The following is a 51,750-nucleotide window of genomic DNA, read 5'->3' as shown; positions in this document are numbered from 1 at the left end:
ACAGTATTATACAGATTACAGAGATGTCCTGAAAAATGACGAGATCAATGCGGTCTATATTGTGACGCCCACCAAGTACCACAAAGAGATCGCAGTGGCCGCAGCTCAGGCAAAGAAGCACATTTTCTGTGAAAAGCCTATGGCTATGAACGAGGAAGAGTGTGACGAGATGATCAGGGCCGCCGATGAAAATAATGTAAAGCTGCAGATTGGATTTATGCGCCGTTTCGACGAGAGCTTCCAGGAAGCAAAACGGATGATCGCAGAAGGGGAGATCGGGGAGATTGTCTTAGTGAAATCTCATTCCAGAGGGCCTAGTAAACCAAAGGAGTGGATGTACGATATTAAAAAGAGCAACGGACCTTTGGCAGAGGTCAGCAGCCATGATATTGACACGGTCCGCTGGTTCGCGGAAAGTGAACTTGAGAGCGTTTACGCCATAGGAGGGAATTTCCGAAACAAAGAGATTGCCGAACAGTACCCGGATTTCTATGACAATGTCATCATGACCGGTGAGTTTGCCAATGGAATTCATGCCTGCGTGGAAGGCGCCCAGTATGTTCAGTATGGATATGACGCCAGGGTAGAAATTCTGGGGACAAAAGGAGTCATCTGTCTCGGAGATATCCATGAAAAGAAGATCCTTACCTGTACTCCGAATCATGAGTTAAAACGTCCGACTACAAGAAGCTGGAAGTTCTTGTTTAAAGACGCCTACTTGGCCGAGGACCGAAGCTTTATCCGCGCTATCTTAAATGATACTCCGGTAGAGTGCAGCGGCCTTGACGGAAAGATGGCAGTAAGGATCGTAAAAGCAGGAAATGAATCCATCGTAAACAAAAAGATCGTGAAATTATAAGAAGAGACTGACAGGAGGACCGTATGTTTGCAGAAGAACGAAAAGAAGAAATCATGAGGCTTTTGAAAGAAAATAAAAGGGTGAGCAGCGCCGAACTTTCTGAGCGGTTTCATGTGAGCGGAACGACGGTCCGCACCTATCTGATGGAACTGGAGAAGGCAGGGAGGCTGATCAGAACTCACGGAGGGGCACTGCTGAACGATGATATTTTGAATGTGGAAGAGTCTATCGCCGCAAGAAAACAGAAATGTCTGAGGGAAAAGCAGAAAGCCGCTGCAAAGGCCAGAAGCATGATAAAGGACGGGGATACGATTCTTCTGGACAGCGGAACGACCATGCTGGAACTTGCAAAACTCTTAAAGGATGCAAAAAACCTCACGGTCGTGACCAATGACCTGCCTTCAGCCATGGAACTTCAAAAAATGGAGGGCGTTTATCTGATCCTGATCGGAGGTCATGTGCGGACGGCATTCGAAAGCACGGTGGGCAGTATGGGCATGAAGTTTTTGGAGAATATCTCGGTTGAAAAGGCATTTATGTCATCGGACGGTGTGTCTCTGACCAAGGGTGCCACCACACCAAACATGGATCAGGCAGAGATCAAAAAGGAAATGATGGCCGCGGCAGACCAGAATTATCTCGTCTGCGATACGTCCAAGATCGGGAAGCGTACCATTTGTTCCTATGCAAAGATCGTAGACTTCGACGGTTTTATCCTGGATGAACCGCTGTCCGATGAAATGAAAGAAGCCTTTGAAAGCCATGGGACAGTTATTTATTAAAGCATCGTAAAAATGAAGAATGATCCAGAGAAGCCCCCTTTTTCTTAACGACTGCGGCAGAGACTAAGTTGGCTTTGCCGACTGCATGAGAAAGGGAAAATCCCAGTTTTCTAAGCGCCATAACAGCTCCTATGTGGGCGTCACCGGCTCCGGTGGCGTCCACTTGTTTTGCATTTCTGGACGGAAGAAATACCCCTGTTCCGTTTTCCAGACAGTATGCACCGTCTTTGCCGAGCGTGATGACGACATCCTGTCCGGTCAGCCTGGTGATGGCCCTGGCGGCATGTTCCGTATCTGTCTTACCGGTCAGCAAAAAAGATTCGGACTGGTTTAAATGTACCACAGGATGAAGTGCAAACAGGCGATACATCAGATCTTTCGGCTGTTTCTCGATCCTTGGACCGGGTGCATAATAGATCTTCATATGTGGCTGCTGTTCTAAAAACGAAACGATGTGTTCTCCGGTACTTTCTTCGATTTCCAGTCCGCAGATATAGGCTGTGTCATATTCGGAAGCATCGATCAGATCAAACCACTCTTTCTGAAACAGATATTCGGCTCCGTGGTAAGAAGCAAAAGTCCGTTCGCCTGTCTGATCGACAAAACAATAGCAGCAGCCGTTTTCAAGATCAGGGACAGGCAGGACGGAGACAATCCCGCGTTTTTCCCATTCTTCTCTGACAAAATCTCCATAGATCCCGGTTCCTGCCGGAGAAAACAGCAGGTGAGGCACCTGAAAATGCCGGATCATATCGGATACATTAAAAGCACATCCGCCGATGCACAGACGCTGATTTAAGATATGAACATCTTCACCGGGGGCAGGGAGTTTTTTGACATTCATGATCACATCGGCTACAGAGGAGCCGATGATCAAAATTTTCTTTTTCGGGTTCATATATTTTCCTCCATGTCTTATGATATAATAAAATCCCTAAAAATTAAACAGGATAGGAGAATCATTATGACAAAGAAAAAGATTTTGACCGTTGTTCCCATAAGCGATACATATAAAGAAAAACTGAAAGAAGTTTCCGAAGGGTGTGAAATCATGTATTCCATATATGAGGATGTCAGCAGAGAAATGGTGCAGGAGGCAAATATCATCATCGGAAATGTTCCTGCATGGATGATCGGCATGTCGAAGAATCTGGAACTTCTGCAGCTGAATTCTTCCGGGACTGATGCCTATATGGGCGTGAATATTTTAAATAAAAATACGATCATGACCAGTGCTACTGGTGCCTATGGAAAAGCCGTGGGGGAGCACCTGTTTGCAATGCTCATGTCCATACAGAAGAAGCTTCACGTCTACCGGGACAATCAGAATCGCTGCGACTGGTCCGATGAGGGGCAGGTGCTTTCTCTGACTGGAAATACGGTGCTGATCGCGGGACTCGGGAATATAGGTCTGTCCTTTGCCAAAATGATGAAAGGGCTGGATTCTTATGTGATCGGAATTAAGAGAAGAAAGTCAGAGTGCCCGGAGGGCGTGGATGAACTGCACACCATGGAGGAACTCGATGAGCTGCTTCCAAAGGCGGATGTGGTCGTTTCCATCCTTCCTAATACACCTGTTACGAGAGGGATATTTGGAGAAGGCCAGTTTAAGAAAATGAAAAAAAATGCAGTATTTCTCAATGCAGGCCGGGGAAATGCCGTGGATACGGAGGCACTGTGCAATGCTCTGATCAGGGGAGAGATTTATGCCGCGGGATTGGATGTGACAGATCCGGAGCCTCTGCCTCAGGAACACCGTCTGTGGAATATTAAAAATGCAGTGATCACACCTCATATTTCTGGGGATTTTCATCTTCCGCAGACATTGGATTTTATCGCAGACATTGCAGTGGAAAATGTCAGAAGATATCTGAGCGGAGAAGAATTGCTCCATGTCGTTGATTTTCAGACAGGATACTGCAAATAAACGTTGTGTTCTCCTGGGAAATAATATATAATAATAGTAATTGTTACTATTTATGATATGCTGTAAGGGGGAAAACCAATGAGTAAACATTTGTCTGTCGATGTAAGAGTACCGATCGATTCCGATAATCCGTCTATCATGAGGCATGAGGAAAAGTGCATTAAATGCGGCCAGTGTAAAAATATCTGCAAAGATTATATTTCCGTATTGGGAACTTATTCACTTGCCGAGACGAAAGACAGGGCCGTCTGTATCAACTGTGGCCAATGTGCCAATGTCTGTCCGGTTGAGAGCATCACCGAGACATATGAGTACCAGCAGGTCAGAGAGGCGGTAAAAGATCCGGAAAAGATTGTTATCGTAAGTACATCACCGTCTGTGAGGGCTGCTTTGGGTGAGGAATTCGGAACAGAAGAAGGTATGTTTGTCCAGGGCAAAATGGTGGCACTCCTCCGCGCTCTGGGGGTTGATTATGTGCTGGATACAAATTTCAGTGCAGATCTTACGATCATGGAGGAAGCAAGCGAACTGATCGAGAGGATTACGAAAGGAACAAAACCTTTGCCTCAGTTTACCAGCTGCTGTCCTGCATGGGTGAAGTTTGCAGAGATTTATTATCCGGAGCTGCTGGATCATATTTCTACGGCAAAAAGTCCCATCGGAATGCAGGGACCGACCATCAAAACCTATTTTGCGAAGCTGATGGGCATCGATCCGGAGAAGATCGTAAATGTGGCGCTGACACCGTGTACGGCGAAAAAATTTGAAATCCGCAGGGAAGAGATGAAGGACGCAGGCATTTCCTATGGCAAAGAAGATATGCGGGATATGGATCACGTCATAACAACGAGAGAAGCAGCACTGTGGGCGAAAGAAGAAGAGATCGACTTTTTCAGTTTAGAAGACTCCGATTTTGATCAGTTTATGGGAGAGGGATCAGGTGCGGGGGTGATCTTTGGCAATTCCGGAGGTGTCATGGAGGCAGCGTTAAGAACTGCATATGAGTTTATCACAAAAGAAAAAGCACCGGATATCCTTTACGACCTGAAACCTGTCCGGGGCATGGAAGGGGTAAAAGAGGCAAGCCTTGATATCGGTGATCTCACAGTCAACGTGGCCGTGGTTTACGGTACGGGAAATGCCAGAAAAATGATCGATAAGGTAAAATCTTCGGATAAGCAGTATCATTTCATCGAAGTCATGACCTGTCCCGGCGGATGTATCGGCGGCGGAGGACAGCCGAAGGATAAAGAATTTAAAGGACAGATCATTCAGGAAAAGAGGATTGAGAGCCTTTACAGGAGAGACAGCGGGATGCAGATCCGTGCAAGCCATGAAAATGAGCAGATCAAGAAGCTTTATGAAAAATTTTATGGGGAGCCGTTAAGCGAACTGGCAGAACAAATGCTGCATACCATGTATCATGACCGGAGTGAAGAGCTTGGACAGAAAACAGAAAAAGAACCTGACATAAAGAAGGATTCTGTGAAAAAATATGTGTGCAGTGTCTGCGGATATGTACATGAAGGGGAGCAGGCGCCGGAAGAATGCCCGGTTTGTCATGTGGATTCAGATAAATTTATTCTTCAGGAAGCCGAAAAGTCATGGGCTGCGGAACACGCAGTGGGAGCCGCTGAAGGAGTTTCAGAGGACATTCTTTCTGATCTGCGTGCCAATTTCGAAGGAGAATGCCGGGAAGTGGGAATGTATTTTGCCATGGCCAGAGCAGCTCACCGGGAAGGATATCCGGAAATCGGACGATACTACGAAAAAGCGGCCAGGGAAGAAGCAGATCACGCTGCTAAATTTGCGGAACTTTTAGGAGAAGCAGTAACGAATTCTACGAAGAAAAACCTGGAACTGCGTGTGGATGCAGAATATGGTGCGGCTGAAGGAAAAACAGATCTTGCGGCACGGGCCAAAGAAAAAGGTCTGGATGCCATCCACGAAACGGTCCACGAAATGGCGAGAGATGAAGCGAGGCATGGGAAGGCTTTTGAAGGGTTCTTAAAGAGATACTTTAATTCATAAAAACGCGGGGTGAATATGTTAAAAGATGTCTATGAAAAGTTTGCGAATGATTATGATGAATTTGGCAGCATTGAGGATTATTTAGGGAGTGAGAAGACATTCTTTAAAGTGTTATTTGCTGAAAACAATGTACAAACTGTTTTAGACTGTGCCTGCGGAACAGGGCAGCATTTACTTATGCTGGCTGAATTGGGTTTATCTGTTTGCGGCTCTGACTATTCTGCTGCAATGTTAAAGGCTGCCGCTGTAAATTTGGAAAAACATAGAAAGAAAATACCGCTTCATCAATGTGACTTCAGACAATTACAGGAGGCGTATACGGAAAAATTTGATGCTGTTGTATGTCTTACAACATCACTGCCTCACATGCATACAGATGAAGACTTGCTGAGAGCTCTCAGGTCAATGAAAGACAGGCTGAATACAAAGGGACTGCTTGTATTAACACAGGGAACAACACACTATACATTATCTATGCCGCCAATCGAGGTAGTTGTAAACAGAAATGATTTTTCCCGGATATTTGTGAAGGAAAACGACAGCCAATTTCAAACAGTACACGTTCTGGATTTGTTCCATTCACAAGAACGGAACGAGCAGAATCAATACGATATTAAATATAAGATTATTCTTGATGATGATTATAGACGTTTGTTGGAAGAAGCAGGATTTCATAACATTCAGATTTACGGGGACTATGATAAAAGTCCCTATGATAAACAGAGCAGACGGCTGATTGTAGTTGCTCAAACAGCAGTTAACTAAAATAGTCCATGGGGAGCCGTGCATTTATGACATATGGGTAAATGTACGGTTTCTTTATTATGTCCGAACTGGAACTTGCCCACATTGCCCTTGGTCATCGTGTTATGTTCTTTATACAGATCATGATCGGTTAAAGAAAGAGTAACAGAAGTTTGCTGCAAATTATTATTGGTTTTATAAGGTATAGTTAACCAGGAGGTAATGGTATGAACATTTGGGAAAACACGGTTTTAATGGACCAGGGAAAAGCATTACAGGCAAAACTTATGAAAGGTCAGACGCTAAAGATCATAAGGGTAACTACAGGGACAAAAAAAGTGCCTGTGGTGGATCTGAGGCAGCAGGTCAGCGTTACGGAAGGAGGATATGATATAACTCTTCAGCCGCCAAGGACAGAAGGGGACAGCACTGTCCTTCCAGTCTTATTGGAGAATAAGGGTTTGGAAAATAGCTACGAATTATGGCAGGTAGGTTTTTATGCTGATGACCCGGATGAAGGAGAAATTTTGTTTTGTCTTGCTCGGGCAGCACAGGCTAAAAATATTCCTTCACAGATGGAAAGCCCAGGCTTTTCGATTTCTTGGGATTTTTACTTTAAGACATCTAATGTAACACCTTTTGAAGTACTTTTAGATTCTAAAGGGCTGGTGAATATAGAGCAGTATCAAATTCAGACAAATATTGTTAATGAAGTAAAGAGCAAAGTTGATAACTTAAATCTCAGCAGATAAATCCAGTTTAAATGCTACAAATGTAAAGCTAAATCAAAAGGCTGATCAGACAAGCTTAAATGCTATAAATACAAATTTAAATATGCTATCTTCACAAGTAAATAATGTAAAAGGTATGAGGATGGCAGCTGGAGAGGGAACTATATCATCCGTGGGACAGGCATATAAGGTACAGCGGGTAAATTATGGTGTAACTTTTAGAAGTAATCCAGGAATTGTCGTTGGTTTAAATCAATCAGGAGCGAATAGATTTGTCTGTGTGGGAACTCATGATCCCAGCGGATTCAATGTCAACGCTTATTGTACTCAGGGTACAGCTGATGTAAAGTTTACTTGGATTGCAATAGGGTTTGTTTGATGAAATTCCAAGCGCGTCTTTCTTATAATAACAAATGTATTCCCTTTTCTTGACATAGTCGATTCATTACAATACAATATCCAATAGAATTGTATATGAAAGATGGGAGATACATATGAAAACTTTACAAAAAATCAGCAGTATGCTGTCCAGCAAAACGTCTGTCTTTGTCATCTTAGTGGCGATTGCAGCCTTCTTTGTCCCGGATGTTTTCTCCTGGGTACAGGGAAATAATCAGAGCCTTGTACTTGGAGTCATCATGTTTACGATGGGATTGACATTGACGACAGAAGACTTCAAAGTGTTGGCAAAACGTCCGCTGGATATCTTTATCGGAGCAGCGGCTCAGTACCTGATCATGCCGTTTCTGGCTTATGGGATTTCGACTATTTTAAGACTGCCCAATGAGATTGCCATCGGATTGATTCTAGTCGGTTGCTGCCCGGGAGGGGTATCATCGAATATCATGTCATACCTATGCCATGGAGATGTACCGTTTTCCGTTGGAATGACTACGGCATCCACGCTTTTGTCACCACTCATGACACCGATGATGGTACTGTTTTTGGCAGGAGCAAGGATCGAAGTCAACGCCGCTTCTATGTTCATCTCGATCGTGAAATCTGTACTGCTTCCGGTCCTGCTCGGATTTATACTAAATACCTTGTTTGGCAAAAAGGAAGCTTTCAAAGAAGCACAGCAGGTCATGCCTGGAATTTCAGTGATCGGGCTGGCATTGATCGTCGGAGGCGTTATTGCACTTCAGGGAGCGAATTTCTTTAAATCTGGTGCTGTGATCTTTATTGCAGTTTTGCTGCATAACAGTCTTGGATATGCCCTTGGCTATGGAGTCGGCAAACTGACAGGAATGAACACAGCAAAGAAACGCACAATTTCGATTGAAGTTGGAATGCAGAATGCGGGACTTGCTACAAATCTGGCAACGGCCCATTTTGCCGCGGCACCTCAGGCGGCTATGGCCAGTGCGGTATCCTGTGTATGGCACTCAATCTCAGGAACTATTTTGGCAGGAATCTATTTACAAAAAGATAATATGCAGGAAGAACAGGCCAAAAACAGGCTGGCAGCAGAAACAGAATAATTTTTTAGGGATACACCTGTATTGTATAGGTGTATCCTTATTTTTTGCATAATTTCAGACGTTTTGACAAAAATTATAAAGTAACTGGTTAATATTCGCAGTTCTATTACATTTCTTTCCTCTTGATTTTCTTATGTTTCTAATTTATAGTTAGTCCTGAAAAAGTTTAGAAGCGCAAAGAGATGAGAGAAGAAAAGTTTTATGAAGAACTCAGTCCATATGTGGAGCGGGTCAAGCAGGGTGATCAGGATACCTTTGAGTATCTTTACCAGGCTACATATGATATGACCAAATGGTTTGTGCTGAATTTTTGTAAGGATAAAAATGAGGCAGAAGACATCATACAGGAAATATACCTGGATGTTTACCGTTATCTGCCGGATTTGAAAAATAATCTAGCATTTTGTGTGTGGCAGAGAAAAATTTCATACCGCTGCTGTATCAGAGTTTCCAAACAGAAGAAGGATGTTGTCGTTGGAGACAGTGTCATTGAAACAATCGATCATATGGCGGAGAAGGACAGTGAGCCGCAGGAAGCTGTTCTGAAGGATGAAAAAAATCAGCTGCTGTTTCAGTGCATTTCAAATCTGCCGATAAAACAAAAGGCCGCAGTGATCATGAGTGGCCTCTGGCAGATGAAAATGAGAGAAATTGCGGAAGTCATGGATTGTGACATTAATGCGGTGAAAAATCTCTTGTATCATGGAAAGAGAATTTTCTATGTCAGACGGCACATCGGTAACGGTCAAAGTGACACTGACAGGAGAACACAAGGTAGTGTTTGACCCTAGCGGAGGAGATCATAAACCGGAAGACCAGCTGGTTACCGGGGGAGAAAAGATTGAGAGACCGTCAGATCCGAAAAGAGACGGATACACGTTTGAAGGATGGTATTACACTGATGAGAATGGAAAGGAACAGAAATGGGATTTTAATGATTCATTGAATCAGGGGATAGAATTAAAAGCAAAATGGACAAAGGAGAGGGAAACATCTAAGAGTACAGAACAGACAAAGGACCCCAAAAAAGAACCCCCGGCATCAGACAAAAAGCAGGCATCCAAAAAGAAGCCATCTAAGAAAAAGTCAGATAAAAAAACAGAGACGCTCCCTGAATGGGGACAATATCAAATCAAAGGAAATGGCAGCGGAGCTGGAAACCAAAACGGAGAATTATCTGAAACTTCTGACATAAAAAAACCATTTGTAATCTTAATTTTACTGATAGCCAGCGGAAGCATCAGTGCCGGTCTGCTGTTCAGAAATTATAATAGAAGAAAGTAAAACAGAAAAGACTCTCTTTTGCTTAAGAGGGTCTTTTCTTGAGATTGCTAGATATACTGTCTGACATCCTGTACCAGAGGAAGGATGCTGTCCCGGTCGGTAAAGTCTACGTGTTTTCCATAAGTTTCAAGAATTCCCTGGTCCTCCTCTGTTAGGTCCTCCGGTTTTTTCTTGGAGAGCATTTTTTTCATCATCCACATCATAACCCGGTGTTTTTTGCTGAACCGGGAATAATCCATCCAGCCTCTGAGGTGATAGAAGGAAATCTGTTGTTTCAATTCACCGGGGAAAACTGAATCTAGATTTTTTAAAATGTGTTCTACATTTTCCGGCAGCGCAGGATCGGCAATTCCGCAAGTGAATACAAACACTTTTTTCTTTTGTATAAATTCAGGATGGCGGGAAATCAGGGAAATACCGGTGACTCCTCCGGCATAAAGGCCGCCGCCGTAAATGATAACGTTATAGGGTTCCAGGACAGAAAGATCCAGGTTTTTATTTTCATACAGATCGGCAGACAAGGAGTCGGCGATCCACTGTGCGTATTGTTTTGTGGACCCGTAAACGGACCCGTAGACAACTGCGGTTTTCTTCATATATTACATTCCTCCATGTTTTTCATCATAGTATTCAGGGTTTCCAGTGCGGTCTTCAGCTGTGTCTCTGAGATATCCTTGTATAAAAGATCCATAAAAGCTTCTTCCTTTAAGGCATACGCAGACTGCAGTGATTCGGCTTTTCTGCCAAGGCGCACCCGGCTTTTGCGGCGGTCATCCGGGTCAGTTTCTATTTCCGCATAACCTTTCTGCTGAAGTTTTAAAGCGATCTGCTTTACATTTTGGTGGGAACTGCCCATAAGGGAGGAAAGTTCATTGAAAGTTGGGGCATACTCAAAGGTATTGAGAGCAGCCAGAAGAAACCATTGTTTTGACGTGATCCCTTCATAGAAGCGGTCTCCGATTGACTGGAGCCGGTTACTGGTCATAAATAATGCAGCAAACAGCAGGTGTCTGCTGTCGTAATCTTCTAATTTCATGGTCGAAATACCTCCTATATGTAATATATTACATAAATTATGAAATGTCAAAGAAAATAGAAAGAAACCGGATTCCGGTTGCACAATCCGGGAAATCATCTTACAATAAAATCAAGTATGAGAGAAAGGCAGGATACACAATGCCAAAAAAAATAACAATGGCTGATGTGGCAGAGATGGCGGGAGTGACAAAAAGCACGGTTTCCCGTTATTTTAATGGGGGATATGTCAAAAAGGCTACGAGGGAAAAGATTCAGAAAGTAATCGAAGAATATAATTATGCACCGAATACATTTGCAAGGTTAAAGGCAAAGGAAAGCAATGTGATCGGGGTCGTAGTGCCTACGCTGAATTCCAAGGTTACCAGCCGTGTCATCACAAGCATTGACCGGTATTTAAGGGACAGGAATTATACAACACTGATCAAAAACTCAGATCATGATATTGATCTGGAGCTTTTAAATATACAAAAGCTGATTCATCTGAATGTGGATGGGATTTTGATCAGTTCTATCGCAGTCACAGAGGATCACCGCGATATTTTTGAGCAGACACAGATACCCATTGTTGTCCTGGCTCAGGATTATGAGGACGGGATTTCTATCATCGATGATGATTACAATGCTGGAAAATGTGTGGGAGAATATATCGGGAAAACAGGTCATAAGAACGTTGGATATATTGGTGTTTATGAGACCGATGAGGCCGTAGGTATCCGAAGGCGTCAGGGAGTTCTGGACGGACTTGCGGCATTTGGAATTCATGATCCGCTGATAAAAAAGAGTGATTACAGTTTTCTCGGAGGACAGAAAAATACGAGAGAGATCCTGGAGAAAATGAAGCCGGACGCTATTGTGTGCGCCACTGACCGTCTGGCGTTTGGAGCCTATAAAGTTTTGCAGGAGAAAGGGCTTCGCATCCCGGAAGATATTTCGGTGGTGGGATTTGGCGGATATGACGAGAGCAGTCTTTTAACGCCGGAGCTTACGACACTGAAATTTGATTCCTATGGAATGGGATATCTCGGGGCGGAGACGATTCTCAAGATGATAAAAGAAGAACCGGTATCCAAGAAACAAATCGTAGAGTATAAATTTATAGAAGGTAAGAGCGTAAAAAATCGAACATAGGACTGCAAAAAGGCCATAAGATCCGGATTAAGCTGGATTTTATGACTTTTTTTCTGTCAGAAATGTCTGTCTGTATACGAAATATAGAGTGAAGGCGGGAACTGTTCAGGGGACAGGAGACAAAGTTATGAAAGCAACGGAGAAAAATTTTATAAATCTGATCAGGAAAAGGAGGGAGGAAGGGCTGCTCTATGCCGTGGAAACCTACGGATGGGTCATTCAGTCTGTGGTTAGGAAGCATTTGTTTTTGCTGCCGGATCTGCAGCAGGAGTGTATGAATGATGTTTTGATAGCAGTCTGGCAGCACATCGGTGATTTTGATCCGAATACAGGCAGTTTTCAAAACTGGGCAGCGGGAATTGCCAGATTTAAGGCAATCGATTGTAAACGGAACTATTTGAGACGGAGCAGAAAATATGTGGATATAGAAGGCCAGTTCATTGAAGATGAACATGCCGGAAGACAGATGCTGAAGGTAGAATTGGACCAAGAAATAAAAGAATTATTTGAACAGCTGTCCCAGCCGGAGCGTGAAATTTTTCAGAAGCATTTTATTGAGGAAGCCACCATCGAAGAGATATCAGCGGAAATGGGATTAAATGAAAGTACGATCTATCAGAGAATATCAAGAGGAAGAAAAAAGCTCAGAAAACATAAAGAGATCAGGGAGGCAGGACAATGAATATATATCGCATCTTAAATAAGATAAAAACAAAGATTCCGGAGAGCGAGAGAGATCTGGAAGATCAGGAAATGACAGACCAAATGAAGACGATGGCAAGAAAGATTGCAGGGAAACAGAAACGGCGGCAGGCTTTTTTTAAGAAGGCAGCGGCAGCGGCTATTGTTGTGATTATTGGAGGAGGAACTGCCGTGGCAGCTTCCGGAGGCTGGGGAAATCTGATACCCAAATTATTTAACAGCACGCTTATCGGAAAAGGCACAGAGACGGATCTGGAGGAGTACAGCGGAAGTGACAAAGTAATGGCAGAGGCTGAAAGTAAAAATATTAAAGTGAAAGTGGTACAGTCGGCAGCCTCCAAAGGTATGATTTATATACTGCTGAAAACAGAACTTCCGGAAAACCAGACATTTAAGGAAGATCAGATTTTCAAATACAGTCTTTTAAAGACCGGAGCAAAAGATGACCCAAAGAAGAAAGAAATGACAGGGATGAACGCGGACCGGCTGCTGCTGGTACAGAAAAAAGAGAATATCGGATGGTTTATATTACAGGCAGAGAGATCTGGTCATGATTTTAAAAATCAGAAGATCATGTTGTCACTGGAGGGATTTACATCTACCCATACAACGGCAGAAGATTTGATTTTTGAGAATCCCAAAGGCTCATGGAAGCTGACCTGGAAAGTGGAAAACAGCAAAATGGAAACGGCAGAGGTTCATGTGGATAAAGAATATCATTTCCAAAACGGAAAGGAAATCATAAAGAAGATAGAGATTACTCCATTTTATTTCAGGGTTTATCATGGCAAAAAGGGCAGTTCGGAGGATAATTCCAATTTACCGGAATGTTCTTTAAGGATCAAGGATGGAACGGTCAAAAAGCTTCACTGGTCTTACAGTCAGGGGGCTGACAGGTCGGCAAACGGATATGCTTTTCATCAAAGTGATTTTACAGAGCTGATAAATCCTGACAACGTAGAGGCGGTCATTATAGGAGGCAATGAAATATCGGTTTCAAAAAATAAATAATCGATTAATAGATTAAGACTTTGTAGAAGACTCCCAAACAGGAGTCTTCTATTTTGTGCAATTTTTTATGGAACCGATACCAGAAAAGTGTTGACGTAGAGAAAGAATCGTCCTATAATACAAATATGGAACCGATACCATAAATATCGTAAGGAGGATAAGAGAAAACTATGGATTATGCAAAGATTGCAAGCCAGGTCATCGCTAACGTAGGCGGAAAAGAGAATATCAAATCTGTGGCGCACTGTGCGACCAGGCTGCGTTTTCAGCTGAAGAATAATGATTTGAGAAATGAAGAGGCCATCAGTGACCTGGATGGGGTAAAAGGTGTCTTTTTAACCCAGTCACAGTTCCAGATTATTTTTGGATCAGGACTCGTAAATCTGATCTGTGACGAAGTACAGAAACAGATCGGGGATGTTTCCTCAGCCGCAGGGGAAGAGGAGAAAGAAGAAAAGCAGGGCTCTGTTGTACAGCGTTTTGTAAAGATGCTGAGTGATATTTTTGTCCCGATTATCCCGGCCATTGTGGCAGGCGGTCTTCTGATGGGATTTAATAATATTCTGACGGCGGGATTATTCGACGGCAGATCGATCATTGAATTATATCCCCAGTGGAAGGGGTTGACTCAGGCGGTCAATACATTCGCCAACGCACCGTTTACCTTTCTGCCGGTACTGATCGGATTCAGCGCCACGAAGAAGTTTGGAGGCAATCCGTTTTTAGGTGCGGCCATGGGTATGATCATGGTTCACCCGGATCTTTTAAATGCGTATCAGATCGGCATCGGGCAGGCACCGGTGTGGGATATCTTCGGATTCAACATTCAGGCGATCGGTTATCAGGGAACAGTACTTCCTGTACTGGCAATTTCCTGGATTCTGGCTCAGATTGAAAAAAGGCTTCACAAAGTAACACCTACCTGGCTTGACAATCTTACGACACCATTGCTTTCTATCATTATAACTGCATTTTTAACATTCATCTGTGTGGGACCGGTATTAAGAGAAGCAGGCAACTTATTAGCAGACGGCATCACATGGGTTTACAATACTCTCGGCGCTGTGGGAGGCGGACTCTTTGGCCTTGTATACGCACCGATCACGATGACAGGGCTTCACCACAGCTTTATTGCCATCGAAACTCAGCTTCTGGCCGCAAAGGCAGTGACCGGAGGAAGCTTCATCTTTACAACGGCAAGTATGAACAATGTTGCACAGGGAGCGGCAGTTTTAGCAGTCCTCTTCCTCACAAAAGACCAGAAACAGAAGTCTATCTGTTCTGCATCCGGAGTCTCCGCATTATTGGGAATTACGGAGCCGGCGATGTTTGGCGTGACACTGAAATTGAAATATCCTTTCTACGCGGCGATCATTGGTTCCGCAGTGGGAAGTGCATACGCAGCAGCTACCAAAACACTGGCACAGGCATTGGGAGCAGCGGGACTTCCCGGATTTATCTCCATGAAACCGGATCATTTTCTTCACTTTGGAATCGGATTGATCCTCTCCATGGTGATTTCAGCGGGGCTCACCGTTGTGTTCTGGAAAAAGTACAACCTTGGCGGAAATGAAAAAACAAGAAAGCCGGTACAGTCTTCTGAGGAAACAGCAGAAATTCCGGAACAGGCAGAAACAGCGGAAACAGTGCTTTACTCCCCGATGAATGGGGAAGTGCTTCCCATCACGGAGTCCGAAGATGAAGCATTCGCATCGAAAGCCATGGGAGACGGCGTGGCCGTCAATCCTTCTGAGGGCACAGTGTATGCGCCGTGTGACGGTACGATAACGATGATCTTTCCGACAAAACATGCGATTGCGATTCAGGCAGAAACGGGAAAGAGTTTTCTGATTCATGCGGGAATTGACACCGTAAAGATGGAAGGGGAAGGCTTTGAGACGTTCGCAGAAGCCGGAACGAAGGTAAAACAGGGAGATAAGATCCTTACGTTTGATATAGATCTCGTGAAAGAAAAGGGTTACAGTCCTCAGACTATGATGATGCTGGCAGAGGGAGACGGACAGGTGGAAGTCATTCCAAAGACGGATGCAGATACGAAAACACAGGTTATGATCGTTAGATAAGAGGGAAATCATGTTTAAGAAGTATAATAAAGTATTGAAAGAAGACTATGAAAAGTGGTATGCTGAACATGAAAGTGACAGAGAAGAGACAGCGAAAGATCCGATGCGGCTTAAATTTCACCTGATGCCTAAGACCGGATGGCTCAACGATCCCAACGGACTGTGCCAGTTTCACGGCACCTACCATATCTATTATCAGTACACCCCGTTTGAACCGACCGGAGAACTGAAGCTTTGGGGGCATTATACGACAAAAGATTTTATTTCTTATATAGATGAAGGACCGGTATTATTTCCGGATTCGGAGTTTGACGCTCACGGCGTCTACTCCGGTTCCGCCTTTGTAAAAGGAGATACGATTCACTATTTCTATACAGGGAATATCAAGTATTTTGACAGGGATGATTACGATTACATCAACTCAGGGCGTGGCAGCAACACGATTCATGTGGCCAGCAAAGACGGATATCATTTTTCTGAAAAAGACCTTTTAATGACCACGGACGATTATCCTGAGGATATGAGCTGCCATGTGCGGGACCCGAAGATCATCCGGCGGGGGGATGATTACTATATGGTCCAGGGAGCCAGGGATATAGACAGTCATGGACTGATCCTGATGTTTCATTCAAAGGATCTGTCTCATTGGGAGTATTTTGACCGGATCGTTCCGAAAGAACCGTTCGGTTATATGTGGGAGTGTCCGGACTTGTTCGAACTGGACGGACAGATGATGCTGATCACATGCCCTCAGGGGGTAGAACCGAAAGGCATTGACTACCAGAATGTTCATCAGTGTACAGCGGTGAAGATGGATTATGACTTTGAGAACAAATTATATGAGATCTGCGATAATTCAGAGTTTCAGCAGTTAGACAGGGGCTTTGATTTTTACGCACCCCAGACCTTTGAGGACGAGAAGGGACGCCGTATCCTGATCGGATGGATGGGGATTCCGGATGCCGATTACACGAATCCGACCGTTGAGCATGGATGGCAGCACGCACTGACAATCCCAAGGGAACTGCACATAAAGGATGGAAGGATCATTCAGCAGCCCATAAAGGAGATGGAACAGATGAGAAAAGGAGAACTGATCTGTACATTTTCTGAACAGGGCAGGATGGAGAGCAATCTGAAACTGTATGAAGCAGAGGTTCGATTCAGACATTGCGCTGATATGGTTCTGACTTTAAAGGAAGGCGTTACCTTATCCTATGACAGCGGACTGCTCACCCTTGATCTGGGGGATTTTGGTGAGGGCAGGACGACAAGATGTGCCGCATTGGATGAATTAAAAGACCTGCGGATTTTCGCAGACACTACTTCTCTTGAAATTTTTGTAAACGGCGGTGAAGAAGTCTTTACCACCAGGGTATACAGCAGCCAGGGAAAGCTTAGCATAGACGGGGACTGTTCGGGTACCATGAAGATCTATTGCCTGCGGCCTCTGGAGATAGGAGAAAGAGAATGACCAGAAAATTATGCGGAATCGGAGAGGCACTGATTGATTTTATTCCGGAAGTGAAAGGACAGAGATTAAAGGATGTACCGTCCTTTACCAGAGTAGCAGGAGGGGCTCCTGCCAATGTAGCCGGTGCGGTGACGAAACTTGGGATTCCGTCCAAGTTTTTGACAAAACTTGGAGACGATCCCTTCGGTGATTATATAGTTGAAGTACTTGATGAGGCTGGAATTGACACAAGTCATATTAAACGGGACAAAGAAGCAGAGACGGCTCTGGCCTTTGTCTCTCTGGCATCAGACGGAAACAGGGATTTTAAGTTTTACCGCAAAAACAGCGCAGATCTCCGCTACAGTGTCTATGACATTGAGCCGGATGTTCTGGATGACTGCGGGATGATCCATTTCTGCAGCGTAGACTTGGTGAATTCACCCATGAAAGATGCACATAAGAAATTAATTGACATGGCAAACGGCAAAGACGTGCTTGTATCATTTGATCCAAACCTCCGTTTTTCACTGTGGGATGACTTACAGGAACTGAAAGAGACAGTCAATGAATTTTTGCCTTTTGCGGATATTATAAAAATCTCAGATGAAGAACTGGAGTTTATCACAGGACATACGGATATAAGGGAGGCAGTGCCTGACCTGCTGAACGGAAGGACGAAGTATGTCATCTATACAAAAGGAAAAGACGGTGCGGAGATCTATACGAAACATGGAATGACGGAAGCACCGGGATATTCCATTGACGTAAGAGATACGACCGGAGCCGGTGATTCCTTTATCGGAGCATTTTTATACCAGCTTCTGAGGGATAATGTGACGGATCTGGAAGCGGTGAATTTCGGGACTTTAAAGGAGTATCTGGATTTTGCCAACGCCTATGCGGCTTATACTACAACCAGGGAAGGAGCGCTGGCAGCCATGGCAGACGCCAGGGAATTTGCCGATTTCAGAAAGAACCTGCAGTAAATTAAAATATATAAAACGTGAAAAGCCAATGAGTCTTTGAAAAAAGGATTCGCTGGCTTTTTTCTATTTTTTACGAATAGATCTAGGATGAAATTGAAAATACATCTTGACACATTATACTATGTAATATATAGTATAATGCATAAGGAGGCGATAGATTGAATACACAGTTGAAAAAAGGTTTTTTAGAGTTTTGTATTCTGGCTGCCCTCTGTGAGGATGACTCCTATGGTTACCAGATCATCAAAGATGTATCGGGATGTATTAAGATTTCCGAGTCAACGCTGTATCCGATTCTGAAACGTCTGGAAAGCAGCGGATATCTGGATACTTACACGGTGGAACACAACAGCCGTCTCAGAAAGTATTACAGGATAACAGAAAAGGGAAGAGACCATATCAGAGAATTTTTGGATGAGTGGCAGCAGATTATGGGTATTTATGAGTTTGTGAAAGGAGCGGCAGAACATGAGTAAAGAAGAGTTTTTAGGAAGTCTTAACCGGCTTTTAAAAAGTCTTGGGAAGAGTGAGAGAGAAAAATCGCTCTCCTATTACAATGAGATCATTGACGATTATATGGAGGACGGATATACGGAGGAGCAAGCGGTAGAGCAGATCGGGAATCCGGGGCTGATCGCACAGGAGATTCTGGAGGAACAGCAGTCACAGATGAAGGCGCCGATGTCCCGGGGGACGAAAGTCTTGGTCGCAGTTTTGCTGGTCCTTGGTTTTCCGCTTTGGGGTTCCCTGATGCTTGCGGGATTTTGTATTGTGCTGTCAGCGGTGCTGCTGGTCTTATCTGCCTACATTGTCATTTGGTGTATTCCGCTGTGCACCGGAGCAGTCTCAGTGGCGGGCCTGATTCTGTCAGTAGTCAGTATGGGCGGCGCGGCAGTCATCGTTTTCCAGAATTCTGCGGCAGGGGTCATTCAGCTGGGCGTCGGCATGTTGTCTGCCGGTATTTTCATCCTGACAGGTCTGCTGACATGGGTTTTAGGAAAATATTTTGTAAAAGTAACAGCCAGTTTCAGTAAATGGCTGGCGGGGACAGTTACCAGGATAAGGAGGAAAAACGTATGAGTATCAGCAGTTTTAAAAAGAAATGTCTTATATTGAGTGCGGTATTTCTGATCATAGGGTCTGTCCTTATAGGAGCCGGCTGGAGCATGGCAGATTTTAAGGCGGAGAATGTGAAGGAAGAGGGAACACCGAAGTGGTACCGGACATTTCATGCAGATGAGCAGGGAACATGGATCGGCATCCGGCTTAAAAAGGGTGTGTACCTTCTTACTTTCGGCGACAGCGGTGAATATTGATTTGTAATAGATCTAACATAGTTTTGTTACAAATTTCTCCTTAGGCTTTGCTATAATAAACAGACAACCTGACAGGAGGAATGGTTATGGGAATAAGACGGAAACAGCTGATGGGAATTTTTCTGTCTGCTGCGTTGGCAGCAGGAAGTATTTTGGTCCCGGTTTCAGCGAAAGAAAAGACAGATGTCACAGATCTGCTGAAAGTAAAAAACAGAACAGAGTATAACAAAGGCAGAAGGGCAGCCGGGAAGAACCAGGCGGAGATTCACGTTAAAAAGTACCGCTCCATAGGTGAGATGCCGGGTGAAGAAGGATACAAGTACAGCTCCTCATGGCAGGGCAAAACAGTTAAAATCTATGCAGATCAATCCGGACTGCTCGTAATCGGAGGTGAATCTGAAGATATGGCTGATGCCTGTGGTACGTTATATGATGCTTCAGGAAAAGAGGTAAAGGAATATCAGAAGGAAGGACTTCTTATGAAGGTTGTTTCTGCAGGAACAGTGTATTCCCTAAAACTACCCGAAAAGTTTAGAAGTTTTACCGTAGAAGCCGATCTGATGGAAGATCATCAAAAGGTGTTAAGGAAAAATGATTCTTATGTGCAGACAGCCACCGGAGGTTATTTTTATCATGAGTTTACTCTGAAAAAAAGATCTATGGCGATGCTGCCGATACTTCCCTTTACAGACCAGAAGCTGTCATATAATATACAGCGGAAGACAAAGGCCGGATGGAAGATGCTTTCAAAAACCAAGACAGCTGATGATGATTATGAGAAGGCCTTATCCAGGTCTGTTTATGGATTGGCGAAGGGGAATTACAGAGCTGCCGTGAAGGGGAAGACGGGTACGCCGTATCTGATTGGTTATGTTCCCGAAACGGTTGTGAAGAAATATAAGACAAAAAAGTCAAAAGCTAAAAAAATTACGCTGGAAAGCTTTCAGACAGATTTGTATACAGATACAGAAAGAGCTTCCAGATGGTATCGGATCTCCAGAAAGACAGCGAAAAAGAAACGTTACATTGAAATCAGTACTTCCATGAATTCTGGAAAACTGAAGTTTACAATTTATAAAAAAGGCAGAAAAAAACCACTGAAGATTTATAAACTCTCAGGACAGAAGGAAAGAAAATATCGTCTGAAGCATGGGGCGGGAACGTATTATATAAAAGTCTCCAAAATCGGAAAGAATACAAATGGTGTTTACAGCATTGATTATCTGTAATGAAGGAAAAGGAGACGATCAAATGGAATTTCAGAGTGAAGATCACCGGATTTTTGCCAAAGATCAAGAAGGACATGTGATAGCAGAAGTAACATTTCCCGAAGTGTCTGAAGGCACGGCCGTCATAGACCATACCTTTGTAGATGATTCCCTGCGGGGACAGGGAGTGGCCGGAGAACTATTGGAAACGGCGGCAGAACAGCTGGAAGAAAGAGGGATGAAGGTAATCCCAACCTGTTCCTATGCGGTGCGGTGGTTTGAAAAGCACCCGGAATACCGGAAACTTTTGAAATCTTAGACGGCGGACTGAATGCCAAAACTAAAAAAGGATATGAGAACTGTACTGAAAACAGTTCTCATATCCTTTTTTGCTGAGAAAATTTTCCTGCGGGCAAATTGTATTGACTTTTGTACATAAGTGTTATATTATAAAGATGAACAAAATAACAGTATATGTTCAAATGAACAAAAAGAGGTGATGACATGGATATGCAGAGAAGAACTATGACTATGATCAGCAAGTTGTATTATGAAGAAAATATGACCCAGCAGCAGATCGCAAAGCAGACCGGATTGTCAAGAATGAAAGTATCCAGAATTCTTCAGAAGGCGAAGGAAGAAGGTATCGTAAGGATCATCATAGATTATTCCGGCGTTTATCCGGAACTGGAACAGGACATCAAAGGAAAATATAAGTTAAAGGATGTGGTCATCGTAGACACATCCATCGGAAATTCTTCAAAGGAACAGGTAGCCTCCGCTGCTGCCTATTATCTGGAACGGCATTTGGAATCCGGTTCTACAGTCGCCGTCGGGTGGGGGTCCACGATGCGTCTGATCCCGGATTATATTCAGAAGATGGATGATCCGGAGCTGTTGTTTTCACCGATCATCGGAGGACACGGACAGAGCGAACTGGATATGCACGCTACGACCATAGCGTCCAACCTGGCAAAAAAAACAGGGGGAAGATCGCTGTCCCTGATCGCTCCGGCACTTGTGAAAAATAAAGAAGAGAAAACATTTTTGTCAGACGACAACCAGGTAAAACGTGTAATCGAGCGCACATCTCAGGCAGAATATGCGGTTTTCAGTCTTGGCAATCCGCTGGCAAAGGACAGCAGTATCAAAAAGTCGGGCTACATATCTGAGGCAGACTTAAGACAGTTGGAAAAGGAGGACGCTATCTGTGATGTTGTCTCTGTTGTTTTCCTGGATAAGAACAGCCAAATATGCTGTGAAAATATTACCGAGAGGTGCATAGGGATTACCGAAGAACAGTTAAAAAAAATTCCCAATAAGATCTGTGTGGTAGAGAGCAGAGAAAAATATGACTCCGTGAGATCCGCGCTGGAGGCAGGATATATCGATATATTGGTCACGGACCAGGATACGGCGGAGTATTTGTCCAAATAATTTTAAGGACCGCAAAACCGGTCTTTGAAAATAAATAAAAAGGAAAGGAGGTGGATGACATGAAGGAATACCATATTTTGATCGCCTGCGGGAGCGGTATTGCTACCAGCACGGTGATTGCCAACCGGGTTAAGAATCTCTGCAAGGACAATGGATTTAAAGTAAAAGTACAGCAGGTAAAAATTGTGGAGGTAGAAAAAATGGCTCCGGAATTTGACCTGATCGTTGCGAGCACGCGAGTTCCTGAAACAGTAACGACACCGTCGGTATTTGCCATTAACTATCTGACAGGGATCAAACCGGAAGCTGTTGATGAACAAATTCTGACGGTCTTAAGAGGTCTGGAAGAATGAGGATGTATGATGGAGGTAAAACATGGAATATGTAACAATGGCGGAAGGCCTTGAGTTTTCCAGAGTGGTGCTTGGTTTTTGGAGACTTCTGGACTGGAATCTTTCAACCGATGAATTGATCCGCTATCTGGAAGAATGTCTTGACCTGGGGATCACGACGATGGATCACGCAGATATTTACGGGGACTACACGGTCGAAGAGAAATTCGGGGAAGCCATGAAAAAAAGGCCGGATCTCAGAGACAAAATGCAGATTATTTCAAAGTGCGGAATTGTCTACAAGTCAGAAACTGCACGTGTCAAATATTATAACTACGGTACAGACTACATCATCGGACAGGTGGAGAAATCTTTGAAATATATGGGGATTGATCACCTGGACACACTGCTCCTGCACCGTCCGAGTCCGTTTATGGACCCGGAAGAGATCAGCAGAGCGTTTGAAACCCTTTTAAAGGAAGGAAAAGTAAGGACCTTTGGAGTATCGAATTTTCTGCCGGACGAATTCCGCCTGCTGAAATCTTATCTCACTGTACCTTTGATCACGAATCAGATCGAACTTTCTCCGCTCAGGATGGGAAATATGGAAAACGGAGTCATGAATCTTTGCCTGGAAGAGAGGATTCATCCTATGCTCTGGTCTCCGCTTGCCGGAGGCAGGATCTTTACCGGGCAGGGAGAAGAGGAAATAAGGCTCAGAGAAGTTTTAGAAGTCATCCGGGAGGAGATCGGTGCGGAAGATATCGATGAAGTGGCCTTCGCATGGCTGTTCTCCCATCCGGCAAAGCCGATTCCGATTACAGGTTCAGGAGAAATCGGATTGGCAGAGAGACCAGTCAAAGCATTGAAATACCGGCTGACGCCAGAACAGTGGTTTATGATCTGGACGGCAGTCAAGGGCCACAAAGTACCGTAGATGAATGAGGGTACAATGGGAGGAATTGTATGGAAATATTAAATTTTATATTGGGATTGGGTTCCACAGTTATGCTGCCGATCATTATTTTCGTGTTCGGACTCATCATGAGTGCTGGATTTTCAAAATCATTTAAGTCCGGTGTGACCATAGGAATCGGATTCACAGGAATCAACCTGGTCATTACGCTGCTGACGGATCAGCTGGGTCCGGTGGCGCAGGCCATGACGGAACGCCTGGGACTGGACCTTCAGGTCATCGATATCGGATGGCCGGCCATGTCGTCCATTTCCTGGGCGTGGGCAGCGGCAGGTCTGATGATACCGATTGGACTCGTGATCAACTTCGTGATGCTCACGCTGAAACTTACGAAGACTATGAACGTGGACATTTGGAATTACTGGCAGTTCGCTTTCGTTGGATATGCGGTGACAACCGTGAGCGGAAGTCTGCCGATGGGAATTATTGCAGCCAGTGCACTTTCCATTCTGGCTCTGATCCTTGCAGATTATACCCAGCCTTTTGTGGAAAAGTTCTTCGGTATGCCGGGCATTTCATTTCCGCATCTGACGGCACTTGGATTTCTGCCGCTGGTCGTGCCTTTAAACTGGCTGATTGACAAGATTCCGGGACTCAATAGGCTGAATGCAAATCCGGAGACCATCAGAAAACGGTTCGGTATCTTTGGAGAGCCGATGTCCATGGGGCTGATCATCGGCCTTGCGCTGGGCCTTTTAGGGGGACAGAAAATTGATGCCATCTTACAGCTTGCCATCACGATGGCTGCGGTCATGTATCTCATGCCGAAGATGGTAGCGATTCTCATGGAGGGACTGATCCCGATCTCAGAGGCTGCCAGGGAGTTTATGGCTAAGCATTTCGGAGACAGAGAGATTTTTATCGGATTGGATGCGGCAGTTTCACTCGGAGAGCCGTCAGTTATCGCTGTAGGGCTTCTGCTCGTGCCGATCACAATTCTTTTGGCGATTGTGCTGCCTGGAAATAAACTGCTGCCGTTTGCAGATCTGGCGGTCATCCCGTTCATCGTATGCCTGATCACTGCCATGTCAAAGGGAAATGTCATCCGGGCACTGATCGTGGGAACGGTCGTTATGGCATGTGTATTACTGATGGCAACGAATCTGGCGCCGATCGAGACACAGATGGCCCTGACTGCAGGAATCAAAATGCCGGCGGGAGCTTCCCAGATCGGAAACCTGGACCGGGCAAACCTGATTTCATGGCTTTTCGTTAAGGTATTTTCACTGTTCGGCTAAACAACACATTTATTTATGAATTAAAGGAGAACAAAGATTATGGAAATGACAAAACAAGAATTTTTAAGCAAAGTGGACCACTCATTGTTAAAACCTCAGCTGACGAGGGAAGAGATTATGGAAGGACTTCAGTTTGCAAAGGAGAATCACTGTGCATCTGTCTGCATTAACCCGTGCAATCTGGATATGGCAAGAGAAGTACTTGCAGGTACGGACGTAAAGATTGGAACCGTGATCGGATTTCCTTCCGGAGCACATACGACGTTTTCAAAAGTGGCGGAGGCAGTGGATGCTTATGCAAGAGGGGCAGTGGAGCTTGATATGGTCATTGATATCGGGGCACTGAGGAATGGTGAATACGAGGATGTAAAAAAGGACATCGAGGCAGTGGTCAATGCGACACCGGGCATTGTAAAAGTCATTCTTGAGACAGCGTTTCTTACCAAAGAAGAAATCAGGAAAGGCTGTGAGCTGACAGAAGAAGCAGGAGCTGCTTACGTAAAGACATCCACAGGTTTTGCGCCGTCCGGGGCTGCAGCAGAGGATATCAGACTCATGAGGGAGACAGTTTCAGAAAAAGTCCATGTGAAAGCCGCAGGGGGAATCAATAACCTGGCAGACTGTATGGCTATGATCGAGGCGGGATCTGACCGGATCGGCATCAGCAGGACAAAAGCGATCCTGGAAGAATTCTAAGAGGAGAGTGATGTTATGAGAGAGACTTCTTTACTGCTGGCCGGAGGCATGAAGAAAGAAAAAGCCCAAAAGGCGGCAGAGCTTCTGAAAGAAGGACTGAAAGAAAAGAACATAATGGCCGAGGTGACATTTGTAAATACATATGAGGTGACGGACTTAAAAAGTCTGGAAGAAGGCCATGATATGGTGATCTCTACTGCTACAGGCAATCTGAATACATCGCTTCCGGTACTGCAGGGATTGTGTCTTTTATATCCATGGATGGGGACCGGGAAACTGTATGAGGAAGTAGAAAAGAATCTTTAAGGCAAATAAAGGGAGGAAACAGAATGGAGCAGATTTTCAGAGAAGATCTCATCTGGCTGGATGAAACGTTTGAAGACAAAGACCAGTTTTTTGATAAGATCGGGAAAAGGCTTTATGAAAAAGGCAAAGTAAAGGAAAGTTTTGCCGATGGGCTGAAGAGCAGGGAAGCAGTTTATCCTACAGGTCTAAAGACCGAATCATATGAGATTGCAATTCCGCATACGGATGTGGAACATGTAAGAGAGGCATCCATATCTTTTGTAAGATTTAAAGAAACGGTTTTGTTTTCGCACATGGGAGAGCCTGAAATCCAGGTGAACGCAAAGTTTGCTTTTGTTCTGGGCGTTAAAGAGCCGAGTCAGCAGGTGGAGGTGCTGAGTACTCTGGTTTTGCTGATATCCAATGAAGCAGAAATGGCTAAGCTCGAAGTTCTGAATGCACCGGCGCAGATTTGTGCACTGCTGAATGAATTTTTCAAAGAGCATATGCAGAAAGGGTTAAAATGATGAAGATACAGCGCAGAAAGAAAAAAGAAACACTCATAGACAGTCTTCATTTGGGGCGAAGCGTCGGCAGAGCATTTCTTTCTTACAGATGTATTATATCATAACCGGGCACTATTTTCCAGGGACTTGCGATGCAGGTCCCTGTTGTCTGAATGAGAGGAGGTTTTTTGATGGAGATTGACTTAAAAAAGCTGGAGGGAGCCTGCTCCTGCCAAAGAGAACATCACGCAGATATTGATAAGATTCTTTTGGAGGAGGGAGCTGTCGAAAAACTGCCGCTTTTGCTGAAAGATACACCTTATCAGAATCTTGTCATGATCTGCGATGAAAATACTTATGAAATAGCCGGGAAACAGACGGAACAGCTGCTTCATATTTCAGAAACAGTCATGCTGAAGGGGAGCGGGGTCCATGCGGATGAAACCAGTGTGGCATATGTGATGGGACAGCTGAAAGGAAGAGAACGGCCGGATGCATTGATCACGGTCGGGTCCGGCACGCTTCACGACATTACCAGATACTGTGCCTTTGACCTTGGAATACCGTTTATATCTGTGCCGACGGCTGCCAGTGTGGATGGCTACACATCTACAGTTGCGGCTATGACACTTCAGGGATTTAAAAAGACAGTGCCCTCCTGTGCGCCGAAGATCATTGCGGCAGACAGCAGGGTGCTGAAAGAAGCTCCGCTCCGCCTTACAGCTTCGGGTGTAGGTGACCTGCTGGGGAAATATACGGCGCTTGCGGACTGGAAGCTGGCACATCTGCTGACAGGAGAATATTTTTGCCCGAGAGTCTGCGGCTTTGAGGAAGAGGCTCTTGAGATTATGTGTAAAAGTCTTCCGGGACTAAAGAAGGGTGAGATATCTGCTTATGAACAGCTCATGTACGGTCTCCTGCTTTCCGGACTGGCGATCCAGATGGTGGGGAATTCCCGTCCTGCTTCAGGGACAGAGCATCATATGTCTCATCTGTGGGAGATGGAGGCAGTCAATTCCTGTCTTGATTTTTACCACGGAGAAAAAGTAGGCACCGGCCTGGTCATCTCTTCTGAGATTTATCACAGAGCAGCAGAATGTCTGAGAAATGGCCGTTACGGTATAAAAAGATCTGTGCCTTTAGAGAAAGAACTGATAAGGAAATGCTTTGCAGGCAGGGGATTGAATGATATTATATTAGATGAGAATCAACCGAATGTGCTGGATCAGATTTCACCCTCTGTACTGAAAGAAAAAGAAGACCGGATCATAGAGATCCTTGAGCAGGTGCCGAAGGCAGAAACGTTAAGGGCATACCTTGACCAGGCCGGCGGAGTCAGTTCCCTGGAAGACCTTGGACTTGAAAAGAGGATGAAAGCATTGACAGCCAGAGTATCTCCATATGTCCGGCAGCGGCTGACTTTCATGCGGATATTAAAATACTATGATTTTTATGAGTCAGTGATTCAGGGATAAGGAAAGGAAAATTATGAGGACAGGGAAATATTGCAGGGAATGTCTGTTTCGGAGTGAAGAGCGGAAAGTGGAACAGGAGCAGAACGAAGAGAAGAAACAGCTGTTTCTTGACCAGGTGAGGGCAGTTTTAAGAGATGAGGATTTAGAATTGTCTCCGCCGGAATATCTGGCTGAATTTACAGAACTGTATGAGCGGCATTTTGGGGAGCAGACAGCCTTTGATCCGCTGAAGAAGCATTTTAATGAACTGATGCTTAAAAAAGAGCCGGAGATCAGAAGAAGAATTGAGGCGTCAGAAGATCCGGTGGCCACAGCGATTCGGGCAGCGCAGGCGGGAAACTACATAGACTATATCGCTCTGGGCGAGGTTGACGGGGATCAGTTGGAACAGCTTCTGTTTCAAAACGGAGAAAAGGGGCTGAAACCTGAGGTTTACGATTCCTTTCGGACAGATCTGAGTTCTGCAGAAAACCTTGTCTATATTACAGATAACTGCGGTGAGATCGTGGTGGATAAGGTTTTGATCCAGGAACTGAAAAAATCATATCCCCAGGTTAATGTCACAGTGATTGTTCGCGGAGCATGTGTGGCGAATGATGCGTCTATGGAGGATGCAGTACAGGTGGGTCTTCCTGACGAAGCCAGGGTGATTGGAAATGGTACGAGAATCGCAGGGACCAGCTTAAACAGGATCAGCAGGGAAGCAAAAGAATTGATTGAGAGAGCTGACTTGATCATAGCAAAAGGACAGGGAAATTATGAAACTTTATCCGGATGCGGGCTGAACGTATATTATCTTTTCTTGTGCAAATGCGATTATTTTGTAAAGCGGTTTGAGGGGGAATATCTGCAGCATATGTTTATAAAGGAAATGTAAAAAATTTTTCAAAAGCTCCATAATAAATAGTATCCTGCTTCTGACGGGATACTATTTTTATATGGAGGAAAAGTTTATGGAATCAAATATTTATGGTTATGCCCGTGTGTCAACCAGGGACCAAAATGAGAGCAGACAGCTTCTTGCACTGGAAGCGTTCGGGGTGGAGAGTAAGAAGATTTACCTGGACAAATTGAGCGGAAAAAACTTTGACAGACCCAGTTACAGGAAACTGACAAAGATACTGAGGAGGGGAGATGTACTGGTGATCCAGAGCATAGACAGGCTTGGGCGGAACTACGGCGAAATCCTGGAGCAGTGGAGGATCGTCACGAAAGAAATCAAAGCCGATATCGTTGTTCTCGATATGCCGCTTTTGGATACGAGAAAAAAACAGGATGATCTCACAGGCACATTTATCGCCGATCTGGTACTTCAGATCTTAAGCTATGTGGCCCAGACAGAACGGGAAAACATAAAGAAGCGCCAACAGGAAGGAATCAGAGCGGCCAAACTGAGAGGCGTTCATTTTGGGAGGCCGAGGAAACCGATACCGGAGAAATTTTATGAATTAAAAGAAAAGTGGAAACGGGGTGAAATCTCATCGAGAAAAGCCGCTGCACAGCTTCAGATTGCCCAGGATACATTTCTTAGGTGGGTGAGAGGACAGAAGTAAAAGAAATGGTAGAGATTATCATTCAGTCCATTTTATACATAAAACTGCAAAAAATATTGATATTTTAAGAGATAAATTCATTTCTTACAGTATACATTGAGTGAACGAAAAAGTCTGCTTTATCGTTCGCTGGAGGTAAGATATGATACAGAAGAAAAAAGATTTGAGGAACAGGCTTTTAGAATATTTGGCAGAGGAGGCGGGCTGTCAGGAAATGTCCGATCTGCCTACCAGTTTTTGGTTTCCTGTGGCATGTTTTATCGCCGGTTCTGTTAAGGCTGAACGTTTCAGCGCGAGGGAATGGAATGAGGCTGTCAGATATCTGACGGGGGAGAATATTCGGTTTGCTTCTCCCGTGCAGGCACAGAAATTTTTAGAAGTAAATAAGGACAATTTTCATACGGATAAAAAGGCAGGTAAAAGGATGTAATGTCTGTTGCAGACGGATGTTGTATGGGGTAAGATATTGTAGGAAGAAAACTAAAATATCACTTATATAATATCCAGGAGGTTTTATGAAATCATACAGAGAAGTACTGCATTTTCATCTGCCGTCCAGACGGGGGATTGTGAATATTACGGATAAAGTCCAGGATGCTGTGGATAAAAGCGGTGTAAAAGAAGGCATGGTGTTGGTAAATGCCATGAATATCACGGCAAGTGTTTTCATCAATGACGATGAATCCGGACTGCACCATGACTATGAGAAATGGCTTGAGAAACTGGCACCGGAAAAGCCTTACAGCCAGTACCGGCATAACGGATTTGAGGACAATGCGGATGCCCATCTGAAACGGACGGTCATGGGCAGGGAAGCTGTTGTAGCCATTACCGAAGGGCGTCTGGATTTCGGGACATGGGAACAGATTTTTTATTATGAGTTCGACGGCAGACGGGACAAGCGTGTGCTGATCAAAATTATCGGAGAATGATATGGAAAACCAATGGATCAGAACAGAACTGCTTTTGGGAGAAGAAGCGGTGGAAAGATTAAAAAATTCCCGTGTGGCCGTATTCGGTGTCGGGGGAGTTGGCGGATATGTGGCAGAGGCATTGGCAAGGACCGGTGTCGGAACTTTTGACCTGATCGATAAGGATACGGTGTCCGTTTCCAATATCAACCGTCAGATCATCGCCACGCACAGCACTGTCGGTAGGGTCAAAGTGGAAGTCATGAAGGAAAGGATACTGGAGATTAACCCGGAGGCAGAGGTTCATATCCACAAGTGTTTTCTTCTGCCGGAAAATGCATCGGAATTTGATTTTAGCAAGTATTCTTATGTGGTAGACGCAGTAGACACGGTGACTGCAAAGATCGAACTTGTGATGCAGGCACAGAAAGCCGGTGTACCGATCATCAGCAGTATGGGAGCAGGCAACAAGCTGGACCCGTCAAAATTTGAGGTGACAGATATCTATAAGACATCTGTTTGCCCGCTGGCAAGAGTGATGCGCAGGGAACTGAAAAAGAGAGACGTGAAACATTTGAAAGTAGTCTATTCCACGGAAAAGGCACTGGAGCCTAAGTTTGACCTTTCAGAGAAGGAAGGAAGAAGGGCAGTGCCGGGAAGTGTTGCATTTGTACCCTCTGCAGCAGGTCTGATTGCGGCAGGGGAAGTCATCAATGATTTGATCCGTAATAGACAATGATATGATAAAAAAAGCTGTTTGGCCTGAAAGCCGACAGCTTCTTTTATTATGGGAGAATTCTATGAGTTATTCACCCCTATTTCCGTGGCACTTTTGAAATGCGCTCCTCCAATAGAGGTAAATAACTTTCGAAAAGTGTCACCTTTTTTTGACAGAGGTCCTACTCCAACAGACATTACGTCCATTTTCAACATGATTGGAGTGAGGCATTCTAAGAGCCGAACGGAAATCATGTGGAAAATGTCATAGAATTCCGATGACACTTTGTATTCCAAGGCTTACCAAAGTTATAGCTGCCCAGCAGCAGAATCCCATAAAAATCGGTTTTGCTCCGGTTTTTATAAGTTTTACAATGTGAGTATTCAGTCCGATGGCCGCCATTGCCATAACGATAAAAAACTTGCTTAGATTCTTTAAAGGATCTGTCACTACAGGAGAAAGCGAAAAAACAGTTGTGATAACAGAGGCAAGGATAAAAAACAGCACAAACATCGGAAAAACTTGCTTCAGGCTGAAATTTGAGCCGCTTTCTTCCAATGCTTCTTCCTTTTTCCCGGCACGGAAAATCGCAAGCGCCAGAGTGATCGGAATAATTGCCAGAGTTCTTGTAAGTTTCACAATCGTTGCAGCATTCAATGTATTGCTGCCATGAACTCCATCCCATGCTGCTGCGGTGGCAGTGACGGAGGATGTATCGTTGACGGCTGTGCCTGCAAACAGTCCAAAGCCTTCATTGGACAGGTGAAGCATATTTCCGAGTGCTGGAAATACAAGAGCAGCAATCACATTGAACAGAAAGATAACGGAGATAGACTGTGCAATCTCCTCATCATCGGCTTCGATCACAGGTGCTGTGGCCGCGATGGCAGAGCCTCCGCAGATGGAAGAGCCTACGCCGATCAGTGCAGAAACTTTGGGATCCATGTGAAGAAGTCTGTACAATAGGAACGACACGATCAAAGAAGTAGTGATGGTAGACAAAATGATGGGCAGGGACTGCTGCCCTTTTGCCAGGATATCGGTAAGATTCATGCCGAATCCGAGGAGGATGACCGCATACTGTAATATTTTCTTTGAGGTAAAGGCAATTCCGGGCTGCATGGTACCTTTGTCTTTGATGAGCAGCGTCAATATCATGCCGATTAAAATGGCAAATACAGGGCCTCCGATCACCGGGACCAGATTTCCCAGAAACCATGCGGGCACAGAGATTCCGATACAGAGCAGAAGCCCTGACCAATGGACTTTTAAAAAATTCATAACTATGATCCTCTTTCTTTCATTTTTTATAATCGCTGGGGACAGCGACAGAAAAAATTATATCATGACATGATGATAACATAAAATTATATATAATTATAATATGATAATTTATTTTGATGATTTTGGCTGTGAAATAAAAGAATATATACATTTCTCATAATTTCTATTGAATAAACCGTTCATATATGTTAATCTGACTGTATACATAGTCAAAGAATGAAAAGGAGATGCATTTAAGTGAGCGGAGCAAAATTAACAGAAGCAGAATCAGTAGTAATGAGATGTATTTGGAATTATGAGAAAGAAGAGATCCCGTTTTTGACATTAATAGAAGAGCTGAAGGATAAGTATGGTAAAGATTACAAGAGAACGACTGTGCGCACATTTCTTTTTGATCTGGAAGCAAAGGGATATGCGGTGGTTGAGAGACGGGGCAAATTTTCGTATGTGAAGCCGGTTGTCAAAAAAGATGACTACAAGAAAGTCAAGGCAGAAGAGGTATTGGATATCTGGTTTGACGGATCAGCAAAAAAATTTATCAGTGCTCTCAGCGAGAGAATATCTGAGGATGAGGGTCAAAAACTGAACAAACTGCTGGACGAATTGGATGCCGATTGATCTGACAGAGTATCAGAGGCAGGAAAAGTTCAGAATAGGAGAGAAGAGACATTCTGATTTGCGGGGATGTCTTTTTTTATAGATATTCAAGACAAAGGAGAATGATATGCTGGATTTTAGGATTTTTACATTTCTTGAAGTATGTAAACAGATGAATTTTACAAAGGCAGCTAAGAAACTGAATATTACACAGCCTGCGGTGTCACAGCATATAAGATGGCTTGAAAAGGAATACGGGATAAAGCTGTTTGAGATGGAAGGGAAAAAGCTGAGTCTTACCGAAGAAGGAGATCTGTTCCGGAATGCGGCTATGACATTTCAGCACGATGAGATGTACTTAAAACATAAAATTCAGGAAATAAAAAAGGGAAAACGCAGGATTTATTTCGGAGCCACTTTGACGATCGGAGATTTTATTCTTCCCCGTGCAGCTGCTGAATTTATTAAAATGCATCCCGACACAGAAGTTTCCATAAGGATCGCAAATACAGAGGATCTCTTGAATCAGCTGGATCAGGGCGAGATTGATTTTGCCATGGTTGAAGGATATTTTGAAAAGAAGGAATATGATTACCGCATATATTCCAGGGAATCCTATATTGCTGTCTGCGGAAGAGACTATTGTTTTCAAAAGGAACCGGAGGTGCTGGAAGATCTGCTTTCTGAACCTTTGATAACAAGAGAGGCGGGATCAGGTACGAGAGAGATTATGGAAAAAAGTCTGGAGGGAAGGAACTTAAAGATCGGAGACTTTAAGAAAAACCACGAGGCCAGCAGTCTGCATATGATAAAAAAACTGGTGGATGAAGGGTGTGGGATTACCTTCCTGTATGAGGCAGCCGCAGGAGAAGAATTAAGAGACGGTATACTGAGAAAACTGGAATTAAAAGATTTTCCGGTAGTTCATGATTTTACATTCGTGTGGAGGAATCATAGCATTTTTTCACAAGATTACCTTGATATATTCAACAGTTTGCACAAAGATGATGAATATACAATATAAATAGACAATAAATTAACGAATACTGTTGACATAACTTTCACAAAGTGATACTATTAGCTCACAAATATTTAGCTTACAAAGTATTGGCAGGCTAATAGTAGGGATGCTAATAAGTTCTAATGTAAGAGCAAACAGGAGGAAAAAAGAAAATGGTTGAATTTAAATTGACAAAAGAACAGCTGCTTGCACAGCAGATGTTCAGAGATTTTGCAGAAACAGAAATCAAACCAATTGCCAGAGATATGGATGAAACAGAAGAATTCAGCATGGAACTGCTTGAGAAGATGAAGAAATTTGGTCTTATGGGAATTCCATATTCCAAAGAATACGGCGGAGAGGGTGCCGATGTCCTAACATATACACTCTGCATGGAAGAGATGTCTAAAGCAGACGCTTCCACAGGAATCACGATTTCCGTACATACCTCATTATGCTGTTCCTGCATCAATGACTTTGCTTCCGAAGAGCAGAAACAGAAATTCCTTCGTCCGCTGGTTGACGGGTCTAAAGTGGGATGCTTTGGTCTTACAGAGCCTGGAGCGGGTACAGATGCCAGCGGTGTGAAGACAAGTGCTGTGCTGGACGGTGATCATTATATATTAAACGGACAGAAAGTATTTACCACAAACTCAGGTTTTGCCGACACTTTTATCATTTTTGCATTGACAGACAAGAGTGCGGGAACAAGAGGAATGTCTGCATTTATCGTTGACAGGAACACACCGGGATTAGAAGTCAGCAAGAACATTCCGCGTATGGGTATCCGTGCTGCTTCCAACTGTGAAGTTGCCCTGGTTGATGTAAGGGTACCCAAAGAAAATGTGATCGCAGGTGAAGGAAAAGGATATAAGATCGCGATGTCTGCACTGGCAGGCGGAAGGATCGGGATCGGAGCTCAGTCCGTAGGAATTGCACAGGGTGCACTGGACGAAGCCATCAAATATGTAAAAGAAAGAAAACAGTTTGGAAAACCGATTGCGAAATTCCAGAATACACAGTTCCTGATCGCAGAACTTCAGGTGAAAATTGACGCTGCACGCCTTATGGTATGGAGAGCGGCAAAAGCCAAAGACGATCATGAAAATTATGCTCCGCTGGCAGCATCCTGCAAATTATTTGCATCCGATGTGGCAGTGGAAGTGACAAGAGCAGCTGTACAGCTTCTCGGAGGATACGGTTACTCCAGAGAATATCCGGTTGAGAGAATGTATCGTGACGCCAAGATCACAGAGATTTATGAAGGTACATCTGAGGCCATGAAGATGATCGTAGGCGGCGGATTGTTAAGATAAGCTTAGAGCGGAAGGAGAATATAGAGATGAAAATCGTTGTTTGTGCAAAACAAGTACCAGATACAACTGAAGTAAAATTAGATCCAAAGACGAATACCCTGATCAGAGACGGTGTTCCAAGTATCATCAATCCGGATGATAAGGCGGGGATCGAAGCTGCCCTGCAGTTAAAAGAAAAATGCCCGGGAAGCACGGTGACTGTTATTTCCATGGGACCGCCTCAGGCAGATGTGGCATTGAGAGAAGCGCTTGCTATGGGATGTGATGACGCAGTTCTTGTCTCTGACAGAGCGTTCGGGGGAGCAGACACATGGGCTACCTCTTCCACAATCGCAGCGGCTATCAAAAAATTAGATTATGATGTGATCATCACAGGACGCCAGGCAATCGACGGTGACACTGCACAGGTAGGTCCGCAGATTGCAGAGCACCTTGGGATTCCTCAGGTGAGCTACGTGGAAGAATTGGATGTGGAAGGGACTGACACCCTGGTTGTACAGAGACAGTTTGAAGACCGCCATCAGATTATTGAAGTAAAAACTCCTTGTCTGATCACAGCGCTGGCTGAATTGGCAGATCCGAGATATATGACGGTTCACGGTGCATTTGATGCATACAGAGAAAAAGAGGTCAAAGTCTGGGGACTTGCAGATTTGGAAGACACCGTAGATCAGGCAAACATTGGATTAAAAGGATCTCCTACAAGAGTAAAGAAATCCTTTACAAAGCAGGCCAAAGGTGCAGGAACCATTTTAAAAGATTTATCAGCAGACGAAGCAGTAACAGCGATTGTTGATAAACTTCAGGAAAAGCACATCATTTAAGCGAGGAGGAGAATGAAAAATGAGCAGAGACGTATACGTATTCGCTGAACAGAGAGACGGCGAACTTCAGAAAGTCGGAATCGAATTAGTTGGCAAAGCAAGAGAACTGGCAGATGATCTTGGACAGCAGGTTGCTGCAGTGCTGCTCGGGTCAGGCGTGAAAGATAAAGCGCAGGAACTGATTGCCTGCGGAGCAGATAAAGTCGTTGTTGTAGATGATGTTATGCTGGAAGAGTATGTGACAGAGCCTTATACAAAGGCACTTACAGCGGTGATCAATGCAAAAGATCCCGAGATCGTGCTTTATGGGGCATCTTCCATCGGACGTGACCTTGCACCGAGAGTATCTGCAAGAATTCACACAGGACTGACAGCAGACTGTACTGCACTCGAAATTGATGAGGAGACAAAGCTTCTTATGATGACCCGTCCGGCATTCGGCGGAAATATCATGGCAACGATCGTATGTGAAGATTTCCGTCCTCAGATGGCAACCGTCCGTCCGGGTGTTATGAAAGCGCTGGAAAGCGATGCATCCAGAAGCGGTGAAGTTGAAGAATTCAAGGTGAAATTCTCTGATGCAGACATGAATGTAAAGGTACGTGAGACCGTGAAGACGGCTCATAAATCTGTGGATATCACAGAAGCGAAGATCCTTGTTTCCGGAGGACGCGGGATCGGAAGCGCAGAGAAATTTAAGATGTTAGAGGAACTTGCCGGTGTTATGGAAGGCGAAGTATCTTCTTCCAGAGCATGTGTGGATTCAGGATGGATCAGCGCTGACCGCCAGGTCGGACAGACAGGAAAGACGGTTCGTCCGGAATTATATCTGGCCTGCGGTATTTCAGGAGCCATCCAGCATGCAGCTGGTATGGAAAACTCTGATTTTATCGTTGCTATCAACCGCGATGAAGATGCGCCGATCTTTGACATTGCGGATCTTGGAATCGTAGGAGACTTAAATGCGATCGTGCCGAAGCTTACGGAAGCGGTTAAAGCTGTGAAAGCTAAATAGGATAGACAGAATAATAATTATATATCATATAGGGAAGAAGGAGAATAGCAGATTATTTTCCTTCTTTTTTCTATGTTTTAGCCGAGAGATAAAATAAAGTGTTATAATAATTAAAATAAGTTTTGTGGGCAGAATTGGAGACTTTCGGGTGAATTTGTATCGGAAATCAGCCCAAAATATTAATTCGGAAATGATGAAAGAGGATTCGGCACAATTCGGAAATCCGGCACTATGGGGTAAAAAATAGACGAGCAAGAGGTATTCTCGGAAGTCTTGTAAAAAAGAACATCTTAAAGAAGTGTGGAAACGCAAGAAACACGGTGTATCTTGCAGGTGAACACTTCCCGGAATAAAAGTGATAACATGGCAGAGTTGAATCTAAATGAGCAATCGGGCAGGAAGGAAAATGAAATTATTCCCTTCCTGCCCGATTGCTTTGTCTGTTACAATATGAGAGATTGTTGATATTATTGTTGACAATATTTCATTGAAGTGCTAATATAAACTCAAAAGTTAATCAAAATATAACCATAAAAGTTGGGAAGTGTGTTATGAACAGAAAAAGACGAAATGCAATGATGGTTTTTGGAGCCTTTGCCATATTGTTTACCGGTTATCCTCATGTGTGGTCTATTTATCAGCCGTATGTGATGAAAGCAGCCGGGTGGAGCACCGGTCAGGCATCCATCTGCTTTTATCTTCCCACGATGTTTTTTGTGCTGGGAAATATTTTAGGCGGCAGGCTTCAGGACAAAAAAGGGCCCGCACCGGCCATGTTTATCGGAGGAGGAATCCTGACCGCCGGGGTCCTGATTTCAAGATATATGCTTCTTCCGTCACCCATATGGATGTATCTGACATTTGGAGTTATGCAGGGCATCGGATCTGGAATGATCTATGCACCCATCCTCTCCACAGCGCAGAAGTGGTTTCCGGGAAGAACAGGGTTTGCATCCGGTGTTGTGATCACGGCAAACGGGATCTGCGGCCTTCTGATGGCACCAATCAGCAAAACACTTTTGGAAGCCGGAGGTCCGCAGCTGGCATTTTTGACTGTGGGATTACTGATTGGAGTCTCATGGATTTTGGGAACCATGTTTATCAGGAAACCAGAGGAAACAGCAGAGGAAAAAATGCCGGTATTTTACGGGGAAACGCATCAATACACCTCGGCAGAGATGGTGAAGACCAGAAAATTTTATTACTTGCTGTGCACAATGATGTGCGGGCTTATGGCATATTACCTCACATCGCCGTTATCGCAGACACTGCAGACGGACCGAGGCGTCAGCGCAGCTTTTGCAGTGGGTTCGGTCATGGCAGGTTCCATATTGAATGCAGGGATGAGGCTCGTGCTCCCGTCCCTTTCAGATAAAATCGGCAGGATACAGTGCATCAAAGGTGTGATTCTGCTTTCTATGGCAGCTATGGTGTTTCTGATAACAGGACAGAAAATACTGACAACTCTGGCGGTGATTCTGATCTATGGCTGTTTTGGAGGAATTATGGGGAGTTTTCCTTCTCTGGCAAGTTCCATTTTCGGACTGAAACATTCCGGGCAGAATTATGGAATCGTGATGTTTGGGATTGTTGTTGTGACAGCGTTGTCTCCCTGCATTACAAACTTTATTGCGGCAGGGCAGTACCCGGTGAATATGACATTTTTTATCGGCTTTGTATTTTCAGCAGCGGCATTTCTGTTTTTAACTAAGCTGGAAAAAGAAATAAAAAATGAAAAACAGGAAGAACAGAAACAAGAGTTAAAACCACAGATAAAGTTACAGTTGAAATGATATAAAGAGGAAGGAAGTATCAATTATGGCATTAGTAAAAATGAAACAATTACTGCAGCAGGCAAAAGAAGAAAACAGAGGATGCGGCGCATTCAGTGTCGGAAATATGGAGATGATCAAAGGGGCCGTCAAAGCCGCAGAAGAAATGAATACACCGATCATTCTGCAGATTGCAGAGGTGCGTTTGCAACATTCTCCCCTACATTTAATGGGCCCGATGATGGTCCAGGCCGCAAAGGAAGCGAAGGTGGATGTAGCAGTTCATTTAGATCACGGTCTCACACTGGAGACTGTAAAAAAGGCGCTGGAATTAGGATTTACTTCTGTCATGCTGGATGCTTCCAGAGATCCGTTTGAGGAAAATATAAAAAAGACAAAAGAAGTGGTGAAACTGGCAGCAGAGTATGGAGCAACTGTGGAGGCCGAACTGGGTCTTGTGGGCGGAAGCGAAGACGGAAAGAGTGATCACGGGATTCAGTGTACCAATCCGCAGGATGCAAGAATATTCTGTGAACAGACCGATGTAGATGCGCTGGCAGTGGCCATCGGAAATGCGCATGGGGATTATCCGGTGGCGCCGACGCTGGAATTTGGTGTTTTAGAAGAAATCCGCGATATTACCGGGAAACCTCTGGTGCTTCACGGCGGAAGCGGAATTACAGATGATGACTTCAGAAAAGCTATTTCTCTTGGAATCTGCAAGGTCAACATTGCAACAGCAAGCTTTAACAGTCTGACGAAAGAAGCAGAAAAATACATAGAGACAGAAGGAAAACATAATTATTTTGATATGAATGAAGCTATGGTAAAGGGTGTCTATGACAACGTAAAACGCCATATTGAAATCTTTAACTGCAAGTAAGGGTATTCCAAATTATATTTTGTTAAAAAGGAGAAGCGTACCGGCTCAACTTACCGGGACACTTCTTCTTTTTTATAAAGAAATCTGATTCCATGGCGGGAGAAAACCAGAGATTATTGAATATTCAGCAGAGTATGATATAATAGTATCAACAATGCGTGCGCGAGAACGCAGGAGGAGAAAGAGTATGGCAGTTACGATTCAGCAGATTGCAGACCTGGCCGGGGTATCCAGAGGTACGGTTGACCGGGCATTAAATAACCGGGGGAGAATTCGTCCGGAAGTAGCAGAGAAGATTAAAGAGATCGCAAAGGAACTTGGATATCAGCCCAATATGGCGGCGAAGGCACTTTCCACCGCCAATCACGCACTTCAGATCGGAGTTATCATTCAATATGCAGAGACCCCGTTTATGAAGGCTGTGCTGGAAGGCACGGAATCTGCGAAGGAGGAAGTAGAACGCTTTGGAGGACAGGTTTTTGTGGAACGTATCCACGGCGGGGATGTAAAGAAACTGCTCAGGATAATGAAGGATTTCAGGGAAGCCGGGGTAAAAGGAATCGCACTTGTTCCGACAGATGATGAATTATTGAAAAAGACCATTAATGAGTTCGTGGAAAAAGATGGGATTTCAGTTATTACGATCAACTCCGATCTGGAAGATACAAAAAGGCTCTGCTTTATCGGACAGGATTCTTACGCCAGCGGCAGGGTTGCGGGAGGACTCATGGGCGAAATTATCCCCGGGGACGGACAGGTTATGATCCTGTCAGGCTCCCAGGAAAATGTGGCGACTATGGAGCGTACGAGGGGATTCGCGGACGAACTGGAACATCATTATCCAGGGATAAAGGTGCTGGAGCCAAGATATGCTTATGATGACGACTGGGTTGCGGGGAAGCTTTTGGAAGAGCAGCTGGAAGAGACACCGAATCTGGCAGGTGTCTATCTCACGGCACAGGGGGAAAGCGGAGTATGTGATACATTAAAAAAATACAGGCTGGAGCAGAAAATCAAGGTTATTGCCCATGACTACGAGGGGGAAAACCGGAAAAATCTTAAAGAGGGGGTCATTAATTTTATTCTGAGACAGAATTCCTATGTCCAGGGATATGAGTCGGTCATGGAATTGTTTCATACACTCTGCGGCAATCCAACAAGACAGGGTGAGTTTTGGTATACGGATATTGTGATCAAAACAAGATGTAATCTTTAATCTCATAAAAATATGATAAAAATATTATCAATACATTGTTAATTCAAAAGGACTATTTATATAAAGTGTATAAATAAAAATACAATATCAAAGGATGATATTGTATTTTTTTGTGCAAAAGGGATAATACAAGTGAATGTACCTAAAAAATAATTAGAATAATTGTGCATATTGTTGATTGCGTGCACGCGCACGCAATGTTATCATAAGTTCACAATCAAAATGAAACAACAAGTCAATAACAAACATATGGAGGTAGAGTAATGTTAAATGTAGGTGTAATCGGATGCGGCGGAATGGGAAAAGATCATATTAAACGTCTCACGAACAAAATCCAGGGAGCAAATGTAGTGGCAGTGTCTGATGTCTTCGAAGAAGGGGCAAAAGAAGCGGCTGCATTGGCAGGGGGAGCCAAAGTATATACGGATGGAAAAGATTTAATCAATGATCCTGATGTGGAGGCTGTATTTATTGTATCCCCTGGTTTTGCACATACAGATTCTTTATTACAGGCAATTGAAGCGGGAAAAAGAGTTTTCTGTGAAAAGCCATTGGCAACAACTGCAGAGGACTGTAAAAAGATTGTGGATGCAGAATCCGCTTCAGGAAAGCATTTGATCCAGCTTGGATTTATGAGAAGGTATGATAAAGGATATGTTCAAGTAAAAGAGGCACTTCAGTCCGGAGAATACGGTGAGCCATTGATCCTTCACTGTACGCACAGAAACCCTGAAGTCGGAACAAACTACAATACACCGATGGCGGTCCATGACACAGCAATTCATGAGATTGATACACTGCACTGGTTAGTAGATGATGAATATGAGAGTGCGCAGGTGATCATGCCGAAAGTGACAAAATATTCCCACTCAGAATTAAAAGATCCTCAGATCATGCTGCTCCGCACAAAGAAGGGTATCTGCATTGATGTGGAAGTCTTTGTAAACTGCAAATTCGGATATGATATCAACTGTGAAGTCGTATGCGAAGATGGCGCAATCAAGATGGCCGAGCCTTCTTATCCGAGCATCAGAAAGAATGCATCAGTATCCACAACGATTGATACAGACTGCTTTGTAAGATTTGAGGACGCTTATGACACAGAAGTCCAGAACTGGGTTGACTGTGCGGAAGAAGGAATCATCAACGGACCGACTGCATGGGACGGATACCTGGCAGCTGTAACAGCGGATGCATTGGTGAAAGCACAGGAGAGCGGACAGATTGAACCGATTGTGACAGCAGAAAAACCGGAATTTTATAAATAAAGCAAAAACTCAGGAGGATATAATAATGAAGATTGGATTTAATGAAGCAACTGCACTGGAATGTAAAGGACAGTCCCTGATGGCTGACCTGGAAGCCTGTGAAAAATATGGGTTTGATTACATAGAGATCAGATTTGACTGTGTAAAAGATTATTTGAAAGAACATACACTTCAAGAGCTGGCTGACTGGTTTAAAAATCATCATTTAAAACCATGGGCTTACAACACTCTGATTTTCTTCAATCAAAGAGATGAAGCAGGAGTGAAGGAGATCGATGAGGAGACTGATTTCATCATTGAAGTATGTAAAGCCATTGGTATGAAAATGCTGATCACAGTGCCGTCTTTTGATGTAAAAGATAAGAGCATTACAGAGATCAAAGAAGAAGCTGCAGAACGTCTGCGCTATTTATCCGATAAAGTTGGAGAAGACATTAAGATTTCATTGGAATTCTGCGGTGCTCCGAACTGTTCGATCAATCAGTTTGGAACTGCCTATGATGTAGTAAAAGCGACAGGACGAGATAATGTAGGTGTGACAGTTGATACCTTCCATTTCCATGAGATGTGTTCTAAATTAGAAGATTTAGAAGCGGCAGACGGAAAGAAGATATTTGCTTACCACTTAAATGACTGTGAAGATCTGCCCCTTGGTTCCTGCGGTGATGACAAACGTCTGTGGCCGGGAGAGGGAGTGGTAGATCATGCGGGAATCGCAGCCGCTTTAAAGAAAATCGGATTTGACGGAGTGTGTACAATTGAAGAATTCCGTCCGGAATATTATGAAATGTCCCATGACGAGAACGTGAAAAAATCTGCTGAAGTGACGAGGGATTTCGTAGCAAAATACTTTGCGTAAAGCACAAGGGGGACAAAGATGTCTATGAGTGAACAAACAACAAAGAGGAAGATCAATGCAGAAGAGAATTTTGAAGAGATAGAAGGTGAGTTCGCCAAAGTCAGGTTATCAGAAAAACTCGCTTACTGCATAGGTGATCCGGCGCTGACAGTCGTATATACTTTGGCAAATACTTTGCTGGTTTACTTCTATACAAATGTCATAGGACTCTCGGCAGGAATCGTTGGTATGATCATGCTGGCGTCCAGAGCCTTTGACGGAGTTTCCGATGTGATTATGGGAACCATCATTGACCGGACACATTCCAAATATGGGAAAGCCAGAGTGTGGATCTTAAGGCTTGTGATTCCTTATGCAATTGCCGCGGTCCTGCTGATGACAGTACCGCAGGGGACAAAAACCGTGCAGATCGCTTATGTATTTATTACATATAACTTACTTAACACCATCATGTATACCGGGATCAGCCAGCCGTTCCATACGCTTGGCTCTCTGATGAGCAGGGATAAACATGAAAGGGAGACAATCAGCAACATCCGTATGTCTTTATCCATCACAGCAAGTATGGTTGTCACAGCGCTGACCCTCCCGATCATTAACTGGGTAGCAGTGAAAATTGATAATACGCAGCTTGCCTGGATTATTGTTACAGCAGTGTTTTCTGTCATCTCTGTCCTTATCCTGTTAAACACATTCCGCTGCTGTAAAGAGCGTGTAAAAGTCTCTGAAAAATCCGAGGAAAAACTCCCGGTGTTCACAGCTTTAAAGCTGATGGCTAAGAACCGATACTTTTTAATTTCCCTGGGACTGATGCTGTTTTATACAATTTATCAGATCATCCTTGGAATTGACCTTACCTATTACTGCCAGTATGTGTTGAATGATGTCAATCTGGTCATGCCGTTATCCATGGCTGAGAAAGTCCCTATGATTTTTGTAATCCTCCTTCTTCCAAAACTGATACCAAAGTATGGGAAAAGAAATATGATCGCAGCAGGATGTTTCCTCGGGATTGCGGGACAGATCATCTTTTTGTTTAATATTACGAGTGTACCTCTGGCGATTTTTTCTTCCATCATTCGTGGTATCGGGATGTCACCATTTTACGGAGTTCAGTATTCACTGCCAAGTGATGCGATCGAGTATGGACAGTGGAAGACCGGAAAACGGATCGAGGGTCTTATGTTCTCTTCCATGAGTTTTGGACAGAAATTTGGAGCAGGGATTACCAATGCCGCACTTGGAGCCGCACTTTCCTATGTAGGATACAACGGAATGGCCCAGACAGCGGCTGGGCAGGCGCCGGCAGCCATCGCAGTCATAAAGGCAACATATCTGTATGTGCCGATTGTGGTGTGGATCGTAATGCTGCTGATTGCCCTGTGCTATAAACTGGATAAGACATACAAAGAAATGATAGCGGAGCTGACCGTCAGAGAATTGTCAGGAAAACTTTGAGTAATATAGAAAGAGGTAATGATCGATATGTTGGATAAAAAGAAAGTAAAATTGGGGATTGCACCGATCGGGTGGACCAATGACGATATGCCGGATCTGGGCAAAGAAAATACCTTTGAACAGTGTGTCAGTGAAATGGCTTTGGCGGGATTTACAGGATCTGAGATCGGCGGGAAATATCCGAAAGATGCGAAAATATTGAAAAAAGCCCTGGAATTAAGAGAAATTGAAATCTGCAACTGCTGGTTTTCAAGTTTCCTGATCTCAAAGCCATATGAAGAGACAGAAAAAGAGTTTATTGAACAGACCGATTTCCTGAAAGCTATGGGGGCGAAAGTCATCGGTGTGTCCGAGCAGAGTTACAGTACGCAGGGAAAGGACCAGCCGGTCTTTGAAGGAAAATATGTGATGAACGATGAGGAGTGGAAGCTTCTCACAGAAGGACTGAATAAACTCGGGAAAATTGCAAAAGACAAGGGAATGACTCTGACTTTCCACCATCATATGGGAACTGTCGTACAGACGGAAGAAGAGATCGACCGTTTTATGGCAGAAGTTGATCCGGAGCTTGTTTACCTGCTGTTTGACAGCGGACACTGTTCTTTTGCAGGAATCGACCCGGTGAAAGTTCTTAAAAAGTACATTGACAGAATCAGACATATCCATTTAAAGGATCTCCGCACCGATGTGGTAAACCAGTCGAAAAAAGAAGGCTGGAGCTTTTTAAAAGGAGTCAGAAAAGGAACATTCACAGTTCCCGGAGACGGGGATGTGGACTTTGAACCGATCTTTGACATCATCGAAAAGAGCGGATACGAAGGATATGTCGTAGTAGAGGCAGAGCAGGACCCTGCCGCTGCCAATCCTTTAGAATATGCATTGAAGGCACGAAAATATATTGTAGAAAAAACAGGTTTATAGGTTGTTTGAAAGGAGAATTGCTCTATGAAAATAGCATTTGACGTGGATGTGCTGGCAAAGCAGATGGACATTAACCGGATGGTCCACCAGGTGGCGGACTGGGGTTATAAATACATCGAACAATCTCCGCATCCGAGGATCAATCCATTTTATAAACATCCTCTGTTTTCCAAAGAATGTGAGACGGAATACAGAAAAGCACTCCGGGAAACCGGAGTGGAGATCTCCTCTTTTATCGTGGTATACCGCTGGTCCGGACCGACAGAAGAACAGCGGAAGATGGCAGTAGCCAACTGGAAACGGATGATTGAGATCGCCGTGGACATGGGCGTGCCTGTGATCAACACAGAACTCTCCGGTGATCCCAATCAGCAGGAAATCTGCAGCGGCATGTGGTTTCGGTCAATGGAAGAACTGCTCCCGATCATCGAACGGGAAGGACTCCGCGTAGAGATTCAGTCTCATCCGTATGATTTCTGTGAGCTGAACGATGAGACCTGTGATCTGGTGAAATCCTTCCGGTCTCCGAACCTTGGATATGTATACTCTTCTCCCCACGGATTTTTCTATGACGAGGGGAAAGGTGATGTGAGATCTATGTTAAAATATGCGGGAGAAGAACTGACCCATGTGCTGTTTGCGGATACGTTCAACCAGACTCTGGACTGCCGCTATATCGCCAACCCGCCATGGTTAAACGGCCGCGGAAAGGCCGATGTGACGATTCACCAGCATTTGGCTATGGGCGAGGGAGACGTGGATTTTGAAGGGATTTTTGAGACTCTGAGAGAAATGGATTTTGCCAATAAACAGCTGAAAGAACATGCACCGAAAGTCGGAGGAGACAACATCGCATGTGTATCTATGTTCGGTTTTCCGGAAAAGATGGAGAAACAGGCGCCGGAAGCAAGAGAGCGCATTGAGCGGGAGCTTCTTTAAAGAAAGGGTGATAAATGATGATCTACCATACAACGGTGAAAGCGGTAGGAAGTGATGTGGAGGCGTTTGCTAAAAAAGGTTTTTTTATTACATTTGGTGAGCCTGCGCTTGTAAGCCTGAAAGACTTCTGCTATTTTGTCGAAGTGAATCCTGTCATGGGTGAAATAAAACCGGGCAGCAGACTGGTCATTGACGAAAAAGAGTATAAGATTACAGAGGTGGGCAGCATTGCGGCTGAAAACCTTGGAAAACTGGGGCACTTGACAGTTTTCTTTCATGGGGACAGGGAATGTCTTCCGGGAAGCATCTGTGTGGAACAGGATCAAATGCCAGAGCTGAAAGCGGGAAGCCGGATTTCAATTATAGAATAAAAAGAGAAAAAACTTTGCACGGTAAGTACCGGCAGGGTTTTTTCTTTGACTGTTAAGAAAAAGTGCAGAATTGAACAGTATCTTTGGTAGTATTCGTTTTCTTACCGTCTTATACTAAATGGGAAGGAGGTATAAGAGTCATGAATTTAGGAAACAGTCTATTCAATGCAAGAAAGAAAAGCAACTTATCACAGGAAGATGTGGCGGGCAAATTAGGGGTGAGCAGGCAGACAATCTCAAAGTGGGAGACGGGGGAAACTCTTCCTGATATACGCCAGTCCAAAAATCTCGCAGTGCTGTATCATGTGTCGCTGGATGAACTGATCGAATTTGATATTGAATTAAAAGAAATCGAGCAGGCGATTGAAAATACAAACGAAGAGATTCAGCAGAAGGTTGACTGGACAAAAGTGTGGGCTAAGAAATACCCGATACTGACTTCGTATCAGGAAGAAGTTGAAGTGGAAAAATATGCAGGTGAAATGAAACGAATGCTGGAAAGTTTGAAAAGAGACTATGGATATAACGACACAGATGCAGGCCTGGTATTGAAAGATATTTTAGCTCATGCCTGGAACAGCGAAATTTAAGACGGGTATATATAGAGAAAAGACTGCTGTACCGATGATGATAAATCAATGGTACAGCAGTCTTTTGCATAAAAAGAATGCAGTCGGAGGGACTTGAACCCTCACCCAGTTAGCCCGGACTAGATCCTTAGTCTAGCGCGTATGCCAATTCCGCCACGACTGCACAACACAGTTATAATATCATGGATTTTATGGAAATGCAAATAAAAATTTGTATTTTTTTCTGAACATGAGACCTTTTACATTTCAGAGGGTTTCATTTATAATAAGAGATGCTTTATAAATACAATAGAAAAGGAATGAAAATAGATGTTAATAGGATCACATGTAGGAATGAAGGGAAAGGAGATGTTTCTTGGATCAGTCAAAGAAGCATTGTCCTATGGAGCCAATACATTTATGGTGTACACAGGTGCGCCGCAGAATACAAGGAGAAAGGATATAAGCGAGCTTAGGATTGAGGAAGCAAAAGCTCTGATGGAGGAGTCAGGAATTGAATCATTTGTCGTCCATGCACCGTACATCATCAATCTCGGAAATACGGTGAAGCCGGAGACATTTGAACTGGCAGTGGAGTTTTTAGCACTTGAAATCGAGCGGACCAGTGCCATGGGAAGCAGAACCCTGGTACTTCATCCCGGAGCTCATGTGGGCGCCGGAGAGGACGCAGGAATTGAACGTATCGTTGAAGGGCTGAATGAAGTTCTCACAAAAGATACACCGGTTTTTGTGGCTCTGGAGACCATGGCCGGAAAGGGCAGTGAAGTCGGAAGGAATTTTGACGAACTCAAGCGTATCTACGACGGCGTTAAATATAATGACAAATTAAGAGTATGCTTCGATACCTGCCACACCAGCGACAGCGGGCTTGATATTGTCGGTGATTTTGAGGGAGTCATGGATTCCTTTGATAAGGCCGTAGGAAAAGAGCAGATTGCAGTGTTCCACATTAATGACAGCAAAAATCCCCGGGGTGCGGCGAAAGACAGACATGAAAATATTGGCTTCGGAGAGATTGGTTTCGATACACTGAATCACATCGTGCACCATGAAGATTTCACACAGGTGCCGAAGATTTTGGAGACTCCGTATATTAAGGAGGAAGGGACCAAAAATTCTTATCCTCCGTATAAATATGAGATCGAGATGCTCAAAAACGGGTCATTTGATCCGAGTCTGAAAGAAAAGATTTTAGAGACAGGAGGTAAATAGGCAATGAAAGTTACATTTATTGAACACAGCGGTTTTTGTGTGGAGTTTGAGAAGACGGTACTGATATTTGATTATTACAAAGGGGAATTCCCGGAGATGCCAAGAGAGAAAGAAATTTATGTTTTTTCTTCTCACAGTCATCCGGATCACTTCTGCCAAAAGATTTTTGAACTGGAAAAAAAGTACCCGAACGTAAAGTATATCTTATCGGATGATATAGCAGTTAAGGCTTCCGAAAATATCATAAAGATCAGAGAACATGAAAATAAAATGATCGGCTCTGTCCAGGTGGAGACGCTGAAATCCAATGATGAAGGCGTTGCATTCCTGGTGACTGCCGAGGGAAGGACGATCTATCATGCAGGGGATTTAAACTGGTGGTACTGGAACGGAGAGCCGGAAGATGACAATGAATTTATGGTCAGGTTCTATAAAGAGGAAGTAGCCCGCCTGAAAGGAAGAGAGATCGATCTTGCATTTCTTCTCCTTGATCCGAGGCAGGAGGATAAATATTGTAAAGGAATCAATTATTTTATAGAAGAGATTCAGCCAAAAGCGGTTTTTCCGATGCACGCATTCGGAGAATATAAAATATCCAGACATTATCTGAACTGTGATGACGGACAGGCTTATCAGGGCATCGTCAGAGAGATCACAAAGGCCGGAGAAGAGTTTGTCCTATGAGGGAAAAGAAATTAATGCTGGTAGTTGCGTTTCCTAACACTACCAATGCCATGGCGATGGAGAAGTACTGCAGACAGCGGGGTGTGGGAGGAAGGCTGATCGCGGTTCCTCCTTCTATTACGGCGGGCTGCGGCATGGCATGGTGCGCAGAGCCGGAAGCGGAAGCTGCGGTGAAAGAAGTTCTGAGCGGGCAGTCCATCGGAACAGAAGGAATTTACCGGATTCTGTTATAAGGAGGGTTTTATGAGTGAAGAAAAAATCGTGTTCTGCAAAAGCGGAGGATGTACGGCAAAGCTCGGGCCGGGGATGCTGGAGCACGTCTTGAGTAAAATCCCAAAGAAGAAAGATGAGAATCTGCTGATCGGATTTGATCATGCGGATGATGCGGCGGTCTACAGACTCAGCGATGATCTGGCAGTGGTTCAGACCCTGGATTTCTTTCCGCCTATGGTGGAGGACCCTTATATATTCGGTCAGATCGCGGCCGCCAATGCACTGAGTGACATTTATGCGATGGGAGGTACGGTGAAGACGGCCCTGAATATTGTGTGCTTTCCGGAAAAGATGGATTTAAACATACTGGGAGAAATCCTGCTGGGCGGGAATTCTAAAGTGACTGAGGCAGGAGGAACGCTGGCCGGCGGACATTCTATCGCGGATGTGGATGTGAAATACGGCCTGTCGGTCATGGGGACCATTCATCCGGAAAAGATTCTCGCAAATAATGGCGTCAGGGAAGGAGATGTCCTTCTGCTGACAAAACCTCTGGGGGCCGGAATCGTGCTGGCGGCAAACCAGATGAAGGAGGCTTCCGCTGCGGCCTATGAACAGGCGGTGAACTCTATGACGACATTGAATAAATATGCGGCAGAAGTCCTTTCGGGATATGAGGTCCACGGCTGTACAGATGTAACGGGCTTCGGCTTTTTAAAACACCTGTCTGAAATGATCGGAGAGCAGCAGTATTCGGCCCAAATCGACTCTTCCCAAATCCCATATATAGAGGATGCGGAGCGGTATGCAGATGAATTTTATCTGACCGCGGCGGGACAGAGAAACAGAAATTCGGTCGGAAGTGATGTAGAGTTTTCAGATGTTCCGTTCTGGATGGAGGAAATCCTGTTTGATCCCCAGACTTCGGGAGGGCTCCTGGCAGGTATTCGTCCGGAAGATGCACAGAGTGCGCTGGAAAAGTTAAAAAAGCTCGGCCTGCCGTGTGCTGCTGTGGGCAGGATTACAAAACGGAGAGAGAAGAAGATTCTTGTTTACTAAGGGAAAGGAAGAACGATGGAAAAAAGAATTAACGCGGTCGGAAAACAGTGCCCGATGCCGGCGATCCTGGCAAAGAAGGCTTTGGAAGAAACACCGGAGGGCGGAACAGTCACGGTGATCGTAGACAATGACATTGCAGTCCAGAACCTGTCAAAGCTGGCAGTGCAGAAGCAATATGGGTTTGTGTCCAGAGAGACAGAGGAAAACCTGTACGAAGTAAGAATGACAGCGGGCTCTGAAAAGACAGTGCAGCCGAAGGAACAGCAGGAGGAGAAACCGATGTCTGTTGAGGGAAAGGCAGGAGATACGGTTGTCGTGCTTTCTTCGGATAAGATGGGAGAGGGAGACCAGGTGCTCGGGAAGATGCTCATGAAAGGGTTTGTCTTTGCGCTGACCCAGCTGGACCAAAAACCGGACAGGATTCTTTTGTTTAATAATGGGGCGAAGCTTTCCTGTGAGGGGTCCGATGCGTTAAAAGATCTAAAAACTCTGGAGGACGGCGGAACGGAGATTCTCACCTGCGGGACCTGTCTGAATCACTACGGCCTGGAAGAACAGCTCGCCGTGGGAGAGGTGACAAATATGTATATGATTGCAGAGACGATGATGCAGGCATCGAATATCGTTAAGCCGTGATGACAGCCGGGAGGTATTTATGATTTATTTTGACAGTGCGGCGACCAGCTATTACCGCCCGGAATCCGTGGCCCTTGCGGTGGCGGAGGCCATCCGGCATATGGGAAACAGTTCCAGAGGGATGCACGGTGCGTCTTTGGATGCTTCCAGAACAATATACGAAGTGAGGGAAAAGCTTGGAACTATGTTTGGATGCGGGCCTTCTCAGATCGCATTTACATCCAATGTGACGGAGAGCCTGAACACTGTCCTCGGCGGACTGCTCCGGCCCGGTGATCATGTGGTGACGACCGTGCTGGAACACAACAGCGTTCTGCGGCCCCTGTACCGTCTGGAACAGCAGGGAGTGGAACTCTCCGCTGCGGGATGTGATGCGCTGGGGAATGTGAGTGCCCAGGATATAGAGTCCTTGTTTCAGAATAACACTAGAGCCGTTGTCTGTACCCATGCGTCGAATCTGACCGGAAATCTGACGGACATCCGGGAGATCGGGAGACTGGCCCATGAGAGAGGAATCCTGATGATCGTGGACGGGGCACAGACCGCGGGTGTTTTTCCTGTTGATCTTTTTAAAGATCATGTGGACGTCTTTTGTTTTACGGGGCATAAAAGTCTGCTTGGACCCCAGGGGACCGGAGGCATGGCGGTACGGAAGGGACTTCTCATATCCCCTTTAAAAACCGGGGGCAGCGGAATCAAAACCTTTGACAGAGGACAGCCGGAGCAGATGCCGGAGCG

At 44.5% G+C, this 51,750-nt stretch carries 58 protein-coding genes and 1 tRNA gene; 54 read left to right on the top strand and 5 right to left on the bottom strand.

All coding sequences use genetic code 11. The features are described 5' to 3' along the window. Positions 1-859, top strand: an 859-nt coding sequence (locus QVP35_RS11230) for a Gfo/Idh/MocA family protein (RefSeq protein WP_288187878.1), incomplete at its 5' end; no start/stop codon positions are given. Positions 860-882: 23 nt separating this feature from the next. Further along, complete coding sequence (locus QVP35_RS11225; RefSeq protein WP_009288924.1) at positions 883-1,641, top strand: DeoR/GlpR family DNA-binding transcription regulator; 759 nt, start codon at positions 883-885, stop codon at positions 1,639-1,641. On the opposite strand, the gene QVP35_RS11220 is transcribed toward QVP35_RS11225, so the two are convergent. After that, positions 1,631-2,539: a PfkB family carbohydrate kinase gene (locus QVP35_RS11220; protein WP_009288923.1), complete on the bottom strand. Its 909-nt coding sequence runs from the start codon at positions 2,537-2,539 to the stop codon at positions 1,631-1,633. The genes QVP35_RS11225 and QVP35_RS11220 overlap by 11 nt on opposite strands. Positions 2,540-2,605: 66 nt before the next feature. Here QVP35_RS11220 and QVP35_RS11215 point away from each other — a divergent pair, with 66 nt between their 5' ends. From QVP35_RS11215 to QVP35_RS11185, 7 genes are all read left to right on the top strand, one after another. Next, entirely contained in the window at positions 2,606-3,568 is a 963-nt protein-coding gene (locus QVP35_RS11215) for a D-2-hydroxyacid dehydrogenase (RefSeq protein WP_022261161.1), read from the top strand. 78 nt (positions 3,569-3,646) lie between these two features. Further along, complete coding sequence (locus QVP35_RS11210) at positions 3,647-5,599, top strand: [FeFe] hydrogenase, group A (protein ID WP_022261160.1); 1,953 nt, start codon at positions 3,647-3,649, stop codon at positions 5,597-5,599. A gap of 15 nt (positions 5,600-5,614) precedes the next feature. Continuing rightward, a complete protein-coding gene (locus QVP35_RS11205; protein ID WP_009288920.1) occupies positions 5,615-6,364 on the top strand; it encodes a class I SAM-dependent methyltransferase in 750 nt (249 codons plus the stop codon). A gap of 233 nt (positions 6,365-6,597) precedes the next feature. Further along, positions 6,598-7,095: a hypothetical protein gene (locus QVP35_RS11200; protein ID WP_227052088.1), complete on the top strand. Its 498-nt coding sequence runs from the start codon at positions 6,598-6,600 to the stop codon at positions 7,093-7,095. A 473-nt stretch (positions 7,096-7,568) separates the two neighbouring features. Further along, the gene (locus tag QVP35_RS11195; RefSeq protein ID WP_022261157.1) at positions 7,569-8,555 is read left to right on the top strand and encodes a bile acid:sodium symporter family protein; all 987 of its coding nucleotides are present in this window, start codon (positions 7,569-7,571) and stop codon (positions 8,553-8,555) included. 182 nt (positions 8,556-8,737) lie between these two features. Further along, a complete protein-coding gene (locus tag QVP35_RS11190; protein ID WP_009288916.1) occupies positions 8,738-9,340 on the top strand; it encodes an RNA polymerase sigma factor in 603 nt (200 codons plus the stop codon). Beyond that, positions 9,276-9,839, top strand: a complete 564-nt coding sequence (locus QVP35_RS11185) for an InlB B-repeat-containing protein (RefSeq protein WP_225103664.1) — start codon at positions 9,276-9,278, stop codon at positions 9,837-9,839. Before QVP35_RS11190 ends, QVP35_RS11185 begins: the two co-directional genes overlap by 65 nt. Before the next feature lie 47 nt (positions 9,840-9,886). Here the strand turns inward: QVP35_RS11185 and QVP35_RS11180 are convergent, their stop codons facing one another. Together QVP35_RS11180 and QVP35_RS11175 are read right to left on the bottom strand one after the other, a co-directional pair. Next, positions 9,887-10,435 (bottom strand): flavodoxin domain-containing protein, encoded by a 549-nt coding sequence (locus QVP35_RS11180; RefSeq protein ID WP_009288914.1) that lies wholly within the window; start codon positions 10,433-10,435, stop codon positions 9,887-9,889. Further along, a complete protein-coding gene (locus QVP35_RS11175) occupies positions 10,432-10,875 on the bottom strand; it encodes a MarR family winged helix-turn-helix transcriptional regulator (RefSeq protein WP_009288913.1) in 444 nt (147 codons plus the stop codon). The genes QVP35_RS11180 and QVP35_RS11175 overlap by 4 nt, the downstream gene beginning before the upstream one ends. A 140-nt stretch (positions 10,876-11,015) precedes the next feature. Between QVP35_RS11175 and QVP35_RS11170 the strand changes: the two genes are divergently transcribed. The 24 genes from QVP35_RS11170 (at position 11,016) to QVP35_RS11055 (ending at position 30,916) form a co-directional block, all read left to right on the top strand. Then, positions 11,016-12,005 carry a LacI family DNA-binding transcriptional regulator gene (locus tag QVP35_RS11170; RefSeq protein WP_022261155.1) on the top strand — a complete coding sequence of 330 codons (990 nt, stop codon included), beginning with the start codon at positions 11,016-11,018 and terminating at the stop codon, positions 12,003-12,005. Positions 12,006-12,132: 127 nt separating this feature from the next. Continuing rightward, positions 12,133-12,687 (top strand): sigma-70 family RNA polymerase sigma factor, encoded by a 555-nt coding sequence (locus QVP35_RS11165; protein ID WP_009288911.1) that lies wholly within the window; start codon positions 12,133-12,135, stop codon positions 12,685-12,687. Beyond that, positions 12,684-13,718, top strand: coding sequence for a hypothetical protein (locus QVP35_RS11160; RefSeq protein ID WP_006566005.1), 1,035 nt, complete (start codon positions 12,684-12,686; stop codon positions 13,716-13,718). The genes QVP35_RS11165 and QVP35_RS11160 overlap by 4 nt, the downstream gene beginning before the upstream one ends. A gap of 170 nt (positions 13,719-13,888) precedes the next feature. After that, positions 13,889-15,802, top strand: a complete 1,914-nt coding sequence (locus tag QVP35_RS11155) for a sucrose-specific PTS transporter subunit IIBC (RefSeq protein WP_009288910.1) — start codon at positions 13,889-13,891, stop codon at positions 15,800-15,802. A 10-nt stretch (positions 15,803-15,812) separates the two neighbouring features. After that, a complete protein-coding gene (locus QVP35_RS11150; protein ID WP_009288909.1) occupies positions 15,813-17,276 on the top strand; it encodes a glycoside hydrolase family 32 protein in 1,464 nt (487 codons plus the stop codon). Then, positions 17,273-18,244: a carbohydrate kinase family protein gene (locus QVP35_RS11145; protein ID WP_006566002.1), complete on the top strand. Its 972-nt coding sequence runs from the start codon at positions 17,273-17,275 to the stop codon at positions 18,242-18,244. The genes QVP35_RS11150 and QVP35_RS11145 overlap by 4 nt, the downstream gene beginning before the upstream one ends. A gap of 158 nt (positions 18,245-18,402) precedes the next feature. Then, positions 18,403-18,720, top strand: a complete 318-nt coding sequence (locus tag QVP35_RS11140; protein WP_006566001.1) for a PadR family transcriptional regulator — start codon at positions 18,403-18,405, stop codon at positions 18,718-18,720. Then, positions 18,713-19,324 (top strand): DUF1700 domain-containing protein, encoded by a 612-nt coding sequence (locus QVP35_RS11135; protein ID WP_009288908.1) that lies wholly within the window; start codon positions 18,713-18,715, stop codon positions 19,322-19,324. Before QVP35_RS11140 ends, QVP35_RS11135 begins: the two co-directional genes overlap by 8 nt. Then, positions 19,321-19,560, top strand: coding sequence for a hypothetical protein (locus tag QVP35_RS11130; RefSeq protein ID WP_009288907.1), 240 nt, complete (start codon positions 19,321-19,323; stop codon positions 19,558-19,560). The genes QVP35_RS11135 and QVP35_RS11130 overlap by 4 nt, the downstream gene beginning before the upstream one ends. An 86-nt stretch (positions 19,561-19,646) precedes the next feature. Beyond that, the gene (locus QVP35_RS11125) at positions 19,647-20,789 is read left to right on the top strand and encodes a hypothetical protein (RefSeq protein ID WP_009288906.1); all 1,143 of its coding nucleotides are present in this window, start codon (positions 19,647-19,649) and stop codon (positions 20,787-20,789) included. A 22-nt stretch (positions 20,790-20,811) separates the two neighbouring features. Further along, positions 20,812-21,087: a GNAT family N-acetyltransferase gene (locus QVP35_RS11120; protein ID WP_009288905.1), complete on the top strand. Its 276-nt coding sequence runs from the start codon at positions 20,812-20,814 to the stop codon at positions 21,085-21,087. A gap of 185 nt (positions 21,088-21,272) precedes the next feature. Beyond that, positions 21,273-22,205, top strand: a complete 933-nt coding sequence (locus QVP35_RS11115) for a sugar-binding transcriptional regulator (RefSeq protein WP_006565995.1) — start codon at positions 21,273-21,275, stop codon at positions 22,203-22,205. Positions 22,206-22,264: 59 nt separating this feature from the next. Continuing rightward, positions 22,265-22,558: a PTS sugar transporter subunit IIB gene (locus tag QVP35_RS11110; protein ID WP_009288904.1), complete on the top strand. Its 294-nt coding sequence runs from the start codon at positions 22,265-22,267 to the stop codon at positions 22,556-22,558. Positions 22,559-22,580: 22 nt separating this feature from the next. Further along, the gene (locus tag QVP35_RS11105; protein ID WP_009288903.1) at positions 22,581-23,474 is read left to right on the top strand and encodes an aldo/keto reductase; all 894 of its coding nucleotides are present in this window, start codon (positions 22,581-22,583) and stop codon (positions 23,472-23,474) included. A gap of 29 nt (positions 23,475-23,503) precedes the next feature. Beyond that, a complete protein-coding gene (locus QVP35_RS11100) occupies positions 23,504-24,751 on the top strand; it encodes a PTS galactitol transporter subunit IIC (RefSeq protein ID WP_009288902.1) in 1,248 nt (415 codons plus the stop codon). A 39-nt stretch (positions 24,752-24,790) separates the two neighbouring features. Beyond that, positions 24,791-25,447, top strand: coding sequence for a deoxyribose-phosphate aldolase (gene deoC, locus QVP35_RS11095; RefSeq protein WP_006565991.1), 657 nt, complete (start codon positions 24,791-24,793; stop codon positions 25,445-25,447). 15 nt (positions 25,448-25,462) lie between these two features. After that, on the top strand, positions 25,463-25,753 hold the full coding sequence (locus QVP35_RS11090) for a hypothetical protein (RefSeq protein ID WP_006565990.1): 291 nt from the start codon (positions 25,463-25,465) through the stop codon (positions 25,751-25,753). 23 nt (positions 25,754-25,776) lie between these two features. Further along, positions 25,777-26,259 (top strand): PTS sugar transporter subunit IIA, encoded by a 483-nt coding sequence (locus tag QVP35_RS11085; protein WP_009288901.1) that lies wholly within the window; start codon positions 25,777-25,779, stop codon positions 26,257-26,259. A gap of 170 nt (positions 26,260-26,429) precedes the next feature. Next, a complete protein-coding gene (locus QVP35_RS11080; protein ID WP_009288900.1) occupies positions 26,430-27,713 on the top strand; it encodes a sn-glycerol-1-phosphate dehydrogenase in 1,284 nt (427 codons plus the stop codon). Positions 27,714-27,726: 13 nt separating this feature from the next. Beyond that, positions 27,727-28,590: a damage-control phosphatase ARMT1 family protein gene (locus tag QVP35_RS11075; protein WP_009288899.1), complete on the top strand. Its 864-nt coding sequence runs from the start codon at positions 27,727-27,729 to the stop codon at positions 28,588-28,590. Positions 28,591-28,666: 76 nt separating this feature from the next. Beyond that, a complete protein-coding gene (locus QVP35_RS11070) occupies positions 28,667-29,266 on the top strand; it encodes a recombinase family protein (RefSeq protein WP_009288898.1) in 600 nt (199 codons plus the stop codon). A gap of 142 nt (positions 29,267-29,408) precedes the next feature. Beyond that, positions 29,409-29,696, top strand: a complete 288-nt coding sequence (locus QVP35_RS11065; RefSeq protein ID WP_006565985.1) for a hypothetical protein — start codon at positions 29,409-29,411, stop codon at positions 29,694-29,696. Between the two features lie 85 nt (positions 29,697-29,781). Continuing rightward, positions 29,782-30,198, top strand: coding sequence for a secondary thiamine-phosphate synthase enzyme YjbQ (locus tag QVP35_RS11060; protein WP_009288897.1), 417 nt, complete (start codon positions 29,782-29,784; stop codon positions 30,196-30,198). Between the two features lies 1 nt (position 30,199). Then, positions 30,200-30,916, top strand: coding sequence for a tRNA threonylcarbamoyladenosine dehydratase (locus QVP35_RS11055; protein ID WP_009288896.1), 717 nt, complete (start codon positions 30,200-30,202; stop codon positions 30,914-30,916). A gap of 243 nt (positions 30,917-31,159) precedes the next feature. Here QVP35_RS11055 and QVP35_RS11050 read toward each other — a convergent pair whose 3' ends face one another. Further along, positions 31,160-32,176: a YeiH family protein gene (locus QVP35_RS11050; RefSeq protein WP_009288895.1), complete on the bottom strand. Its 1,017-nt coding sequence runs from the start codon at positions 32,174-32,176 to the stop codon at positions 31,160-31,162. A 240-nt stretch (positions 32,177-32,416) separates the two neighbouring features. On the opposite strand from QVP35_RS11050, the gene QVP35_RS11045 reads away from it, so the two are divergent. The 15 genes from QVP35_RS11045 (at position 32,417) to QVP35_RS10975 (ending at position 47,208) form a co-directional block, all read left to right on the top strand. After that, positions 32,417-32,797 (top strand): BlaI/MecI/CopY family transcriptional regulator, encoded by a 381-nt coding sequence (locus QVP35_RS11045; RefSeq protein WP_006565981.1) that lies wholly within the window; start codon positions 32,417-32,419, stop codon positions 32,795-32,797. 106 nt (positions 32,798-32,903) lie between these two features. After that, positions 32,904-33,800: a LysR family transcriptional regulator gene (locus QVP35_RS11040; protein WP_009288894.1), complete on the top strand. Its 897-nt coding sequence runs from the start codon at positions 32,904-32,906 to the stop codon at positions 33,798-33,800. 149 nt (positions 33,801-33,949) lie between these two features. After that, a complete protein-coding gene (locus QVP35_RS11035) occupies positions 33,950-35,092 on the top strand; it encodes an acyl-CoA dehydrogenase family protein (RefSeq protein ID WP_006565979.1) in 1,143 nt (380 codons plus the stop codon). 26 nt (positions 35,093-35,118) lie between these two features. Further along, positions 35,119-35,916, top strand: a complete 798-nt coding sequence (locus tag QVP35_RS11030) for an electron transfer flavoprotein subunit beta/FixA family protein (RefSeq protein ID WP_009288893.1) — start codon at positions 35,119-35,121, stop codon at positions 35,914-35,916. A gap of 19 nt (positions 35,917-35,935) precedes the next feature. Beyond that, positions 35,936-36,931, top strand: a complete 996-nt coding sequence (locus QVP35_RS11025) for an electron transfer flavoprotein subunit alpha/FixB family protein (RefSeq protein WP_009288892.1) — start codon at positions 35,936-35,938, stop codon at positions 36,929-36,931. 551 nt (positions 36,932-37,482) lie between these two features. Then, the gene (locus tag QVP35_RS11020; RefSeq protein WP_022261154.1) at positions 37,483-38,724 is read left to right on the top strand and encodes an MFS transporter; all 1,242 of its coding nucleotides are present in this window, start codon (positions 37,483-37,485) and stop codon (positions 38,722-38,724) included. 25 nt (positions 38,725-38,749) lie between these two features. Then, complete coding sequence (locus QVP35_RS11015; protein ID WP_009288890.1) at positions 38,750-39,586, top strand: class II fructose-bisphosphate aldolase; 837 nt, start codon at positions 38,750-38,752, stop codon at positions 39,584-39,586. 187 nt (positions 39,587-39,773) lie between these two features. Then, positions 39,774-40,802, top strand: coding sequence for a LacI family DNA-binding transcriptional regulator (locus tag QVP35_RS11010; protein ID WP_022261153.1), 1,029 nt, complete (start codon positions 39,774-39,776; stop codon positions 40,800-40,802). Between the two features lie 263 nt (positions 40,803-41,065). Continuing rightward, complete coding sequence (locus QVP35_RS11005; protein ID WP_006565972.1) at positions 41,066-42,070, top strand: Gfo/Idh/MocA family protein; 1,005 nt, start codon at positions 41,066-41,068, stop codon at positions 42,068-42,070. A 25-nt stretch (positions 42,071-42,095) separates the two neighbouring features. Continuing rightward, positions 42,096-42,929, top strand: a complete 834-nt coding sequence (locus QVP35_RS11000) for a sugar phosphate isomerase/epimerase family protein (protein ID WP_006565971.1) — start codon at positions 42,096-42,098, stop codon at positions 42,927-42,929. A gap of 24 nt (positions 42,930-42,953) precedes the next feature. Next, on the top strand, positions 42,954-44,387 hold the full coding sequence (locus tag QVP35_RS10995) for an MFS transporter (RefSeq protein ID WP_108912293.1): 1,434 nt from the start codon (positions 42,954-42,956) through the stop codon (positions 44,385-44,387). A 27-nt stretch (positions 44,388-44,414) separates the two neighbouring features. Continuing rightward, the gene (gene iolE, locus QVP35_RS10990; RefSeq protein WP_009288887.1) at positions 44,415-45,308 is read left to right on the top strand and encodes a myo-inosose-2 dehydratase; all 894 of its coding nucleotides are present in this window, start codon (positions 44,415-44,417) and stop codon (positions 45,306-45,308) included. Between the two features lie 24 nt (positions 45,309-45,332). Next, entirely contained in the window at positions 45,333-46,247 is a 915-nt protein-coding gene (locus QVP35_RS10985) for a sugar phosphate isomerase/epimerase family protein (RefSeq protein ID WP_009288886.1), read from the top strand. 14 nt (positions 46,248-46,261) lie between these two features. After that, positions 46,262-46,618, top strand: coding sequence for a PTS glucitol/sorbitol transporter subunit IIA (locus QVP35_RS10980; protein WP_006565967.1), 357 nt, complete (start codon positions 46,262-46,264; stop codon positions 46,616-46,618). A 140-nt stretch (positions 46,619-46,758) separates the two neighbouring features. Then, positions 46,759-47,208 carry a helix-turn-helix transcriptional regulator gene (locus QVP35_RS10975; protein WP_009288884.1) on the top strand — a complete coding sequence of 150 codons (450 nt, stop codon included), beginning with the start codon at positions 46,759-46,761 and terminating at the stop codon, positions 47,206-47,208. A gap of 78 nt (positions 47,209-47,286) precedes the next feature. Here QVP35_RS10975 and QVP35_RS10970 read toward each other — a convergent pair. Continuing rightward, positions 47,287-47,371 (bottom strand) — tRNA-Leu (locus QVP35_RS10970). A 146-nt stretch (positions 47,372-47,517) separates the two neighbouring features. Between QVP35_RS10970 and QVP35_RS10965 the strand changes: the two genes are divergently transcribed. From QVP35_RS10965 to QVP35_RS10940, 6 genes are all read left to right on the top strand, one after another. After that, entirely contained in the window at positions 47,518-48,420 is a 903-nt protein-coding gene (locus QVP35_RS10965; protein WP_009288883.1) for a deoxyribonuclease IV, read from the top strand. A gap of 3 nt (positions 48,421-48,423) precedes the next feature. Beyond that, positions 48,424-49,104 carry an MBL fold metallo-hydrolase gene (locus tag QVP35_RS10960; protein WP_009288882.1) on the top strand — a complete coding sequence of 227 codons (681 nt, stop codon included), beginning with the start codon at positions 48,424-48,426 and terminating at the stop codon, positions 49,102-49,104. Then, a complete protein-coding gene (locus tag QVP35_RS10955; protein ID WP_006565962.1) occupies positions 49,101-49,337 on the top strand; it encodes a DUF3343 domain-containing protein in 237 nt (78 codons plus the stop codon). Before QVP35_RS10960 ends, QVP35_RS10955 begins: the two co-directional genes overlap by 4 nt. Positions 49,338-49,347: 10 nt before the next feature. Beyond that, positions 49,348-50,376: a selenide, water dikinase SelD gene (selD, locus tag QVP35_RS10950; protein ID WP_009288881.1), complete on the top strand. Its 1,029-nt coding sequence runs from the start codon at positions 49,348-49,350 to the stop codon at positions 50,374-50,376. Between the two features lie 15 nt (positions 50,377-50,391). After that, positions 50,392-51,012, top strand: coding sequence for a sulfurtransferase-like selenium metabolism protein YedF (gene yedF / locus QVP35_RS10945; RefSeq protein ID WP_009288880.1), 621 nt, complete (start codon positions 50,392-50,394; stop codon positions 51,010-51,012). Between the two features lie 19 nt (positions 51,013-51,031). Then, the coding region (locus QVP35_RS10940) for an aminotransferase class V-fold PLP-dependent enzyme (protein WP_288187877.1) at positions 51,032-51,750 on the top strand (719 nt) is incomplete at its 3' end.

The organism is Anaerostipes sp. CAG:276, from assembly GCF_000432215.1.
In the GTDB taxonomy this organism is placed as follows: Bacteria; Bacillota; Clostridia; order Lachnospirales; family Lachnospiraceae; genus Anaerostipes; species Anaerostipes caccae.
This window is presented reverse-complemented; position numbering and strand designations above follow the sequence as displayed.

Excerpts from the sequence above, each read along its gene's own strand:
- selD (WP_009288881.1), top strand. The coding sequence starts at position 49,348 with ATGAGTGAAGAAAAAATCGTGTTCTGCAAAAGCGGAGGATGTACGGCA.
- QVP35_RS11165 (WP_009288911.1), top strand. The coding sequence starts at position 12,133 with ATGAAAGCAACGGAGAAAAATTTTATAAATCTGATCAGGAAAAGGAGG.
- QVP35_RS10975 (WP_009288884.1), top strand. The coding sequence starts at position 46,759 with ATGAATTTAGGAAACAGTCTATTCAATGCAAGAAAGAAAAGCAACTTA.
- QVP35_RS11185 (WP_225103664.1), top strand. The coding sequence starts at position 9,276 with ATGTCAGACGGCACATCGGTAACGGTCAAAGTGACACTGACAGGAGAA.
- QVP35_RS11010 (WP_022261153.1), top strand. The coding sequence starts at position 39,774 with ATGGCAGTTACGATTCAGCAGATTGCAGACCTGGCCGGGGTATCCAGA.
- QVP35_RS11150 (WP_009288909.1), top strand. The coding sequence starts at position 15,813 with ATGTTTAAGAAGTATAATAAAGTATTGAAAGAAGACTATGAAAAGTGG.
- yedF (WP_009288880.1), top strand. The coding sequence starts at position 50,392 with ATGGAAAAAAGAATTAACGCGGTCGGAAAACAGTGCCCGATGCCGGCG.
- QVP35_RS11025 (WP_009288892.1), top strand. The coding sequence starts at position 35,936 with ATGAGCAGAGACGTATACGTATTCGCTGAACAGAGAGACGGCGAACTT.
- QVP35_RS10985 (WP_009288886.1), top strand. The coding sequence starts at position 45,333 with ATGAAAATAGCATTTGACGTGGATGTGCTGGCAAAGCAGATGGACATT.
- QVP35_RS10995 (WP_108912293.1), top strand. The coding sequence starts at position 42,954 with ATGAGTGAACAAACAACAAAGAGGAAGATCAATGCAGAAGAGAATTTT.
- QVP35_RS11085 (WP_009288901.1), top strand. The coding sequence starts at position 25,777 with ATGGAGCAGATTTTCAGAGAAGATCTCATCTGGCTGGATGAAACGTTT.
- QVP35_RS11030 (WP_009288893.1), top strand. The coding sequence starts at position 35,119 with ATGAAAATCGTTGTTTGTGCAAAACAAGTACCAGATACAACTGAAGTA.
- QVP35_RS11120 (WP_009288905.1), top strand. The coding sequence starts at position 20,812 with ATGGAATTTCAGAGTGAAGATCACCGGATTTTTGCCAAAGATCAAGAA.
- QVP35_RS11135 (WP_009288908.1), top strand. The coding sequence starts at position 18,713 with ATGAGTAAAGAAGAGTTTTTAGGAAGTCTTAACCGGCTTTTAAAAAGT.
- QVP35_RS11060 (WP_009288897.1), top strand. The coding sequence starts at position 29,782 with ATGAAATCATACAGAGAAGTACTGCATTTTCATCTGCCGTCCAGACGG.
- QVP35_RS11035 (WP_006565979.1), top strand. The coding sequence starts at position 33,950 with ATGGTTGAATTTAAATTGACAAAAGAACAGCTGCTTGCACAGCAGATG.
- QVP35_RS11205 (WP_009288920.1), top strand. The coding sequence starts at position 5,615 with ATGTTAAAAGATGTCTATGAAAAGTTTGCGAATGATTATGATGAATTT.
- QVP35_RS11100 (WP_009288902.1), top strand. The coding sequence starts at position 23,504 with ATGGAAATATTAAATTTTATATTGGGATTGGGTTCCACAGTTATGCTG.
- QVP35_RS10960 (WP_009288882.1), top strand. The coding sequence starts at position 48,424 with ATGAAAGTTACATTTATTGAACACAGCGGTTTTTGTGTGGAGTTTGAG.
- QVP35_RS11015 (WP_009288890.1), top strand. The coding sequence starts at position 38,750 with ATGGCATTAGTAAAAATGAAACAATTACTGCAGCAGGCAAAAGAAGAA.
- iolE (WP_009288887.1), top strand. The coding sequence starts at position 44,415 with ATGTTGGATAAAAAGAAAGTAAAATTGGGGATTGCACCGATCGGGTGG.
- QVP35_RS11225 (WP_009288924.1), top strand. The coding sequence starts at position 883 with ATGTTTGCAGAAGAACGAAAAGAAGAAATCATGAGGCTTTTGAAAGAA.
- QVP35_RS11160 (WP_006566005.1), top strand. The coding sequence starts at position 12,684 with ATGAATATATATCGCATCTTAAATAAGATAAAAACAAAGATTCCGGAG.
- QVP35_RS11080 (WP_009288900.1), top strand. The coding sequence starts at position 26,430 with ATGGAGATTGACTTAAAAAAGCTGGAGGGAGCCTGCTCCTGCCAAAGA.
- QVP35_RS11055 (WP_009288896.1), top strand. The coding sequence starts at position 30,200 with ATGGAAAACCAATGGATCAGAACAGAACTGCTTTTGGGAGAAGAAGCG.
- QVP35_RS11065 (WP_006565985.1), top strand. The coding sequence starts at position 29,409 with ATGATACAGAAGAAAAAAGATTTGAGGAACAGGCTTTTAGAATATTTG.
- QVP35_RS11005 (WP_006565972.1), top strand. The coding sequence starts at position 41,066 with ATGTTAAATGTAGGTGTAATCGGATGCGGCGGAATGGGAAAAGATCAT.
- QVP35_RS11050 (WP_009288895.1), bottom strand. The coding sequence starts at position 32,176 with ATGAATTTTTTAAAAGTCCATTGGTCAGGGCTTCTGCTCTGTATCGGA.
- QVP35_RS11155 (WP_009288910.1), top strand. The coding sequence starts at position 13,889 with ATGGATTATGCAAAGATTGCAAGCCAGGTCATCGCTAACGTAGGCGGA.
- QVP35_RS11170 (WP_022261155.1), top strand. The coding sequence starts at position 11,016 with ATGCCAAAAAAAATAACAATGGCTGATGTGGCAGAGATGGCGGGAGTG.
- QVP35_RS11075 (WP_009288899.1), top strand. The coding sequence starts at position 27,727 with ATGAGGACAGGGAAATATTGCAGGGAATGTCTGTTTCGGAGTGAAGAG.
- QVP35_RS11110 (WP_009288904.1), top strand. The coding sequence starts at position 22,265 with ATGAAGGAATACCATATTTTGATCGCCTGCGGGAGCGGTATTGCTACC.
- QVP35_RS10955 (WP_006565962.1), top strand. The coding sequence starts at position 49,101 with ATGAGGGAAAAGAAATTAATGCTGGTAGTTGCGTTTCCTAACACTACC.
- QVP35_RS11145 (WP_006566002.1), top strand. The coding sequence starts at position 17,273 with ATGACCAGAAAATTATGCGGAATCGGAGAGGCACTGATTGATTTTATT.
- QVP35_RS11090 (WP_006565990.1), top strand. The coding sequence starts at position 25,463 with ATGAGAGAGACTTCTTTACTGCTGGCCGGAGGCATGAAGAAAGAAAAA.
- QVP35_RS11040 (WP_009288894.1), top strand. The coding sequence starts at position 32,904 with ATGCTGGATTTTAGGATTTTTACATTTCTTGAAGTATGTAAACAGATG.
- QVP35_RS11180 (WP_009288914.1), bottom strand. The coding sequence starts at position 10,435 with ATGAAGAAAACCGCAGTTGTCTACGGGTCCGTTTACGGGTCCACAAAA.
- QVP35_RS11105 (WP_009288903.1), top strand. The coding sequence starts at position 22,581 with ATGGAATATGTAACAATGGCGGAAGGCCTTGAGTTTTCCAGAGTGGTG.
- QVP35_RS11195 (WP_022261157.1), top strand. The coding sequence starts at position 7,569 with ATGAAAACTTTACAAAAAATCAGCAGTATGCTGTCCAGCAAAACGTCT.
- QVP35_RS11175 (WP_009288913.1), bottom strand. The coding sequence starts at position 10,875 with ATGAAATTAGAAGATTACGACAGCAGACACCTGCTGTTTGCTGCATTA.
- QVP35_RS10965 (WP_009288883.1), top strand. The coding sequence starts at position 47,518 with ATGTTAATAGGATCACATGTAGGAATGAAGGGAAAGGAGATGTTTCTT.
- deoC (WP_006565991.1), top strand. The coding sequence starts at position 24,791 with ATGGAAATGACAAAACAAGAATTTTTAAGCAAAGTGGACCACTCATTG.
- QVP35_RS11070 (WP_009288898.1), top strand. The coding sequence starts at position 28,667 with ATGGAATCAAATATTTATGGTTATGCCCGTGTGTCAACCAGGGACCAA.
- QVP35_RS11215 (WP_022261161.1), top strand. The coding sequence starts at position 2,606 with ATGACAAAGAAAAAGATTTTGACCGTTGTTCCCATAAGCGATACATAT.
- QVP35_RS11000 (WP_006565971.1), top strand. The coding sequence starts at position 42,096 with ATGAAGATTGGATTTAATGAAGCAACTGCACTGGAATGTAAAGGACAG.
- QVP35_RS11200 (WP_227052088.1), top strand. The coding sequence starts at position 6,598 with ATGGACCAGGGAAAAGCATTACAGGCAAAACTTATGAAAGGTCAGACG.
- QVP35_RS11190 (WP_009288916.1), top strand. The coding sequence starts at position 8,738 with ATGAGAGAAGAAAAGTTTTATGAAGAACTCAGTCCATATGTGGAGCGG.
- QVP35_RS11125 (WP_009288906.1), top strand. The coding sequence starts at position 19,647 with ATGGGAATAAGACGGAAACAGCTGATGGGAATTTTTCTGTCTGCTGCG.
- QVP35_RS11130 (WP_009288907.1), top strand. The coding sequence starts at position 19,321 with ATGAGTATCAGCAGTTTTAAAAAGAAATGTCTTATATTGAGTGCGGTA.
- QVP35_RS11020 (WP_022261154.1), top strand. The coding sequence starts at position 37,483 with ATGAACAGAAAAAGACGAAATGCAATGATGGTTTTTGGAGCCTTTGCC.
- QVP35_RS11115 (WP_006565995.1), top strand. The coding sequence starts at position 21,273 with ATGGATATGCAGAGAAGAACTATGACTATGATCAGCAAGTTGTATTAT.
- QVP35_RS10980 (WP_006565967.1), top strand. The coding sequence starts at position 46,262 with ATGATGATCTACCATACAACGGTGAAAGCGGTAGGAAGTGATGTGGAG.
- QVP35_RS11210 (WP_022261160.1), top strand. The coding sequence starts at position 3,647 with ATGAGTAAACATTTGTCTGTCGATGTAAGAGTACCGATCGATTCCGAT.
- QVP35_RS11220 (WP_009288923.1), bottom strand. The coding sequence starts at position 2,539 with ATGAACCCGAAAAAGAAAATTTTGATCATCGGCTCCTCTGTAGCCGAT.